Here is a 57,671-nt window from a genome sequence, read left to right on the forward strand (position 1 = left end):
TGGGATAGACCATCTGAGTGGGGAGGATCATTCGTATGTCAACCGATTTACCAAAAGTAGAGCAACCATCCGTACCAGAGGTACCCAGTATTATGCGAGAACGGACGGTCTCCTGGTTACTCTGCATTACTATTATTCTAGTCGTTATGAACACGATGATGTTCAATTTGGCATTGCCCAAAATTGCTGTACAATTTGCACTCAACCCCTCGACTGCGTCATGGGTCGTGACGGGTTACTCCATCGTCTTTGCCATATCATCGATTACTTTCAGCCGATTGTCCGATTTCGTGCCAATTCGAAGGCTCTTCACGGCGGCGCTGCTGGCATTGGGAGGGGCATCCGTGATTGGCATGTTCAGCGGCGGATTTGGGCTACTTCTTATCTCGAGGCTTATTCAGGCTGCAGGCGCTGGCGCCATTCCTTCGCTTGCGATCGTGCTTGTTACTCGTTACATTCCCGTGTCTCGCAGGGGCATGGCAATGTCGTTCATTTTGTCAGCCGCCTCACTTGGCCTCGGGCTTGGTCCTGTCGTCGGCGGATCAATCGTTCAGTATCTGGGGTGGCATTTCCTATTTGTAATCACCGGCCTAACACTGCTGCTGATCCCGATTTTCCTGCTAATACTTCCCCGGGAAAAGGCGGAGCGCGGTTCGTTCGATTTTATTGGCGCCGTCCTGATCGGGATGGGTACGACGGGGCTGCTGCTCTTCCTTACATCCAAGAGCACAGCTGCACTCGTTGTGGGTGTGATTGCCCTAGCATTGTTCGCGGTGCGCATCCGCAAAGCGACGAATCCATTCGTCCTGCCCGCCCTATTTGGCGACAGACTTTATCTGGCGCTTGGTGCTATCGGCATTAGCGCCTACATGATCAGCTTCGCCTTCTTGTTCCTCGCCCCGCAAATGCTGGCCAGAGTCTTCGGTTTAACTCCGGCCGTGTCGGGTCTCGTACTCTTTCCAGGCGCGCTCCTTGCCATGCTGGTATCCAACTGGGTTGGCCGCCTTATCGACCGATACGGTAACGGTGCGCTCCTTCGCTACACGCCTTGGCTGCTGCTGGTTTCGACCGTGTTGCTCGCGCTGACTGCCGTCCATTCCTTTTATGGACTTGCCGCCGTCTATATACTGACGAGCATCAGCATCACTTCTATCTCCAGTGCGGTCTCAAACGAGCTATCGCGGCAATTGACGAAGGAACGGATCGGCTCTGGTATGGGCTTATTCCAGCTGCTGCAATTTTTCAGCGGGGCTTTTGCCGTAGCCATCTCGGGGAGTGCACTCGTCTGGCAGAAGTCATTGCCAACCGAGCGCGCGTTCGACAATCTAATCTGGGGCATGGTAGGAATCGCCATATTGACCATCGTCTTTACCTTTATTTATCGCGGCTACGCCAGAAAGCGAACGAATGCCGCTGCTACTCTGGCTTAATAAATACAAAGAGGATCCCACGCGGATCCTCTTTGTATTTATTACACTTCATATACATTAAGCCATAGATTCCTTCTGCGGCAGCTTTTCGTCCTTCTTGGGTTTGATCGCGAATAAGGCGATTACGCTGGCTAAGACACATATCCCTGAGATGGTGTAGAACATCGTGGCCGGCGACATTTTCACAAGGATTGACGCAAGAGGAGGTCCAATGGCAACCCCGATGAAGCGGGTAGAACTATAAATCGACGTGATCGTACCCCGCTGGTCCTTCTCGATTCCTCTTGTAATCATGACGTCAAGGCATGGCAACGCGGCGCCAATTCCGATTCCAGCCAAGCCAATCCAAGCAATGAGCCAATAAATCGACGTCACCATACCGCAAAGAAGAATGCTTCCAGATAATACAATCAACCCCGCGAATATCATCCATTTCATGAGTCTCTCGTCCTTGCCAATACCTTTACCTGTTATAAAAGAAGCGATACATAAAGCTGCAAGAGGAATAGCAAGGAGGCATCCTTTTACCACGCCAAAAACGTTGAATTTATCTTCTAATAAGTCCGACAAGTAATATAAAGTCCCGAATATAACAAGCATACAAATACATCCGATAGCGAATATCGCATACAGCCAGCGGCCATTGTTCTTGAAAATGCTTTTGATATGGGAAAGATAGCTTGCAAAAGATATCTTATCTGCTTGTTCCGATTTCCTTTTTGGGGATTTTACCAGAAATAGCACAAGCAACATCGAAATCAGACACAGTAAGGGGATGAACATAAAGGGCAGAAACCAGATAACCATCGCAAGAGCTGATCCTAGAATAGGGCTGAGCACTTTCCCAAATGTATTCGCTGTCCTCCACAATGCCAAGACCGCTGCTGACGTCATCTTCCTGCTTGAAAATATCACCTACGAGTGGAATGACAATGGGGAAAGCTCCCGCGGCACCAATACCTTGAATGAAGCGGCCAACCAAAATCATTGCATACGATTGATCCATCCACCATGCCGCTAAACCCGCAATCAAACCGCCAATACCCGTGATAATTAAGCTGGGTATAATGACAATTATCCGACCAAATCGGTCGGATAAATAGCCGGCAATAGGTATTAAAATAATAGCCACAGCTGAATAAACCGTAATCAGTAAACTTACTTGTAGAGAAGTGATTCCTAGTTTACTCCGAATGGCGGGTAACACAGGAATTAACATGGAGTTTCCCAAAGTCATGATAAGCGGTATGGATGCTATTGAGAAGAGCTGCTTTTTATTTTCGATACTCATAGCTTAGTACACTTTACACCTCTCAATCCATCTTTCATGTACATTAAATTAACCCAAGACGCATAGCCCTATCCGTACCAATCTTCGAATTCAGAAATTAGATATAGAGTAAATCGAAGTATAGGTTATCCCTCATGTGGAAAAATTAAAGCGTATATGTATAAATGGGGGGGCTTTTCAGTTGAATAAGAAAGAAAATCAGTTATCTGTTTTCTCTTTAGGCGGCATCAACGAAATTGGTAAAAATATGTATGTGGTGCAATATGGCGATGATATCATTGTCATTGATTGCGGCTCAAAGTTTCCGGATGAAAGCTTGCTCGGTATTGACTTGATCGTTCCGGATATTACCTATTTGCTCGAAAATAGCGATAAAGTCCGCGCACTGATTATTACACATGGACATGAGGATCATATCGGGGGCATTCCGTATATACGAAGACAATTGAATATGCCGATTTATGCAACTCGGCTAACGCTAGGGCTAATTGAAGGCAAGTTGAGAGAGGCTGGACTGCTTGCAGATACGAAATTTATTGAGATTGACTCCGATTCGAGCATCGAGCTAGGGCAAATCACGTCTACCTTTTTCAAAACAAACCATAGTATCCCTGATTGCTTGGGGGTTGTTTTTCATACACCTGAAGGAACCGTCGTACATACGGGAGATTTCAAGTTTGATCTGACACCAGTCAACAATCAATACCCTGATATTCATAAAATGGCGGAGATTGGGAAGAACGGTATTCTACTTCTTTTATCGGAAAGCACGAATGCTGAGCGCCCAGGCTATACACCTTCGGAAAGTCTTGTAGGTAAGCATATTGAAGATGCCTTTCATAAAGCGAAGCAAAAAGTGTTCATATCCACCTTTGCCTCTAATGTTCATAGGCTTCAACAAGTTGTTGATGCTGCTCAGGCAACGAATCGGAAATTAGCCTTATTAGGCCGCAGTATGGTCAATGTTGTGAGAATTGCTTCTGAGCTTGGTTACCTAACGGTCCCTGAAGGGATGCTAGTAGAAGCGGGAGAAGTCAATCGGATGGCTTCAGAACGGATAGCGATCTTATGTACCGGTAGTCAGGGAGAACCGATGGCTGCATTATCGCGCTTGTCCCGTTCGAATTATCGTCAGGTAGAAATTATGCGTGGAGACACTGTTATTCTATCCTCATCCCCGATTCCGGGAAATGAACGCAATGTATCGCGGACTGTCGATAATTTATTTAGCTTAGGAGCTGAAGTGATATATGGTTCGAGCTCGTCTACAGGCATGCACGTATCCGGACACGGGAGTCAAGAAGAGTTGAAGTTAATGCTCACACTGATGAAGCCGAAATACTTTATTCCGATTCATGGCGAGTTTAGAATGCTTCATCAGCACCGTATTTTGGCTGAAGGGGTCGGTGTGGACCCAGCAAATATCTACATTCTAAATAATGGCGATGTCGTGGATATCAAGAACGAGGTAGCAACTCAGAGCCGCAAAGTGTATGCGGGGAATACCCTTGTCGATGGATTAGGGGATGTTGGCAACATTGTTCTACGTGACCGTAAACAACTGGCCGAGGATGGTATTTTGATCGTGGTCCTACTGCTTAGTAAAAGTGACGGTAAAATTTTGTCCGGTCCGGATATCATCTCCCGCGGGTTTGTCTATGTTCGTGAGTCGGAAGACCTGATGGATCAAGCCAATATTTTAGCAACAGAAACGATAAATAGGCTTCAAAAAGAAAACGTGAATCAATGGAATGTGCTTAAAACGAATGTAAAAGAAGCTCTAGGAAGACTCTTTTATGAAAAGACGGGCAGAAGACCCGTGATTCTCACCATACTTACGGAAATCTAGCACAAACAAGCGGATCCCTTCGGTTTGAAGTCGAATCCGCTTTTTACTTTATTAACGGATCACTGTCGATGTATGAGAAAATGTCTTGGGGGAGGAATCAAATGATCCATTACTGGCTTGTACTACTCACTATTGCCGTCGCAGTCGCCTATATAGCGGACAAGATCAAACAGCCGTATCCAACATTGCTGGTTATTGCAGGGCTATTGTTGGGGGTCATACCGATTCCTGCTCTGGATGAAATCAAAACGTATGTCGCTTCGGATCACGTCTTTCAAACAGCAGTCATTCTGATCTTTCTGTCAGCTTTAATAGGGGATGCGGCCCTTAAGCTGCATGTTCAAGAATTAAAAGCAAATAAACGACCGATTCTCTTACTCTCATTGCTAGGTACATTCATTACTTTTGTGCTAATCGCAGGACTTTGTAACGCTCTGTTAGGTCTTTCTTTACAAAAGTCCTTGGTGTTCGGTGCACTAATGGCCGCGACAGACCCTGTGTCGGTGCTTAGCATTTTTAAATCTATGGGATTAAATGAAAAGCTGTCCACGATTGTTGAAGGCGAAAGCTTGGCCAATGATGGTGTAGCCGTTGTTTTATTCAAGATTGCAGCGGTTACAACGGTTCTCAGTGCTTCAGGAACCCTGGAAGGTGCTGTGGAATTCGTGAAAGTTGTCCTCGGCGGTATGATTATTGGTGTGGTCGGAGGATTCATTGCCTCAAGAATTACTTCGAAAATCGATAACTATTTGGTTGAAATAGGGCTTTCTATTGTTCTATTCTATGGGGTTTTTGAAATGGCAGAGATGTTTCACCTATCTGGAGTGATTTCCGTCGTATTTGCAGGTCTATTATTGGGGACATATGGGAAAAAGATTGGGATGTCCGACTTTACACTTGAGAAAATGGACTCCTTCTGGGAAGTGATAGCTTTTATAGCCAATGCTTTAATCTTCCTTATGGTAGGGCTAGAGATTTCAAATATTGATTTTACGGACAAATGGCTGGAGATTGGCGGGAGCATTCTGATTGTAGTGGCTGCAAGATTTATTGCAGTCTATGTTAGTCTGCTCAGGGATCGTTCGATCCCTAGTGCGTGGAAGCCTATTATTGCTTGGGGCGGTCTGAAGGGTTCCTTATCCATTGCATTGATCCTCAGTATATCTCCGTCCTTTGAAGGCCGTGACTTATTGTTAGCCATGACCTTCAGTAATGTGGTCTTTTCTCTTCTGATTCAGGGCACTACGGTTAGCAAATTGGTGTCTAAATTAAAGGTTAGCTAGCACTGCCAGCCAAGAGAACCGCTGCGAGAAACACGAGCTGCAGCAGCGTTCGAGCGAGCAGCTTAGGCGTAGGTCTTCCGCCGATGGTTAATCGTTCCCGGGCTGCCTTCACATTGGCTGGAAACATGGCTATTAGCAGCATCGCCAAGCAGATGGAAGCCACGCGGGAGGTAGCGGGGAGGAGAATGCCGATGGCTCCGGCAATTTCCAGCCAACCAGTGGCAGTAATCAGCCAATTCGGCCTCGGGAATGCGGGTGGAACCATCCGGATCAGGTCTTGTCGGCTTTTACCCCAGTGAGCGGAAGCGGTAACCAGCAGCATAACGGCTACCGCTCCTTGGAGCGAAGTTTGCCAACCGTCGAAATAGGACCAGCCGAACAGGCCTAGAACCCTAAATAGCGTAAACGAAACAACAAGCACATAAAAAGGTACCATGGGTATCCCTCCGTTAAAGTCTATTGGCTTGAATTGGCTTGTAACATATCCCTCATAAACAACGAATAATCTTGGGTATTAAAAGAAGTCCCAGCCAGTGGAATCGAGGATCGCAAACGTAAACCGAGTGAGAGCAGAACGAACATCTCCGCTGTTTTGTCCGTATCCACTGATTCCGGAATGACCCCATGTTCTTGGCCAGTCAGTATCCACTGCTTGGATACATGCACAGACCGCTTATAATACTGCTTGAGCACATCCGCTATCAGAGGCTGATCCTCTTTTCCAAGTAAATACATCAACACCTTGTTCGTCACGTCCTGACCGTCTTCCAATGCTGAAAGACTGTCTGTAATCTTCTGCATAGGATTCTCGAATGTTGGGCGGCTTTGATCCACTTCGTTCATAAAACGTTTATTGGTCTCTTCTAGCCGCTCTTGCAGTACCCAAGCAAAGATTTCGTCTTTACTCTTCACGTAATGGAAAATAGCCCCCTTTGACAATCCTGATTTCTCCATGATGTCTTTCATTGTGATCGAGTGACACCCTTTTTCCCGTATCAGCTCTTTGGTTGAATCCAGCAGCAGCTTCGTTGTTTGCTGCCTGCGTTCCTCTTGCTTCAAAGTCATCCCTCCGTGTACGTTTGTAACCTAATAACGTCGATTATTATAGCTATATCTGAATTATATATACCGACCATTGGTTTGTAAATAGGTTTTAATCATTTTTGGAAGGCATACAAACAAGCGCATGCCACCTAAATGGCGCATGCGCTAGTTTATATGTCAATATCTAGACAGGCAGCAGAAGCACTTTGCCCGAGGTCATATTTGTCATATACTGCTGGATGGCATCTACAGTTTGACTCATCGGGAAGTTTTGACTAATCTCGGTTTGGATATGTGATCCGATTGATTTTTTCATCGAGCCCTGCAGGGCCAGAAGTTCGAAGATCGATTGTGTTTTCACCCAATCGGATGCCCAGAATCCGGCGATACGTTTCCCGGCGAAAAACAAGATCATCGGCGTTGATCGTTGTCGTTTTTCCTCCCAGAAGGCCGTATTGGAAAATGGTAGCGCCATCAGGTAGCGCCGACAGCACGAGCCCCGTCAAGTCGCCTCCTACGGCATCAAAGCACACGGTAGCTCCTAGCTCATGAGACTTGCGCTTTAAGTCCTGCTCGAAGGTGTCTGAGCTGCTGTTGACGATATGCTGTCCGCCTATTTCTCTCAGCAGCAGTTCTTGTTCTTCCTTACGAACAACACTAATCACAGGAATACCATGCTCTTTTCCGAGCTTCACTAGGATTCTGCCAAGTGCGCTAGCACCGGCTGTTTGGACGATTGCTTTGGATTTATGCTGCTTAGCTATTTTCACCATGGCCATGGCACTCGCCGGATTGACGAAGAAGACGGCACCCTGCTCATCGGATACATGATCAGGCAGCACCATGCAGGTCATAGCACTTGCTTTGGTATAGGGCGCCCAGGAGCCGTAAACTTCGGATACGAAGGCGACACGCTTTCCTTTTAGCATTCGTGCGACAAGGCTGCTGCCTGTCGCGATAACTGTTCCGCATCCTTCCATACCGCCAACCGAAGGCAGTTCTCGTTGTATGCCATAATGACCGTGCAGAAATAATAAGTCGTCGGGATTAATGGAGGCAGCATGTACTTTAATCAGCACCTCGCCGCTGTTTATTTCCGGAATGGCAGTCTCGCCAAATTCAATACCTGAAATCCCTCCATACTCCTTGATCATAACGGCATTCATTATCTTCGTCATGCTAGTAAACCCACCTTATCTATTTGCGTATAATGTTCTGTAATGATTATATATGACTGCTGCAAAAGTGGGAATATTTATAACTGTCTGATAAATCCATGAGCGATATTGAGATCCGACGGCATGAATTTGGTAGCGCCTGATTTGATCAAACCAGCAAGAACGACACAATTAGAGGCAATGGCCCCACGCATCCATTTGGGATCGAAGGGAGAGTTGGCTTCTAAGGTTTGGAGGTCCTGCGCTGCCAATTGTCTGGTTAGTAGGGTGAAATCATTTCGTTGGCAATACAGATCATCCTCAAGCTCGATCTGGAAATGACGCAAATACGTTTTCTCACCGCCCGTATAAGCAAACTGCTCTAAGGAAGCCGGTAATCGGCAGGAGAGCCATTTGATACAAGTGGCAATCTGTCTTTGTTCTGGAGGTCCAAGCAAGTTGAATTGTTGGTTAAGATCCGAGATGCCGAAAGGAATCAGATAAGGAGCCTCGCTTTCGCTCGTGATAATTTGGATGCTGCCTCCCCCGGCATTGATCACATCAAGGTCACTCGGGATATCCGATTCGGCTATAGCTTTCTTCAGCAAGTCAGCCTCCTCTTTCTGGCTAATGGTTCTGTAAGCAATCCTCAAATTCCTACAAACTTCCTGCATATGTTCGGACAAATGAGGTGATCTTCGCATCGCTTCTGTACCAATAGCTTCGATGTCTCCTTGACCAAGGCCTTCGATAAAGGAGCACTGCGTAGAAAGCAAAGACTTTAAAGTACCTTCAATAGACGGCAGGTCCACCCCGCTCTCCAGAAGCTCCCATGTTAGAACATCCACTTGCTCAATTTGATCGTTTGATTTCCTGAACACTTTGGCACTATGACTTCCCAAATCCAAAATTAATTTATTACTGTGCATAAGATCTCACCCATTTGTTTTCGTAGTTTGGTTATCCCCAAGCGTGGCTTCAGAACTCCAATACTAAAGGATCAATGATTTCTATGTCAACCAATTTTTACTAAAAATTAGTAAAAGTTTGTATAAAGATCTAGTTTCAACAAATTGCATTGTTATACGACACAGATAGCATTAAGCCAGAGGAAATAGATACAAACCTCCCTTATATGTTCATCAAAAAAAGATGACCCAATCCTCGAAAGGATTGGGTCATCTTCACATGACAAATTTATAACCTACGCCCCACACGGTTTTTATGTATTTCGGTTCTTTGGGATTAACTTCAATTTTTCTGCGCAAATTCGTAATATGAACATCAATGGCACGGTCGTTTATGTAGGAATCGAAACCGCGTAATGCATTTATGAGATCTTCTCTGCGGTAAACGCGTTCGGGGTGCTCGTACAGCAGCCGGATAAGCTCGAATTCGGAGAACGTCATTTCGATGGAGTCGCCTCGGACGTAGAGTGTTCTTTTTTCCAAATTAATGTTTAAATCCATGGCTGGTACGGTAACTTCATGATCTACCTGAAGTTTTGGAGTCTCGGGAGGGTGTCCCAGTTTGAAACGACGTAATAGGGCTTGTATTCTGGCTTTCATCTCATGCATACTGAATGGTTTGCATAAGTAATCGTCAGCACCTACGGTGAAGGCTTCAATCTTTTCGCTCACTCTGGAGTCGGATGAAATGACAATAATGGGCACAGGAGTTATGTTCCGAAGGGAGGTACACAGCTCAGTTCCTTCAAAGTCAGGAAGATTGAGGTCGAGAAGAATGAGATCCGGTTCGAATTCATGCAATGCTGTAAGGCCTTCCTGACCGTTGTGGGACCTTAGGACTAGGAAGTCTTCCTCTTTCAGATACATACAGATCATTTCTCCGATAATATCATCGTCTTCAATTAGTAGAACTCTGTCCATTAGAAACTCCCCCAAACTAAGCTAAATTTTCCAATTCAAAATTCATGAAATGAACAGAGGGAATGCACGTGCTAACACTTTACTCATTAATTCTATTATACTTTGTCGAAATTTAAGAGTAAACCGCTATCATTGACATTTTAAGAGAAATTGTTAGTAAATTATTAGCGAAAATAGAAGGGGGAATTCGTACCATTTATGTAAGTAACCTAATAAGTGGAAAGTATAATAGAGATAATGCGTAATTATTGCTTGTAAGGGTGGTGGGGAAATGGGTCTTTTGGACGGGTATGGTGTTCTAATCGTAAGTGAATCAAATGAATTAAGATCGGTAGTAGGGGCCTTAATCGAAAAGGATATACAGTTCGTAATGACAGGTATGGCGAAGCATGGAAATACCGTACTTGACTGCATCTTGGCTAGTAAACCGGATTTGGTCATCATTGATTTAGATATGGATAACTCAGATGGACTAATTGCGCTTCATCTTATTATGAATCATAGTCCTATTCCTGTCGTAGTACTTAGTACGCATACACCCGAAGGTTCTATGAAGACCATTCAAGCGATGCGGCTAGGTGCGGCAGATTATTTTCATAAAGAAATGTTAGCCCAGGAATTGAAAAATAAAATTGCGACCTCTTATTTTCTAGAACGATGCAAAATGGCCATTCAAAACGGGATTCAAGGCGTCTATGACTCTCACTTTTATTCAACAGGAATTGCAGAAACAGTTCTTTCTGCCCCCCTGCCACATAGACAAGATCAGTTCCAAAGGCGCATGGACATCGAGTTTCACTTGCGAAGAGCGATTGACAATCAGGAGTTTCATCTTGTTTATCAACCAGTCGTTGATGTATTTACGAATCGAATTGTAGGACTAGAGAGCCTGATTCGTTGGAATAATGCTACTTTGGGTCATGTGCCTCCTTCTGATTTTATCCCTATAGCGGAAGAAAGCGGACTTATTCATGAAATTGGGGAATGGGTACTGAAGGAAGCCTGTATGCAGAACAAGCGGTGGCAGGAGGCGGGCCTTTCCAAGGTGTTCGTTGCGGTTAATCTGTCCAGACGACAGTTCAATGATAGCCGACTTAGCCGGATGATTCAGACTATTTTGGAGAAAACGGGCTTACAGCCCAAGTACTTGGAGCTCGAAATTACCGAAAGTATGAGTATGCAAGTTGAGCTGGCCGCAGACGCGCTTCGTCAGCTGAAGAAGCTGGGTGTTCGCGTCGCGATGGATGATTTTGGCACCGGGTACAGCTCACTCGGGTATCTCAGAGATTTTCCCATTGATAAATTGAAAATTGACCAATCCTTTATTAAGGGATTGATACAAAGCCAAGTGAATGCGGTTATTGTAAACACAATGGTTACGATGGCTAGAAATTTGAATCTTCTCGTTGTAGCGGAAGGTGTAGAGACAGAGGAGGAGCTTCAAGTACTTCGGGAGTGCGGCTGCAGGCTGGTTCAAGGCTATTATTTTAGCCAGCCGGTCATGGCGAAGCGTATCGAGGAAATGCTGCATCTAGAAACAAACAAACAGGATAGCGTGATTATCCTACATTCTAAGTCGATATAGGCTGGTGATTATTCTGCTTCACGCTTTGATTACCAATTTTGCTATTATAACGATTTTTGTATTATTCGTGGAACAGCTTTCCATAACGATGAAACTGAATCAGAAGCCAACTTGGCTCTATAAGGTTTTTATTGGTCTTTCACATGGAATGTTAGTCTTTGTCCTCTTGCACTTCAGTGTCCACGTTGATGATCACGTTATTATTAACTTTCGCGGAGTAGCCTTACTGCTTTCTACTTATCTAGGAGGATTCTTCTCCTTAAGTATTACATTCGTATGCTTATGGATAGGGCGCTACATCTTTGAAGGTTACATAGAAATTCCGCAGCTGATATTTGGAATGGTAGCTGTCACGGGGACTAGTATAATATTTGCTAGAACACGTTCGTATTGGCTTAAATGGTTATATGGAGGAGCTATTTTCTATCCGTCCTATTATACGATGATGTGGTTTGTTTATCGAACACCGTTTGATGTCTTTTACAGTTATATTTTCATTCAGCTGCTTTGTTTGTTTCTTGTTGCTTGTTTTCTGCGATATTTACTCCGGGCTCGTGAGTATAAGCAGCAGATCTATCAAGTGGAACAGGAACTAATCGATATGCTGCGCTTTCAGGCAGGGTTTACGTTTAAACTCCATAAACACCGGGATCGATACGTTTACATCCTATTTGAAGGACAGCTGGTCTATCATCTTGGTCTGAGACCTAGTCAATTCATCGGCAAAGAGTTGGACGAAATCCATGTATTAAGTGAAGAGTTTAAACAATTCGTAAAGAAGCATTATGATAAAGCTTGGCAGGGCGAACGAGTCTCGTATGAATACGATTGCGGCGGCTCTACGATCCTTGTTAACCTACAACCCATTTATAAGTATGGTTCCGTCAATGAAGTGATTGGATCTGCCGTGGACGTGACCGAGCACCGTGCAGTGCAAATCAAAGCAAGAGTCAGGGATGAGCAATATCGGACGTTGGTGGAAAATTCGGAGGACTTTATTTTCAGATTTCGACTGGATGGTAGCATCTCCTCTACGAACTACAAAATGCATCAGACCTTTCAGCTAGAGCCTGAGCAAGTAAGGGGACAGCAATTAACGGATCTGGTCCAGATGGATGAACCCGAGAAGTGGGAGCGGATATTTGAACAAACGATTGAGATGGGGAAAACACAGCAATTTGCGATTAATTTCCTGCTTCCAGATGGCGATCAGCACGCGTATAACGTCACCTTGTCCCCTTTATTCAATGAGGATAAATCAGAAATCACCGGCGTCACCGGAACGGTACATGATATAACCGACTTGAAGAAGCGAGAGGAAGCGGATGAGTCCAACAGGGCGAAGAGTAAGTTTCTAGCTAGGATGAGTCATGAAATACGCACCCCCCTGAACGGGATTATTGGACTTTCTTTACTTTTACAACGAACAGAATTGACGACGATTCAGAAGGATTATTTGGACAAAATTGATTGTTCCTCGAATGTCCTGCTTGCAACGATTAACGATATTCTTGATTTTTCGAAAATCGAGGCAGGCAAAATGACCTTGGAGATGGTGGATTTCTCACTAGAGCTATCGCTCCAAAAGGTTGCCGATCTGGTCAGCGTATCTATCGGCAAGAAGCGAATCGAGATCATGCTGGATACTCCAGCAGATTTACCGGATATTGTTAGCGGGGATTCCTTTCGACTAGAACAAGTACTCATTAATTTATCTAATAATGCGATTAAATTTACCAAGCAAGGCTATATCCGATTGAAAGTACGGCTCGAGAAATATGTGGACGAAGGGGTCGTTGTTTCTTTTACAATGGAGGACTCTGGAATTGGTATTTCTAGGGAGCAGCTATCGCAGCTATTTTTACCGTTCTCGCAAGCTGATACATCCATAAGCCGCAGGTACGGCGGTACCGGGTTAGGACTTGTCATTTGTCAGCATTTGGTGCAGTCTATGGGGGGCGTTTTGCAGGTGGATACGGTCCTTGGGGAAGGCAGCCGCTTTTATTTTAGCCTGACGTTTGGCACAAAGGGGGATGCAAGGAAAGAGGCAAAGCGCCTGGACAAGCACGCTGGGCTGCCGCAGGGGAATAACCGTGTGCTCTTAGCTGAAGATCATCCAGTTGTAGCGCAGCATGTATCCGAGCTCCTTAGTTCCTTTCAATACCAAGTGGATACGGTTACATCTTCTTCCGATTTGTTTGCTTCTTTGGAACATGATAGTGCGAATAAGTCTGCACATGACTATATATTCCTGGATATGCAAATGGATCAAATGCAGCATCCCGCCACTTGGCGCCATATATTAGTTTCGTTAGATCGCTCTCAGACGAGAGTGATTGCGTTTACAACACTTGAAGGCAGAGAGGAAATGTCCGAATTGCCATCGGAACTGAAAGCGGATGCAGTTATTGTTAAGCCCGTCAGTAGGCTGACATTGCAGAAAAGTTTACAAGCTTTGAATCAACATAGATTGGAGACATTTCAAGCCTCTGCAAACAATTCCACTGAAGTAAGCAACTCGTCGTCCATGTCCAAAGGTAGTATTTTAGTTGCTGAGGATAATGAAATTAATCAATTGGTGATTATTGGCCTTCTTGAACAATTAGGTTACCAAGTGGTTATTGCGCAGAATGGTTATGAAGTCCTGGAACTTGTTGATCAGCAGGAATGGAAGCTTATTCTAATGGATATTCATATGCCTGAGATGGATGGCTATGAGGCAACACAGCGGCTCAGGAAGCTCAAGCTGATGAATCGGATCCCGATCATTGCCCTTACCGCAGATGTCATGATGCAGGAACGCCCGGAAGCCCTAAAACTTGGGCTGAATGACATCCTGATTAAACCAGTAGATGAAGAGCAGCTTTCTGATATGCTGGAGAAGTGGCTAAATCCGAATTGGTTATTTGAAATCGAGGGTGTAGATACCACGCAAATAATGAGAAATATCGATCATAAAATACATATTCTTCAATATATGATGGAGAAATTTAAACAGGATTATCGTAATTTCTCGGAGCAATTTTTCCTGCTTATCATCAATCAGGAGAATGCGACTGCACGCAGAATGGTTCATACGCTTAAAGGTATTGCAGCCAATTTCTACGCGGAGCCGTTGTTAACGGCAGTTCTGGCTTTGGAAAAAGAGATGGAAAACGAAATAAATTTGGATGTCTGTCATGAGGGGATTATACGTATTCAGATTGAGATTGAGCGGATACTTGGCGTGAAGCAAGATGTTCCGCAAGCGAATTACCGGAGTCGATAGATGCCCGGTTTTTTGCTTTTTCAAAAAAGAAGCTGCCGCGGCAGCTTTTTCTTTTTTGAGAAAGAAAAAATTGAATAATACTCTGGAAGAGATAGTAAAATGAAACTTTTTTCCTATTTCTGACGTTTTAGAAGATGTGCTACCTTAATTACGGAGGGGATTGCTATTCGAAATAATATCGCATTAGCTGTACCGATTCAACTTATCGCGTGGGTGGTACTTGTTTTATCATTGACTTTGGAGCCTTTTAGTTGGTTTTTACTGCCAAGCGTCAATAACACCCCAGCGTTTATTACCGTTTCAAAATGGTTAATACAATCCTTAATTGTTGCTCATTTAATTGGATATTTCGTAAATAAACTGTTAAATAGATATAAATTATCGGATATTAATTGGAAATATTCTGTGCATCTCATTTTTTCTATTCTTCATATCGTTATCATCAGTGTTCTGATCATTGTCTTAGTGGGATTTGAGGATCTATAGTGAAAAGGCAGGTGTACGATATGAAAACAATAAAGGTTTATCATTACGATGCATTCAGTCATATTCCTAACATGGGTAACCCTGCGGGCGTCGTATTGGAAGGCGAAAAGCTTTCTGATGATGACATGCAAAAAATAGCAGAACAAGTTGGTTTTAATGAAACGGCTTTCCCGCTTAAGTCCGAAAAGGCTGATCTTAAGATTCGTTTTTTTACACCTGGTCATGAAATGAACCTCTGTGGTCACGCTACAATGGCAACCATTTATGCAATGAAAACAAAAGGGTTGCTTGGAGATCAAACAGAATTGACGATTGAAACAAAAGCAGGCGTATTATCGATTAGACTTGAGTCACAACTGAATAAAGGGATTTACATAACGATGCAGCAAGCCCCTCCGCAATTCCAAGAGTTCAATGGTTCACTGAAAGATTTGGCATCTGTTATGGGGATTCAAGAAGAAGATCTAGAAACCAATTTACCAACAGTGTATGGAAGTACGGGCATATGGACGTTGTTAGTCCCGATAAAAAACCTTAGTGCTTTCAGAGCAATGAAACCGAATAATAAGCACTTTCCAGAAGTATTAAAAGAAATGCCAAAGGCGTCGGTACATCCTTTCTGCTTAGAAACGTACGATGTGAATGCGAACATGCATGCTCGTCATTTTTCATCTCCATTTTCCGGTACGATTGAGGATCCGGTTACTGGAACTGCTTCTGGAGTAATGGGTGCTTATTATGCCAAATACATAAACAAGGAAGCAGGATCTCCACTAAATCTTTTGATTGAGCAAGGCCATGAAATGGGCCGGGATGGCAGAATTCACGTAACAGTAACACCAAACAATGATCAGTATGGCATAGAGATAAAGGGTACTGCTGTTCATGTTAAAGATTTCGAGGTTTCCATATAATACGGCGGCCTACGGATATATCGACATTAGCATTGTTAAAAGAAGAAGGGACATGACAGTCCTAGCTTTGGAATGAAATGCACTCCTTTGAGTAACAATAACTTGAAGTGTATTTAGTAATGGATAATGGAGGGATTTCTTTGGATCAAAATGAATTGCATAAGAAGCTTGGACGTCCAGTTAGCTGGGCTATAACCTCGAATCCGGAAGAGAACGCGGATAACGCTATCTCGAATAATGTGGACCAGACAGATGAGAAAGTTCCGTCTAACTATCAGGCGATAGGTGAGAGCTATAGCGATACGACTAACTTTGAAGTTAATAAAGAGCCCGGTAGATTAAATTAAAATGATAAATAGGAGGAGCCATGTTGTGAGTTTTCAATGTGGCTTTTTTTATTGCTAACTATTGTGAGCTACCGAACAAGAAAGGGACTGCTTTGTGAAAAAATATATTATCTCATCTTTTATACTTCTCCTAATTCTTTCTGGAGTTGCACTGCGTAAAGATTTCACTTTGTTCATTAAAAACATCGAAAAGGAATTTTATTATCACTCATCAAAATTGACGGAAAATATAAGCGTCATATTAGCTTACAGAGGAGTAACGAGCAATTCGGATAGATATATCAAGTTTATAGAACATGTTCAAGAAGGGGAAAGTGATTCATTTACCAGAATTTGGTTTGATGATATGAAAGATATTAATAATTTCAGCACTTTTCATTTTAACGGCAACGTGATTACATATGTACAAAATATTACGTATCTTGGTGAAACATCAACTGCCTTATATACTTGTAAAGGGATAGAAGGTATAAAAGTAGAGCGAAACACGGTTTATTCCTTTACAGGTTGCACGAGTCAGGAGAAAGATAAAGATACCTTTAATATGGAGGTATTTTGGATTCCTAATTAATAATTCACATTGCTTTCGAATATCGGAAATATCTTTGAGCGCCTTATCCGTTAATCGGTGGGGCGCTTTATTGCGCGTTGGACAATCGCTAATGAGGGGGAAATTGTAACTTTCTAGCAGGACTTACGTCTAATTATCGAAAGGAGATGATTAACTTGACCAAATGGTTAACCTTGCTGCTGGCCGCAGCCATAGGTTTCCTATCCGGGCCGCAATTTTCTAAGGCTGAGCAGGAGCTCGCTGCACCAAGTGCTATGCCTTATGTAACCTTGATGGACGGGTTTACATTATATGCAAGCAAGGAAACAAGATCTAATGAAGTCATCGGCTCGCTTAGCGCGTTCCAGTCTGTCCACCTAGCTCCTATCGAGAGCAGCATGCTGCTGGGCATCACTGGTATGGATAAAGTGCCGGTTATGACATGGCTTGGTGAAGCATGGATTAATTTGAAGGAAGGCGCGTACAAATACGGACAAATGGAGCTTCAGGAGCAAACGCTGACTTTACTTGAACAGGAAACAGATCTGTATGACTCTGCTTCACCGATGAAGATGACCGCGTACAAACTCTCTCCGCAAACAGTTCAGGCGGTTGCCTCTATCACTGTGTGCGACCCTTACACGCCATGCTACTCCAATGATAAGTGGTACCTAATCAAAACTTCGTGGCTTGGAGACAAGTGGATTCGCCCGTATCATTATGCAGAGAAATACAAAGGTTCTCCGGTCGAAGGAATGATATCGATTGAACAGGAGACTGAGGTTTATATGCTGCCTTTCGAGAAACCGTTGGCTGACGAGCCGAAGCTTCCCCCTCAGATCGTGAAGCCTATCGAGAAGTATAAGCAGCAAGCGAGAATGGTTCCTCCAAGCGTCTGGTATAAGATCGACACAACGATGGGACTAAGATGGATACACGCAGATGATTCCCATGGACTCGGGTTTGAGGGTGTAGAGAAGGTCGACCTTAAGCTGGACATTCCTGTCCCATTTCACTATTACACATTACCATTCCCTTATAGCAGCGAGTTACCTGGGCCTCAGCTGCCGCAAACCGTTCATGCGATTGGAAAAATAGATGGTTGGTACTTTGTCGTAATAGACGGTTCTGGTAAATGGATCAACCTGGCCAAGGAAATCTCTTCCCGGTTAACCGGTGACTTCGATAACGATGCGAAGCTCGGGGTAAAGTTAAGTGATGTTAGTCTTGAACTGACGGCAGCATCCATTGCACTGGACACACCGTATATGGACGCTTCATTGACTACGCAGGAGCTCACCTTCACACCACAAACCGTCACCGCTTCACGCGAATGGAAGTCTCCAAACGGGGAGTTGTGGTATTACATCCATACTTGGCTGGGAGCCAAATGGGTACGGCCATAGCAAAAAATTGAATCCATGCGACGACTATATAGCTGATTGAATGATTAGCTTTTCGCAACGTAAGTCAATCCATAAGACAGCCAAATGAAATGATATACATTGACGGCCCCGTATATCAAGACGGTGAGGGTCAAACAGGGCTGGACCCAGACCCTTTTTCGAATATGGGGGTATATGGCCATTAGGATCAAAGGAAGTATCAGTTTAACAATAGTATCCACCCACATGCCACTCGTAAATTCTTCGGATAAGTGGATTTAATTCCTCGATAAATGCCAGATGCAGGCCAATATCTGTAAATAACGCGTCACTACAACATAAGAAAAGTAACCTAATAAGTGTTTTACTTATAAAAAATTGACGAACGACATCCATAGGCTCGTCCTCACTTTCGACTGCAAGAATGAAGTGAACTTGATATGGTTATATATGGATGATACATAATGTAACTTTTGTAAGCAATAGGTCATGTGCAAATAAAAGTGTAAAGACTTGGAGGATCTATTTTGACATTACACAGCATAGGTGAAATTAGTGAAATAAACCGATTTCCTGTAAAGTCATTTGCGGGAGAATCTTTACAGACTAGCCATATTGTGAATAGTGGTTTAGACGGCGACCGCTGTTTTGCTTTTATTGATGAAACAAAAGAAGGATGGGATGGTTTTATCACGGCTAGAGATATCCCTAACATGCTTGCTTATAAGGCGAAAATCATCAGGAAGGATCATGAAGATGAGTTGCCTGAATTAGTAGTAACATCGCCAGATGGGCGGATCTTTAACTGGAGTGTAGAATTATTAGATGAAATCCAAAGGTATTCCAAAAGAAAGATATCTATGAGGTGCTATAAAACGCAGAACGCTGACCAGATGGCTGTCGATTCAGGGAGTATCTTAATCATTACGGACACTACTTTACGCAAGCTTGAAGAGATATGGGGAAAGAGATTGGATAAAAGGCGCTTTAGAGCAAACCTAGTTGTAACATTAGATGAAAACTCCATGAATGAAGGTAATTGGATAGGTAAGCGAATACAGATAGGCAATACTGAATTACAAATTGATAGTTATTGTGAGCGTTGTTCAATGATTACAATCGATCCAGATACACTCGAACGCGATGTTTCTTTGTTGAAGAAAATTAACGAGGAGATGAATTTAAATTTCGGAGTGTATGCTTCTGTCATAAAGCCGGGACCAATTAATATTGGTGAGAAGGTATATTTAGTAGATTAGCCTAATGAATAAAACTGGTCCGGAAAATATAAATGAAACTCCTATATGTTCTCCGGACATAAAAATTGTCTATTCATCCAACTACTCTAACTCTTGGTTTTGCGGTTAGTGAACAACATCAGTCCAAATGAGATAATGATAATGGCTCCTGCCCAACACCATGCAAGGGTTTGATCACCAGATTCAACAGCCATATATATGGCGGTAGGAAGTGTTTGGGTTTTGTGAGGGATGTTGCCTGCTATCATAAGCGTTGCACCGAATTCCCCGAGACCTCGAGCAAAGCCAAGAATGTAAGCTGCCGTAACAGATCGCCATGCCAAAGGTAAGGTTATATATCGTAGAACTTGCCACTCGTTTGCTCCCGTTGATCTCCCCGCGTCCTCCAGATCTTTGTTAACCGAGGTAAATCCGGTTTTCATCGTTTGATAAACTAAAGGAAAAGCCACCACGATCGAAGCGATCACCGCAGCCCCCCATGTAAATATGATCGATTGATTGAAGAAGCTTTCCATGAGGTACCCAATCCAACTCTTTTTACCCAGTAGGACCAGCAAGATAAAGCCCACGACTGTCGGAGGCAGTACCAAAGGCAGAAAAAACGTAGTTTCTAACAATGTCTTTCCGCGAAAGTTCCGCCGCGACATACCCCAAGCTGCTAATCCACCAATCAAAAGAACAAAAACGCTGGATACCACGGCAACCTTTAATGAAAGAATTATAGGATAAGTAAATTCTGTCCAGTTAATTTGTTTCATCATCATTTTGGAATAGAGAAGCCGTATTTTACAAACACATCTTGGGCTTCTTTACTTTGGAGATACGTGTAAAAGTCAGCGGTTTCTTTGCTATGTTTTGTTGCTTTTACAATACCTGCAGGATATTCAATGGGCGTGTACGTTTTGGGATCAACACTAAAAGCTGCTTTCACATTTCTTGAAGTCAACGCATCGGTCTTATAAACAAAACCGGCTTCAGCATTCCCGGACTCTACGTAGGTAAGTACTTGGCGTACATCTTTTCCTTGTACGATTTTGGCTTGAAGCGTGTCCCAAAGTTTCGCGTTAGTCAGTGCCTCTTTGGCATAGCTGCCAGCTGGCACTGTCTGCGGTTCTCCAACTGCCAAGTGCTTGATCGTTTCGTTTGTTAAATCTTCTATTTTTTGTACAGTCACTTTACCATCAGCGGGAACAACGAGAACTAATTCATTAATTAGCAAGCTTTTTTGCTGTGTTGGATCAATCAACTGCTTGTCGACTAGTGTTTTCATATTTTTAGTTGCTGCCGAAAAGAATAAATCTACAGGAGCTCCCTGTTCGATTTGCTGTTGCAGAGCCCCAGAGGCTCCGAAATTAAAATTGAGTTTAATTTGTTTGTTTTTGTTCTCGTAATTCGTTTGAATCTCTTTGAATGCATCGGTTAAGCTTGCGGCTGCAGAAATCGTTAATTCTACTTTCTCAGTGGGTATTGATGTTGAACTTGCAGCAGGTTGCTCCGTTTTGCTCGCACAACCTGTGCTGATCATAGCAGTTATAACAAAAAATAAGAAAATATAACTAAACATTCTTATTTTTAACATTTTATTCCCTCCGAACTTAAAATTATATCTATTTGATTATAAATAGAATAAATCTGATTATTGATCATTATATAAAACCATGTTTAATTAGTAAACAACGGGATTGAAAATACCCTATGTATCAGCTTATGATAGATGATAATGTAATAGCAGTTTTGATGTAGGAGTAAATCTACTCTACCTTTATGAAAAACATGCTTTTGGAGGCTTACAATGACAGCTGACATTTCCTATACAACGGAAGAAATATCTAAACTTTTGAAAATCTCCAAACTAACCGTCTATGATCTAATAAAAAAAGGTGATCTGCCTTCCTACCGTGTCGGAAAGCAAATGCGCGTAGACGCATCGGATCTCGAAGCATATAAAACACGTGCGAAAGGAGGTGTGGCCTCTATCCTCAAAAAGGATTTGGCTGAACCTCCTGCACAGCAGCAATTCCATGCTCATACTGCCTCATCTTCGAAACATTCTCTTGTTATAACTGGACAAGACGTGAGCTTGGACATTTTAGCCAAACATATCGAGAGAAATGTACCCAATTACAGACCGCTTCGTTCTTACGTAGGAAGTCTGGATAGTTTAATTTCGATGTATAAGGGTGAATCTGATATTGTCAGCACCCATTTGCTGGATGGTGACACAGGTGAATATAACATTCCCTATATCCGAAAATTACTGACGGGTTCTTCCTATCTTGTTATGAATCTCGTCTCTCGATCGGCTGGCCTATACGTTAAGCAAGGAAATCCTAAACAGATCTACGGATGGGCTGATCTCAAGAAGCCTGGACTTCAATTGGTCAATCGTGAAAAAGGTTCCGGCGCACGTGTTCTTCTCGATGAGCAGCTCCGTCTTCATGGCATTCCGCATCAGCTGCTTAGCGGATATGAGCGGGAGGAATCGAATCACATGGGTGTGGCTGGTAAAGTTGCCACGGGTGAAGCGGATTTCGGAGTAGGGATTGAAAAAGCAGCCTATATGGTTGGCGGCGTTGAGTTCATTCCGATTATTCAAGAACGATATGACCTTGTCATGTTAAAGAAACCGGAAAATCTGGAATGGATTGAGAGAGTTAAGCAAGTCTTACAATCCGAATCCTTCCATAATGAGCTGCGTCCTATCCGAGGTTATGACTTATCGCAGACAGGACGCATTTTATTCGAGACTTAACGTATCACATTTAAAACATGCCAATTCACTTGTGATCTAGTGAATTGGCATGTTTTTTATTTTTTATCGCTGTGGTGTCAGAGGAGGAGGAATTCCGTCTAAGGACTGATTTTAATCCGAGAGATCTCATTTACAATAAATTCTATGAGAAGAACGGTCATGGAAGATGGTGAGCATGCTGCATTATTGGATTGGGATAGTGAGAAAACAGATCATTTGGTGCAGTTGTATTCCCATATATGTGTGCTTGGGAGTACGAGTGGGATGGTTCGTTCGAACGGTTCTCATTCACATGAAACGAATGCAAAGGATGATGACGCGGGGGAAAATGCCAGTTTGAAATATCATAATGCAACTCATATTTCAATATAAAAAGCTTACCTAATCGCAAGCGATTAGATAAGCTCCTTAGGTACGATTTAAAACACTTTCGTCGTCCAAGATTCACAGTTCCATGTTTCTGTTACGACATCCCGATAAAAGTCCGGTTCATGGGAAATCAGCAGGATGCTGCCTTTGTACGACTGGAGAGCACGTTTCAGTTCATCCTTCGCATCGACATCCAAGTGGTTCGTCGGCTCATCGAGCACGAGTAGGTTCGTCTCGCGGTTGATCAGCTTGCAAAGTCTAACCTTAGCTTTCTCACCACCGCTGAGTACCACAACTTTACTCTCGATATGTTTGGTTGTGAGACCGCATTTGGCTAACGCCGCGCGTACTTCGAATTGTGAGAATGAGGGGAACTCATTCCACACTTCCTCAATACAGGTGTTGTTATTGGAATCCTTGATCTCCTGTTGGAAGTAACCAATTTGGAGGTTATCTCCCTTTTGTACAGACCCGGATAATGACTTGATTTCACCTAAAATACTACGCAGCAATGTCGTTTTACCGATGCCATTCGCCCCTACAAGCGCGATCTTCTGACCTCGCTCCATACGAAGGTTGAGCGGTCTGGATAAGGGATCCTCGTAACCGATGACGAGATCGGTCGCTTCAAAGATCAGCTTACCAGCCGTTCTCCCCTCCTTGAAATTAAACTGCGGCTTCGGTTTTTCTCTGCCCAGTTCGATGACTTCCATCTTGTCCAGCTTCTTTTGCCGGGACATCGCCATATTCCGCGTCGCCACACTCGCTTTATTACGGGCAACGAAATCCTTCAATTCAGAAATTTCCTGCTGTTGGCGCTTATACGCGGATTCAAGCTGCGACTTTCTCATTTCGTGAACCTGCTGGAAATGCTCGTAATCGCCAACATAGCGGTTTAAGGCTTGATTTTCCATGTGATAAATCAGGTTGATAACGCTGTTAAGGAACGGAATATCATGTGAGATGAGAATGAAGGCATTTTCATACTCTTGCAGGTAGCGTTTCAACCATTCGATATGCTGTTCATCGAGATAGTTCGTCGGCTCATCGAGGAGAAGAATGTCCGGCTTTTCGAGTAGAAGCTTCGCAAGCAATACCTTCGTTCGCTGCCCACCGCTTAAATCATTGACGTCCTTATCCAGCCCAATATCCGTAAGGCCTAGTCCACGGGCGGTTTCTTCGATCTTGGCATCGATCATGTAGAAATCTTGATTCGTCAGTGTATCCTGAATCGTTCCAACATCTTCAAGCATTTGCTCAAGCTCTTCTGGGGTTACGTCGCCCATCTTGGCGTACATATCGTTCATTTCCTGTTCCATGTCGAACAGATATTGAAAGGCTCCCTTTAAGATGTCGCGGATCGAAAGTCCCTTGTTCAGTACTGCATGTTGATCCAGGTAACCAACGCGCATACGCTTGGACCATTCGACCTTGCCGTCATCCGGCTGGAGCTTACCTGTAATGATGTTCATGAAGGTGGACTTCCCTTCACCGTTAGCGCCGATGAGTCCGATGTGCTCGCCCTTGAGTAGGCGGAAGGATACATCGTTGAAGATGGCGCGGTCTCCAAAGCCGTGACTTAGTCGTTCTACGTTTAATATGCTCATGAATGACACCTTTTCTTTTGATCTATTCTTACTTTATTCCTATTTTATTATAAACCATATGGAGTGAACAACTCCCTGGAAGAAGAATTCATCGAATCCTCATTTACTGTCCCTAATGATATATCCTTGTCCAAGTTCAATCTCTGTGAAACCCGCCATGTGGCGTGCCTGAAATCCGATTGGCTTGTTTCTGCCCATGATAATGATATTTAGTATGTCGGCCGCACCCTCAGATGGCAGGGCAAACGATTTGATATAAGCATATTCCTCGCTAAGAGTCGTATGAATGGCATTAAGGAGCTGATCATTCTCGCCTTTGCCCATCAGATTCATGATGATAGACCCTTGCGAATCGAGTTTTTCCCTAGTCATCCTGAAAAATTCCCTGGACGTTAAATGCAGAGGAGTACCCTTCTCCGTAAAGGCGTCCAAAATAATATAATCGTAGGTCAGCGGTTCCTCACTCCCGAGAATCTGGCGTCCATCACCAACAATCACATTATCCTTGCGGTATCCAAAAAACCTCTTGCTTAATTCCACGATTTTATCATCGAGCTCCGCTACTTTAAATCGTTTCTCCGAATAATGCCCTGCAATCGTTCCAACTCCGTGCCCAATGACAAATACATCCTCGAATGATAGGGTGTTAAAATCCATTAAATGGATAATCGCTCGCGGATATTCAAATAGGATTCGTTCGGGATTATTCAAATCCATCGCACCTTGTATAGCCCTATTGGAAAACTCCAATACTCGGAAGTTTCCTTTCTCACCATACAGTTCCGGCGTGTCGTATACAGATATCTCGTGGTTATTGCTGACCTCTTTAAACAGTAAATCCAAGTTATGTAGCTCCTTCCTTACTTCCTATTTTTTACAACTAAATGGAATGGTTAGCGTCTAATCATTTAAAGAATGAAGAAGAGGTGCAGCTCATTGAAAAAATTTCTATTGGGATTAAGTTGTGGTTTCGTTATGGCCTGTTCATCGGTTGCTTTGGCGTCGGATACTATTCAAGCTCTGCTATTTCCAGCAAGCTTTGAAATCAATGGGAATAGTACGACATTAAACAATGATTACAAGGTACTTAACGTAGATGGGCATGCGTATGTACCTATCCGTTTTGTCGCTGAACACTTGGGGGCTACTATTGACTATGATGCGGATACACATAAGATTTTCATGAAAAATGCAAATCTAACGTTAACGGATCCCAATTATAAAGGCATAACTGTTGGGAACTTAATTCTAACAAAATTGGGTGAAAACACGAAAGTTACAGGGCAACTGCAAATCGAAGGTATGGGTAATACCAAGAATATGATAGGAGCAAACCTTTCTTTTTACAATGATAAATGGGAAAAAGTTGGAGAAGTTGCCATAAGCGGTAATGATTTTGGGGTCGATGCGCAGACCTTCGTGTCAGAGGGATTAGGGGACTTCCGAACATACTCAACGGTTAATCTACATATTGGCGCTGTAAACAATCGGATTATTAGTCAAGTCCCAAGCATCATGTATGAAAATAAGGCATACAATTTCACTCTAAAACTCCCTAAGCGTTGGGAAGGGAAGTATGAGGTCGCGAACACCATCTTTGAAGCTTCTAAACGTGAAAGTTTTGATTTTATCGATAAGGCAAATAAAGTGTTTGGGGGCGTGTCCTTTACGATCACGAGATGGACGAAAGAAGACTGGCAGACAAACAGTGAAGAAACGGCTAGGAATAGTCATCTTTCAAAAATCGGAGAAAAGGGAGACCATATTTTCACGTTAAGCACTCCAACAGATGTACAATATAATCTACATGATGAGAAGTTGAAGGCTGAGTATCTTTCTATGTATGACGATATCATTAACATAAAAACGTCTTTTGAGATTAAAAATTAGTTCGAATTTATAAAAGCTGACAGACTGTTGTCATATTATGAATGTTATATTTTCTATATTAAAACTAGTAGGAGGACATATACATGCATGCAGCAGTTACTGAAAAACTTATTTATGGCAAAAGAATAAGAACAAATAATCAAAATACAGATAAAATACTTAGTCTGTGGGAAGAGTTTCTTCGTTTAAAATTAAAAGGTGATATATATGCAGTTTATAATAATTATTCAAGTGATTTTACAGGTGATTATGATTTGCATATTGGTTCTGAAGAGAAATTCACGGATGAAAGCAGTGTCATAATTCCAGCAGGAAACTACCATGTTGTAGAGGTAGATAATACCGATCCACAGGGAGTCTTTCATGCTTGGGTGGATATCTGGAAAAGTAATATTAGAAGAGCATATAAAACCGATTTTGAATTTTATTCTCAGGATGGCAGTATAAAGATAGTTCTATCCATTTAATCGCAAATAGTAAAAAGATCCACAACTCATTGTTGTGGATCTTTTTCTATCTTTTTGACAACAAATTATCTATTGCGTTGTAACAACAAAAATCCGCTAACACTTGACGTTTTTCTCTGGAACACGATTTTAAAACCAATGTTATGGTCTAATAAGCAGTTTAAGGCATTGATAAGCAATCCATTAGGTACTAGCGTAAATCTACAAGGTTGAGCATTGCCAATAACACGAGCAGCAATAATCCTGCGTGGTGAACCAGGAACTAGAGGGTTTCTTGTCCAACTGATCAATACTAAATCGGGCTGTTTAACAGCTTTTACACGAGCCATTCCGATCACCTCGCTTCTATATTAGATTCTCTATATTAAATGCAAAGTAGATTTATACTGTGCGAACAAAAGGCGGAGTAATGAACACTGGCATACATGACAAAAAAGACCTCTCAGCTGGCTTTCGCAGGCGCGTGCTTCGCCAGAGCGCCAAAAAAGACCTCTCAGCTGCCGACTACGGCGTGTGAGGTCTGGGCCCGGGACTGAGAAGGCCGTCTCCGACTTCTCAGCAGGCTTTCGCTGGCGTGTGGTTAATTCCATGTGAAAGATGCCATCGAAGTCATTTATCCTTGCGTCACTCGACGACCATACTCGGCTTTGCGATAGTCCTTCGGCACGATGCCTTTGCTTTCTCGAAAAATGCGAGAAAATGTCTTATAAGACCCGTACCCGACCTCCAAGGCAATCTCCGTTACGCTCATGTCGGTGGATACTAGCAGGCTGCACGCATGGCGCAGTCGAAGATCGTGCAGGAAATGAACGAACGTTTGGCCGGTCGTTTGTTTAATGACCTCGCTGATGCGGGATACACTCATCGTGAACCGCGTAGCGAGGTCAGACAGGGCCAGATCCTCTTGATAGTTTCGGTGGATGTAGTGAATGATTGGCCACACGGAAGGACTCGTTTTCGCTCCTGAGAGCGGCGAGATGGCCGTGACTTCTGCCTGTCCTGCTTGTTTCCAACGATAACGATCGAAGCGAACAAGAATTTCCTTCAGTCTCGCCTTCAGCAGCGTCTGCCTGTAGCGTTCGTTGGCGTTGTACTCTTTGTACATATCTTCAATGAGAGCGCTCATTTGCTGTTGATCTTGCCCACTTAGCTGGACATAGCCCGGCAGGGTATTCGTATCATTAAACAGGCCGGACAAGCCTTGATCGTTCCCTGGCTCCATAAGCAGATCCATACTGAATGAGCAGTTGAATAGGACAAGATGCTCCCCCGGATCTGTGAAAATTTCATGCACCTGATAGGGCAGTACGAACGTAAAAGTGCCTGGTGTCATTGTATGTTTCACATCATTTATGGTTTCTGCTCCTCGGCCATTGACGACGTAAGAGAACTCTAGGTAATCATGGCGATGTGCCCGAAAGCCACGGTCGAGCGTATTCCTGCTGAAGTGAAAAGGGAAAGACGATTCCATATTGGGATACGTTTTTAGATAATCGGGAAAGTACGTCATAATGAGGCTGATCTCCTTCGAAAAAATGGGACGTTTTCCGAAATAACGGTACGACTTCTTGCTGCACTTATTTTACCATAAAAGGAGATCGAACAGGATGTGCATATGAGGAGGAACGAACAGTGGGAAGCGTTAACAAAATTAGAGTAGGTATTATTGGAGCGGGAAATATTGGCGGGGTTCACATTCGTGAATTTTCGAAGCTAGGCAATTTATGTGAAATTACGGCGATTACAGATGCCTATCTGCCACTCGCGGAAGCACGCGCGCTGGAACACGGTATTACTTACGTGCCATCTACCCCTGAAGAACTTATACAAAGTGAGAATGTAGACGCTGTTATTATCGGCGTGCCCAATATGCACCATGCTTCGCTTGCTGTACAAGCGATTGAAGCAGGCAAGCACGTGCTGATTGAGAAGCCAATGGGTATCAATGCGGAAGCGGCCAAACAAATTTACAAGGCAAGTCAAGCATCGGATAAAGTCGTCATGATCGGCCACCAAATGCGCTGGGAATCCGTGCCACTTCAGATCAAGGAGCAGGTCGATGCCGGTGAACTCGGCAAGATTTATACAGCGAAAACAGGTTGGTTCCGCCGCAAGGGTATTCCCGGTTGGGGCACCTGGTTTACGAAAATGGAGGAGTCAGGCGGGGGCCCGCTGATTGATATTGGCGTTCATATGCTGGATCTTGCCCTCTACTTGATGGGGAATCCGAAGCCAGTGTCGGTTTCGGGCGCTACGTATGCCGAATTCGGGCCTCGCCGCAAAGGAATCGGAACATGGGGTACGCCGAACTGGAACGGTACGTACGACGTGGAAGATCTGGCCACTGCTTTGATTCGCATGGAAGATGGCAGCACGCTGACGCTGGAAGTGAGCTGGGCCGTGCATATGGATACGGACAATACACCGTTCGTTCACCTGATGGGAACAGAAGGCGGAGCGAGCTATCGCGGAGCTAACGGTAAGCTGTTAACGGAGAAGTTTAACAAAGCGATCGAGACCGATCTGAAGAAACCGGACGATGATGAGGGTGAACGTCTGCGCCTTAGTCTCCATTTCCTAGATTGCATTCGCGAAGGCAAACAACCGATAACATCGGCACTCTCCGGCTTTACGAACAATTTAATTCTCGATGCCATTTACGAATCTTCACGAACTGGGAATGAAGTGAAGTTGAATTGGAACGAATAACATCATACTTGGAGGGAAGAACATGCTAAGAGGATTAACGGGGGCTGGACTCGGCAAGCTTGAAAGTAATGAACAATTCATAGAGTTGGCTGCAAAATATGGCTTCGGGGCTGTCGATATCGACGCGCTTGGTCTAGTAGAGAGCTACAGTGTAGATGGGGCACGTGAGCTGCTTCATAAACATGGCCTCGTCATTGGTTCCATCGGTTTGCCGGTTGAATGGCGAGGGACGGAAGAGACCTTCCGTGCAGGCTTGCCGAAGTTGACACAAGCAGCAGCCGCTGCTGCAGCACTTGGATGTACGAGCTGCTGCACATACGTGTTACCTTCAACAGATTTGGGCGCTGCGCATTTCATGGCGTTAGCTACACGCAGATTGCGTACTTGTGCTCAAATCCTAGGCGCCTACGGTATCCGTCTTGGTCTAGAGTTCGTTGGTCCGCATCATCTGCGTACCCGTTGGAAGCATCCATTCATCTGGACGCTGGATGAGACGCTGGATTGGATCGACGCCATTGGCGAGAGCAACGTAGGCTTATTGTTCGACGCGTACCATTGGTACACGAACAGGCTAACGGTGGCCGATATTGAGAAGCTTCGCGCCGAGCAGATCGTGCATGTCCACATCAACGATGCACCAGACGTTCCCGTGGAAGAAGTGCTGGATAACGGACGCTTGTATCCAGGTGAGGGTGTAATCGACTTGGCAGGCTTCCTGCAAGGGCTGCAGCGTATTGGTTATAAGGGGGCTGTCTCTCAGGAAATATTGACGGCAACGCCACCGACAGAATCCCCCGAGAGCTTAGTTCAACGTTCGAAAGCCGGCTTCGATAAAGTGTATGCGGCAGCTGGGATTTGATTTTGCAACATAGCAGGTAATGGTTAAATAAGATTGGGCTCGCCTTGAGTAGGCTGGGCCTCTTTCTTTTTTATAGCATAGGAGGGCAGCATGGGAAATATCGCGCTAATCACAAACAATATTCAAATAAAGAAGAAGCTGATCCTATCTTATTTATTAGTTGTCTTTGTTCCTGTCTTAACGGTAGGGCTCTTGTTGACGGAATCTTTGAAGGACATGGCAATCGAACATGCCGTACAGCAGTCTATCAACAATGTCGAGAAAATAAAAAAACAAGTGGAGGAGACACTCAAAATACCGACGGATATTTCTAATAAAATCTACTTCGATAAACAATTAAAAGCTTTAGTAAGTAAAGAGTATGAATCTAATCTTGAAGTATTTCATGCGTATTCCGAGTATACCGATCTAACCGACTACATGCTTTTATACAAAGAGATTTCCGGAATCCGATTCTACACAATGAATGCAACCTTGCTTGAAAATTGGTCTATTTTTCACTTGAATACGAGCATGCTTAAAGAACCTTGGTATATGGAGGCCATTGAAAATCGCGGCAAAATTGGTTGGTACTATATACCTGATCAAACGAAGCAAGGACCAAGTTATGTTAGTCTTGTCAGGCCAATTTATTATAGCAATATGATCTTCTGCGGTATGTTGGTAATTACGATCAATCCGCAGCACTTGCATGCGACTCTTAATCAAGAGCCTTTCGAGACCATGATTCTTTCTGATCAAGATGAGGTTCTTGCCGCGAAGGACCAAACCCTTGTCGGCAGCTCGCTTAAGCAGCTCCAACTAGTCGATTCTTTCGGAAGCCAAGCGATTAAAGTTGAGGATTCGATCTACCAAGGTAAACAAGTGAAAATCATTATTCAATCCATATTCCCAGAAAATAGTAATAATAGCCTTCGTATTATTAGTGTGATTCCATTGGAAACCATATTAAAGGAGTCTCAACACATTAGTTACATCGCGTATTGGATCATATTCAGCAGTCTGCTGTTATCCATATTTTTTATTCTCTTTTTTTCAAGTGCTATGACGAAACGGATTGGTGTTTTGATCAGAGATATTCGGATGGTAGCAAGGGGGGATTTATCACATAGCTCTGTTGTTCAAGGCAAGGACGAAATCGGACAGCTCTCGCATCATTTTAATCATATGGTAACCAGCATTGATGACCTCATGAAACGGGTCGAAGAAGCTCAGCGAGAGCAGCATGCGCTTGAGCTTAAGCAAAGGGAAATTAAATTTAAAATGCTTGTTAACCAAGTGAATCCACATTTTCTGTTTAATGTGCTAGAGACGATTCGAATGAAAGCTGTTTGTCAGGAGGAAGAGGAAATTGCCAACTCGGTTAAGGCGCTTGGAAAGCTTCTTCGTCATAATCTTGAAATTGGGCATGAAGCAGTTTCACTGTTATCGGAGATTGAAATGATACACATCTATTTAGAAATTCAGAAATTCCGATTTGGCGATAAGCTCAATTATGAATTGCCTAATCAGATGGAAATTGGGGGAATTATGATACTTCCCATGCTTTTACAGCCTATTGTAGAGAATGCCATTATTCATGGTATCGAAAATAAGATCGGAAAAGGGACAGTAAGTGTCCAAATCAAGTATGAGGGTTCTACGATTAAACTTAGTGTAAGCGATGACGGGATTGGCATGGAGGCGGATAAATGCAGGGAGATTATGGCTACACTTCATAATCCAGAGGATGAACAAGGTCAGCGGATTGGTTTGCACAATGTTCATCAGCGGATCAAACACTACTATGGGGCTGAATATGGACTAGATCTTAGCAGCCATCCCAGATTAGGAACGAGGATCAGTATCATCATACCTATTGGAGGAAAAGAAGATGTATAAACTAATCATAATTGATGATGAACCCATCATTCGTCAAGGATTGAGGAAAATTATTGACTGGAAGTCCTTCGATATTGAGATTTGCGGTGAAGCGGATAACGGCTTGGATGGACTTCAGCTGTGTAAGGATATCAATCCTGATGTGGTGATCGTTGATATTAGAATGCCCGGTATGGACGGACTGCGGCTTATCGAAGAGGCCAGGCTGCATGGACTGCAGAGTGATTTCATCATTTTGAGCGGTTACTCCGAATTTTCCTACGCCCAAAAAGCTACGGAATATGGTGTTCGTTGTTATTTACTGAAACCGATTGAGCAGACTGAGCTGCTTACTCGCATGAATGATTTACGTGAAATATGGAAAAAGCGGACCAAAGAACAGGCGCAGCTGCAATCTTCTACACAACTTATTGTTCAACATAAGCTTCAACAATTGCTGCGTCGGGAGAGCGTTTCAGATGGAAATGAAGAAGAACAAAATCTTTTATCGTTGCATCTCGAGCTTCCGTGGAACACCTACCAAATGATTTTGATCGAATCGGAGCTCCAACAATGGGAGCCTGAGGAGATGACATACCTATCTGAGCATTTAAACAGACATATGATCAAACGCCATAGAGGTGTCGTTTTTCCCATTGGAAAGTACATTGGGATATTGTGCGAGGAAATAGATCCTTATTTAGAGCTTGATCTTTATTTATCTGAGGCTCAAGAGGCAATGGACTTGGAGCTAGTTGTTGCCATGGGGCCTAAAGTGAACCACTTTAACCAGATAGGTAAGTCTTATCAATATGCCTACGAATGCATGAAGAAGAAGTTCCTTTCTGAGAGAAAGGGCAGCATTCTTACCCCTCTTCCTGTTCAGGATCCTGTTATAACCATCGATACCTCAGCTTTTTCAATGGGGAGTTTTGCCGATCATACCTCAAAAGCGATTGTTGCGGGTAATCAAGAGCTGCTATTGGATATATTGACGGATGCTGAATCCGCAATGCTGCAGCTTGGATGGTATGAAAAACAAATCAAAGCCAGCTATATATCCATGTACGTAGAATTGATAAAGCTCCTAACTGACATAGACGAACGGATGAAAGCCCATATGCCTACGTTAAATGAGATCGTTAAGGCCATTGACAATCAGAAAACTATGCAAGCTTTACGAGCCTTAGTCGAAAAGGAGCTGCTTGGTATTTACGAGCATTGGGCTAAAGAAAAAAGAAATAACAACTTCAATAGTATTCTCGATTATATCTCTACTCATTATTGCTCGGAGATCAACTTAGAAATGTTGGCGAAATTATTTCATTACAATAGCTCCTATTTAGGGAAATTGTTTAAGAGTCAGACAGGTGAATCGTTCAATACTTATTTGGATCGGATTCGAATGGACAAAGCCAAGCAGCTATTAATTGATGACTATAGAGTGTATGAAGTAGCTGAAATGGTAGGCTATGCGAATGTCGATTACTTTCACTTGAAATTTAAGAAAGCGATTGGAGAATCACCGACGATGTACCGGGAAAAATGGAAAACAAAAACATGAACCTGTGTGCAGATAACGCGTTAAATTGCCATTCAATATCCAATTAACAAATGATTCATATCTAGTTTTTCGGGTGTTGCAAGCGCTTTATTCCCGTTATATTTGTAGATGTAAGAACAATTATGTGACTAAAGGAGCGCGTTTAGATGGAAACCAGGAGTCAACCTCATATCGTTGCTTCAATTGGAAGGAAGAAAACGAAGTGGAAAACCGTCATTGAACAGCGGTATCTATTTCTCATGTCACTGCCTTTTGTCATTTGGATATTCATTTTCAATTACGTCCCTATTTGGGGATGGTTGATGGCATTCCAGAAATACAAGCCAGGTAAATCGTTCAGTGAGCAAACCTGGGTTGGATTCGATAACTTCGTTGCACTTTTTAATGAGCCTCACTTCTACCTGGTCTTGCGGAATACGCTTGCAATGAGCTCTATGAGCTTGGTTGTAGGATATACATTTCCAATTTTATTCGCTATTTTACTCAATGAAATTCGTTTAATTGCTTTCAAGCGAACGATGCAAACGATTTCTTATTTACCCCATTTTGTGTCATGGGTCGTGGTGGCTGGTATGGTAACGAAGATGCTGTCAACAGATGGCGGCATCGTTAATGAAATTTTGGTTGGTTTGCATATTATCGATAAACCGATTCAGTTTATGGCGCAAGGACACTTGTTCTGGGGCATTGTAACGTTATCTGATCTTTGGAAAGAAATGGGTTGGAATTCAATCATATACTTAGCTGCAATAGCAGGTATTGATCCAGAGCTATTTGAAGCTGCTAAGGTAGACGGAGCTGGGAGATTTCGACGCATTTGGCACATAACGCTTCCTGGAATTCGTCCTACCATTATGGTCATGATGGTTCTATCTATCGGGTGGTTAACCAGCATAGGGTTTGAGAAGCAATACTTGCTTGGCAACGCAATTGTACAAGATTACGCAGAGGTTCTTGATCTCTATGTGCTGAACTACGGAATCAAGCTTGCGCGCTTTTCATTCGGTACAGCGGTGGGGATTGTAAACACTATCGTCGCGATTACACTGCTTCTGACGTCTAATTGGCTATTTAAGCGTTGGACAAAAGAAAGCGTTATATAGGAGGCGATAGATAGCTATGAAGGTTGGAACTGGAAATAAATTTGGGGATGTCACGTTCGAACTATGCTTGTATGTCTGTATGGTTATTGTAGGTATTGTGACAATCTATCCGTTTTGGAACATTCTCGCGATCTCTTTCAATGATGCGATGGATAGCGTTCGAGGAGGCATCTATCTTTGGCCTCGCGTTTTCACATGGGAGAATTACAAACAGATATTTATGTATAACAATTTGATTGTTGCTTTCCAGAACTCTGTGCTTCGAACTGTGATTGGAACTGTACTTGGCGTATTCAGCTCAGCGATGGTTGCTTACGTACTAAGCCGTAAAGATTTTATTGCTAGAAAGCAAATTTCATTGACCTTTGTTCTTACCTTGTACTTTTCTGGGGGCTTAATACCCGTGTACATGTTAATGAGAGAGCTGCATTTAATGAATACGTTTTGGGTGTATATTTTACCCGGTCTCGTCAGTGCATGGAATATTTTCATCATCCGTTCTTTTATAGACGGGCTGCCGATTAGTTTACAGGAATCGGCGAAGCTGGACGGTGCAAACGATTTGACGATCTTTTTCAAAATCATATTACCGCTGTGTAAACCTGTTCTTGCGACCATTGCTTTATTTATCGCGGTTGGGCAGTGGAACTCATGGTTTGATACGTTTTTGTACAATAGCAACTCCGAACACCTATCCACCTTGCAGTATGAATTAATGAAGATATTGGCAAACACGACAGCAGGCTCCAATAATGCCGACCTTGCACGAAGCTCTAATCCAGGGCTCTCCGCTCAGGTATCACCTGAATCCATACGTGCTGCTATTACCATAGTTGCTACGCTGCCCATTCTGATTGTATATCCGTTTCTCCAAAAGTACTTTGTCAAAGGCTTAACATTGGGGGCTGTCAAGGCGTGATCTAGATGACGTATATGATTTATTTCATTCGGTATGAGCAGGTCATCGGTCTGTTACTACATAGGTACCAAAATAAGGAGGGCTAATATGAAAAAGAGCAGAAAAATGATAGCGTTCACTTTAATTGCAACATTGGCATTGACAGGCTGCAGTATGATGGGTGAAGGTTCAAAAGATACGAAGACAGTGGGGAATTCGACCACCAAAGATGACAAATCTCCAATCACAATAACCATGTTTAGTGCTGATCAAAACACGAACTATGAGAACATGCAAAGCCCGGTCGGCAAAAAGATTACGGAACTAACCGGCGTTACCCTCAAAATTGATTATCCGGTTGGGGATCCGAAACAAAAGGTAGCCCTTATGGCGGCAAGCGGGGAATATCCTGATCTTATTTTTGCGAAAAACGATTCAAATATCATCGCAGATGCTGGCGGGTTCGTTGATCTTGCTCCGCTGATTGATAAGTATGGGCCTAATATCAAAAAGCTGTATGGCGATTACTTGAAGCGATTGAAGTGGAGTAAGGATAATAAAGCGATTTACTATCTAGGTACATTTGGTGTCAATGAACAGCAATGGGAGCCAAAAGATGGTTTTCAACTGCAGCATCAGGTTGTCAAAGAACTTGGTTATCCTAAACTCAAAACGGTGACGGATTACGAGAATGCCATTAAAACCTTTAAAGATAAACACCCTACAATTGATGGGAAACCTACGTTAGGACTATCGTTACTCGCAGATGATTGGCGGATAGCCCAATCTGTTACGAATCCAGCCGTTTTTGCAACCGGGGGTTCTGACGACGGGGAATGGTATATCGACGAAAAAACACAAAAGCCGGTGCTCCATTTAACGCGTCCTGAAGAAAAAGAATACTTCAAATGGCTCAATCACATGAATGATATTGGACTTTTGGATCCAGAAAGCTTTGTTCAGAAATACGATCAATATAAAGCGAAAATTGCTTCCGGTCGTGTGCTCGCTATTATCGATTCCAAATGGCAGTATTTAGAGGCAGAACAATCTTTGAAGCAAGCAGGAAAAAATGAACTAACGTATGGCATGTATCCCATTACATTAAATGAAAGCTTTAAGAACAAAAACTTCCAAAGCGCAGGTTACTCAGCAGGTTGGGGAGTTGCCATTTCCAAGTCTGCTAAAGATCCGGTGCGTATTATTAAATTCCTGGATTGGTTAGCTTCTGATGAAGCACAAATTTTGAATAATTGGGGAATTGAAGGCGTTCATTACAAAATAGAGAATGGCAAACGTGTCGTTCCTAAGGAAGAAATGGATCAACGTGTGAAGGACCCTCAATATGGGAAGAAAACAGGAATAGGCGTATACGGTTATCCATTCTCTCAGTACGGCGATGGTGTGAAGGATCCTTCCGGCCAAACGTATACGATTAAAAGTGAGCAGCAAATTATTGACGGTTATACAACGGTAGAGAAAGAGGTCCTTGCTAAGTACAATGCGAAGATGTGGCAGGATCTTTACCCTAAAGCTTCTGAATTCCCAAGTAAACCTTGGGGGGCGGCGTGGCAAATCAATATTCCTCAAGATACGGATGGAGCCATCATTTTCCAGAAAATTATGGAGCTGTCTAGAAAGCGAATTCCGGAACTCATCATGGCAAATCCGAAAAAGTTCGACGAGTTATGGGACTCCTTCCAAAAAGAACTTGAGCAAGCTGGTGTGAAAAAGTTGGAAACGCAATTTGATGCTCTCCTAAAAGAGCGTATTAAGATGTGGAACGAATAGCTTGTAGTTATAGGATGAACGGTGGAAGACTGCCGCTATTGTCAAATGGACATAGCAGCAGTCTTCTTATTTTTCCAACAAGAAAGCGAACCAAATGGAGCCCATTTTCCATTCGACAAAGGTTCCTAAAATCCACCCCTATGGAATGACAACCTTTTTATCCATTTTCTTATAGTATTTTCTTGTCCATAGACACAACACATCACGAATTTAAAGGAGATATCAAAGGGGAAATGGAACAAGAAGACTATATCGCAGAGGCAACCTTCCATGCTAACATTTCATACCTCATTCAAGCCCAAACGAAAAAGCAAGCCTTAGAACAGGTGGCATACGAATTAGACAAAACCAACATCCAGCTTAGTGAAATTACGCTAGAAAATGAATTAGGGGACTCCAACGTTTTTACGGTTCAAGAAGTTGAAAAAATGGATTGGTATGATGTGGATCATACAGAGTGCTGTAACCAATTTAGGGTATTTGGATGTATGCAGCTGCTTATTGTCCTACGGAAACAGAGTGACACTATGAAAGATGTCGAACAAGTAACCTACCATATGTCTCAGTTACTTGTATACGGTAAACCTGTTTTGACGATATCAGAAGGCTATAAGCACATATTTTTAACCGTTTCACAACATAAAATGGAGTGGAAAACCAAGCTTCAGGAGACAGAAACGGAAACGGAAACAGTGCTTTTGAGTAAACTTGCCTAACAATAAATGAAAGAGAGGATACGATCATGCAAATCAAAAAGAAAAACGACATTGGTGAGATTTTGGACAATTTTTCATCGTTTGCGAAATGGGACGCTTCAGGAGAGAAACTATACCTAGTGTTTGCTGACAACAAACGCGGAGGGCAATGGACTTTGATGAACTACTCGGATGATCGTTTCAGCGTTCATGGACTTGGCCAAGACTATGCAGATGAGAAAGAATCGTTCTTTGAAGAACGTAACAGCGTTGTATCGTTTCTATGGGATAATCGTGCTGCACTCAAAGCAGCGGTCAAACCAACAACCTAGCATTTGCTAGCTAGGATTAGGACAAGCAAGGAAGGCAAGGAACCTACCCACTAGGTGCCGAGCCTTCTTTCTTTTTGTCCCGATATTGGCCGGGTGTTAATCCTTCTTGCTTGCGGAACGAACGAATGAAATTTTGGGAATTGTTATAGCGCAGCTTGGAAGAGATATCTTTGATCGGCATATCGGTTTCGGACAGCCATTTCTTAGCCATGTTGAACCGGTATGTCGACAAGTAGTCACTGAAGGAACAGTTCGTTTCTTTGCGGAAAATACTGCTCAAATAATTCGCATTATAATGCAGCCGGGAGGCGCACTCCTCGAGCGTCAGGTCGGTATCATAATAGTGCTGCACGAGATCAATAATCTTCTCGGAAATGTTGTGGTACTGGGCATCCTGCCGATCGCGATAAATGCGAATCAGCGGGTGAATGACCTCTGTCCAGAACCAGTCCTCGATTTCGGCAGTCATATGCAGATTCAGGAGCTCCTCGAAGAGGGACCCTTTGTTCGGATGAATCTGATTCAAGCTGATTCCGGATTCCTGCATCACCATGAGCAGGTTGTTGAGCAGTCTTGCCAGTGGAATTTGATACTCCTGCGGCGTCAGCGGAGCTGCGAATACGGCTTGCAGCAGCTGTTTCAGCAGCTCTTTGGACTTATCCTTTTCGGCAAGCTTGATGGCATCAATCAATTCATTTTCGATCGGCTTCGGATAGTTTAAATTCAGGTAATGCTTCCCTGAGTTAATATTTTCGTACTGAATGATGATGCCCTCACCCAGCTTGATGCGATGCTTCAAAGCCTCCAGACCTTCCCGATAGGCAATCGACATCTGCGAGAAAGCTTGAATCGGGAGACTCATCCCTATGCTGACATGGAGATTCAGAAAGCTATAGATATGCTGCTGCATCTGCTCGGTTAATGCATATACCGTATTGCGAAAGGCAGCTTCTTCGCTATCGGCACTTCCAATCAAGGTGACCACGGTCTGGTCTATAATGATGGGAGCGAGACGCTGCTGGGAAGGAATCAGTTCCTCGATCATATTGTGCACAGCGAAGAGCAGCAGCTCCATATTCCGTTTTTCGTAACGCGTATTATCGATAGAATCGATCTGCATCGTGATCACTGACATCGTTTTCCACTCTTCAATGTGCTTGTTATAGCCGAACTGCGCCAGCTTCTCCAGCAGCTCGCTCTGTTTGATATGCCCTTGAAAAGCCTTGATTAAGAAAAACGTCCGTACCTGGCCGATATGCTGGTGGACTTCTCTTTCCAGTTGGGACTTCGATTGGAACAAGGTATGGACATGCTCGCTGATCATCTGGAACTCGTTGGCCTTCCGCTTCTGATTCACGGTCACAAGCCCTCCGATTTGGTTCAAAAGAAGCTGGATCGGCGAATACATTTTGCGCGAACCTAGCCAAGCTAGGACCATGGAGAGGAGCAGCATCAGGACGCATACATAGATCGTATAGGTTCCAATTTTACTGGATTCCTTCGTCAAACTGTCGATGGAGGTTAAGGATAAGTAGGTCCAGTTGTTGAGGTTGGAACGCAGGAAGCTGACGGAATAGGGCTTCTCGTTAATATCCGCTGAGAACTGGCCCATTGGCGCCTCTAACTGCTTCAAATCTGTAAGGCCAGCTTCGGTTATAGATTTACCGATGAGATTTGCATCCGGATGCATGAGAATCCGATTCTGTTCGTCCATAATCAGGATGTCATCCAGATTCTCGGTATCATTTTTAATCAGATCCTGCAGGCTGCAGGCAGGAATGTTAGCCAGAGCCAAGCCGTATTTCTCCAGACCGGTGGTGGGCAGCTTTTTAACTAGAGAAATACTGTACTCACAGGTAACGCTTCGCGCATTTTCTTCCGTGAAAAACCACTTGGATGGATTAAGCGTCCAAACGCTGTTCTCCTGCGTGTTCATCAGACTCATAAGCTTATCGTGATATGGGTAGCTGTCATAGCGGTACAAGCCCGAATTCTTAATCATCCAGTTTTCCCTGGCATTGATCAAGATGACATCTTCCAGTTTGGTATCAAAAGATTGCATATACCGAATTTCGCTGCGCAGATCGTCATACATCATGAAATCGTTTACAGTAAGGGGCATGTCCATCGCCTTTTTGAGTACGGTGGAATTGATGACCTGATTAAGTGTATGGTTGACAGTCGTTAATTTCTGCTCTACATTGGAGTTGATTTGGGTGATCAACTGCATTTTACCTTCGTTGACATTCTTTTGAATTTCGCTCGACGAGGTGACGAAGGCGAAAGCGCCGATGAAGATCACCGGCAGAGTGCTGAGCAGGAACCCGAATATGGTCATTTTGCTAAGGAAACTTAAAGAGCGCATCGCATCCAACACCTATCTATCTTGAGGATGATTATTCAGACTATCTATGTATTGTAGTCAAGACAGGCGTTAAGAGCAACAATCATCTGAGTGACGGATAATCATTTTCTCTGAATTTGACTATAAAACACCGCTGCTATAAGGGAGGATCTCACATGAGAACAAGTTTATATGGCAAGGGTTTCAAGCTTTTTGGTCTCCTTTTGATAGGACTGCTGATGGTTATTTTGAACAGTGCTTGTGAGAAGAACAGCTGGGAAAAGGCAGATGATGTGAACGGAAACCGTCCGGTTATTTCGATCATGGCACCGCTGCATTTTCCGCATCCGCCCATCCCTGAACTCGTTCAGGAAATCGAGAATCGCACACAAACGAAGCTTGATCTGAACTGGGTTCCGGACGGTATATATACGGATAAAATGAACACCGCGCTCACCACAAACTCTTTGAAAAAAGCAACCTATGTGAAATATACGGACTACATGCTGATGAAAAATTCGATCCGTTCCGGTGCATTCTGGGATATCGGACCTTACTTGGCGGCATACCCGAATCTGAAACAGCTGAACAAGGAAATTTTGGGACAGGCAGCTGTCGATGGCAAAATCTATGGGCTGTATACCGAGCGGCCTTCCTCTCGTCAGGGCATTATTATTCGTGAGGATTGGCTGAACAATCTGAAGCTGGCCAAGCCGACGAATCTGGATGAGCTATATCAGGTATTGAAAGCTTTCACGTTCGGCGATCCCGATCTGAATGGGAAGGTAGATACCATCGGTCTGACCGACCGGAATGATTTGGTGTTTGGTGCGTTCAAAACGATCAGCTCTTATTTCGGTACTCCGAATAACTGGGGTACTGATGCCGCTGGGAAACTAGTGCCTGAGTTCGAAACCCAGGCCTACGTGGACACGATGAACTATATGAAGAAGCTGTATGAGGAGAAGCTGATCAATGCTGATTTCGCAGTCACCAGTAAGGAAGTTCAGCGCGATAAACTAATTCGCGGCATTGCGGGCGTCTATATTGGCAGCATGCAGGATGTGCAGCGTCTTTCGGATGAAGCTCAGCTCATTAACCCGAAGGCGAAGCTCACGCTCGTGAACCATATCGAAGGACCGATGGGTTTTAAAATTTGGTCGATTCCCAATTATAGTGCGCTCTACCTGTTCTCGAAAAAAGCGATTCGTACCGAAGCGGAATTGAAGCAGATGCTGCAATTTTTTGATCGCACGATGGATAAAGATGTCGCCAACTTGATGAAGTACGGGCTGGAGGGACGTCATTATACAGCCAAAGGGGATCAAGTTCAACTCTCGGAAGAGACCTCTAAGCTCCGTGTGAATGAAGTGAATGCGCTGTATGCACTCATGATTGCTGATCTGAACAATCCGAAGGTCATGCGCGTCTCGGAGAGCGAGTCCTTGTCGCAGCTCGCGGATCGGCTGAGCTTGGACAATGAGAAAAACGTCGTCAAAGACCCGACCGTTGGTCTAGAGTCGAAGACCTACGACGAGCGAGGCGTCGAATTGTACAAAATTGTATCGGACGCTACGTACAATTACATCTTGGGGAAACTGGACAAAGCCGCATTCCAGCAAGAAATTGAGCGCTGGAAGCGGAGTGGCGGCGGTCAGATGATAAGAGAGTACAACGAGGCTTATAGTAAACGAGGTTGATGATGGGAAAGATGAGGAAACCGCTGGCGCTGTTGCGCGGCGGTTTTTTTTGCGTTTTGGTTTGCTGCTGGAGGAGATGAGCGGCCTCGGGGGAGGCCTGGTCTAGGCTGAGACGATGATTTTCATCGTTAAAGTTGCGTATGAGCGTGTACGAGTACGTGTAGCGATGAAAAACATCGCTACAGTAGCAGGAAGAGCGGATAATCATCTCCCCGACCGATAATCATCATCTCACATCCCATGCCAAACGGGGTCTAAATGAGTAAATGATTATTTCGGTACCTCCCTACGGCCGTGTAGTGTGGAACTTGTAGCACACAACAATTTCGCGGAGGTCTAACCAATATGAAGAGAAAATTAGTCTCGATTCCACTTAGCGTTCTGCTTGTTTCCAGCTTTGCGCTGGCAGCTTGCTCAGACGGGGGGAAGTCAACTCCTGCAGCTACGACTGGTGTGGTAGAGTCGCCTAAAGCAACAGCAGACAATAAACCGACAGCAATCACGATTATGGCACCGCTGAACACAGCACAAACGCCGCCGGATACGATTATTAAAGAACTCGAAAAGTTAACGAATACGAAGTTAACGTATCAATTTTTCCCGGCGGATACGTATGAGGAGAAGCTGAATACGACGTTCGCTACAGGCGCAATGCCGCAAGTCACTTACCTGAAAAACCAGGCAACATTTATTCAGATGAAATCAGCCATTCGTGACGGACAATTCTGGGAAATTGGTCCTCTACTGAAGGACTTCCCCAACCTGAGTAAATTGAAATCTACGACCAATGATAATACGAAAGTGGATGGCAAGCTATACACACTTTATCGCGGTGTAGACATTGCCCGTCAAGGCCTCATCTATCGAAAAGATTGGGCGGATAAGCTGGGACTGAAGCCACCTGCAACAACGGAAGATTTGGTTGCCATGATGAAGGCGTTCACTGAAAATGATCCTGACGGCAACGGCAAAAAGGATACTATCGGCTTAACGGATCGTAATGATCTCATTTACGGATCTTTCAAAACCGTTGCTACTTGGTTCGGCGTACCGAACAATTGGGGCCTTAAAGATGGCAAGCTGCAGCCTGAGTTCATGTTCCCCGAATATGTAGCGACAATGGATTACTACAAGAAGCTGCGTGATGGTGGACTTATCAACAAGGACTTCGCAGCTACAAGTAAAACCGATCAACAGAAACTGTTCACGAATGGTACAGCTGGTATGTATATCGGTGCCATGACGGATGTTTCGTCTCTTAATAAAGATTTGATCAAAAACGTGACTACCGCTGTGGTGGATGTGCATAGTATGGTCGCTGGGCCAAGCGGTAAATTCGCGGCATGGGCTCTTCCTGGCTATGCGAACGTCGTTCTGTTCCCGAAATCCGCTACAAAAACAGAAGCTGAGCTAAAGAAGGTCTTGGCCTTCTTTGACAAAATGATGACGCCTGAAGTTGCCAACGTTGCAAACTGGGGCATTAAAGATACTAACTACAGCGTAATCGACAACAAAGCGAAGAAGCTGGATGAAGAGAAATGGACACGCGAGGTTAAGCCTTTCACGGACGCGGCCATTGGTGATGAAGATACTTCCGGCAGATACTTGGGTATTCCTACGATTCCTGCTCAAGGTAAGGCAGATGAACTTAAGATTGCCAATCTGAAGTTTGCTGTGCAGGATCCAGTAGCTGCTTTGGATTCGAAAACGAACCAGGAGAAGGGCGTCCAACTTCAAGATGTGATTAAAGATGCAACGAATAAATATATCTATGGCACGATTGATAAGGCAGGTTTTGATAAGGCTATTGAAGATTGGAAGAGTCGTGGAGGCAGCAAAATTATCGAGGAATACAACGCTGTTTATAAAAAATAATGAGATAGTCGCGAATCATGCAGGTTGAAGGCGGGAAGGCTGCTGATCTTGCAGCAGTCTTCTCAGTGTAAATGAATCGCCCGGAAAGGAAGAAGTCGTATGCAGGAAGTGAATATAGCACAACGTGTGGTGGCTGGGAAACAAAGCAGTGAGCTGGGTAGACGACTCTGGAAAAACAAATGGATCTATGTCATGCTGCTGCCGGGAGTCTTATATTTTCTCGTTTTCAAATATATTCCCATGTACGGATTGATCATTTCATTTCAGAATTATAAACCGTTTAAAGGGGTTAGCGGGAGTGAATGGGTCGGTTTAGAGCATTTTCGGCGGTTATTTACAGAGCCGGATTTCTTGATTATTTTAAGCAATACGTTAATTTTATTTGTCATGAATCTCTTGTTTTATTTCCCGATTCCTATCATTCTGGCACTCATGCTAAATGAAGTCAGAGGGGATCTTTTCAAAAAAGTATTTCAAACGATCGTCTATCTTCCTCACTTTATGTCCTGGGTCATTATCGTCTCGATCAGTTTCGTTATGCTGACGATGGACGGCGGAATTATCAACGATATTATTGAGTTTTTCGGTTTTGAAAAGATTAATTTCTTGTTAGCTCCGGAATGGTTTAGACCGATCTATATTCTTCAGGTCATTTGGAGAGAAGCGGGTTGGGGCACGATTATTTATCTGGCGGCGATTGCTTCTATCGATCCTCAATTGTATGAGGCTGCCCGTATGGATGGTGCAGGACGGATTAGACAAATATGGCATATTACATTGCCCGCTATTCGAAGTGTCATCATTGTTTTGTTAATTTTGAAAATTGGTGCGGTTCTCGAACTCGGTTTTGAACATGTCTACTTGCTTCTTAACTCCATGAACCGAAATGTTGCGGAGATCATTGATACTTATGTATATACGGCAGGGTTAAAACAAGGGCAGTTCAGTTACAGTGCTGCTATCGGATTGTTCAAATCGTTTATTGGACTTGTTCTGGTTATGTTAGTTAACCGAATTGCCAAGAAGATGGGTGAAGAGGGCGTTTACTAGGAGAGAACAGGAGGTTTACACCATGGTAGAAGATAAAACGCTAGGCGGAAGAATGTTTGGTATCATCAATTACTTGTTACTGACAATCATTGGTCTCATTACGCTTATCCCCTTTGTACACGTTGTAGCGGGTTCCTTTACGACAAGCGCGGAAATGGCTGCCAAGAAATTTGTCATCATTCCGACGGATTGGAGTATAGAGGCATATCGATTCATTTTCTCAACGAATACTATTTTTAAAGCCATGGGTGTTTCGATTGGTACCACGCTTGCGGGAACGATCATAAGTATGTTTATCACAGCTCTGATGGCCTACGGTTTGTCCCGTAGAGACGTTGATGGAAGAAAAATCATTATGTTTCTTGTTGTGTTTACAATGTTGTTTCACGGCGGGTTGGTTCCGACCTTCCTGGTTGTGAAGGAATTGGGGATGATCGACAGCTATGCGTCGTTGATTCTTCCTTCTGCGATTAGTGCATTTAATTTAATTATTTTGAAAAATTTCTTTCAAAACATTCCAGAGGGACTCGAAGAGTCGGCTAAGATCGATGGATGCAGCGACTTTGGAATCTTGTTCCGAATTGTGCTGCCCCTATCGATGCCTGCTATTGCAACCATCTCGTTATTCTACGCCGTGACGTATTGGAACACTTACCTCAGCGCGATTCTTTACTTGAATGAGAGTGCGAAGTGGCCGATTCAGGTCCTCCTCCGACAAATTGTCGTGCTCGCTAGCGGGATGGATGTCAGTGCGGATTTGGATAGTGTCACACCGCCTCCTGCACAATCGATTAAGATGGCTGTTATCGTCGTTGCGACTTTACCGATCTTGTGTGTGTATCCGTTCTTGCAAAAGCACTTTGCTAAAGGGGCTATGATCGGCTCCATTAAGGGGTAAGGAAGGGATTTCAATTAATCCAAAAATCTATGTAGACATAGAGAGGAAAATTCAAAATGACTCAAACTTTAATTAAATCACCCATCGAATGGGCAATAGCTGCCTGCGATTCAATTATGAGCACGTACACGCCTATGGAGCTGCCGCCTGCCGAGCGCTGGCATTACCACCAAGGTGTTTTCTTATGCGGCATGGAAATGCTGTGGGAAGCTGAACAAGATGATCGCTATGACGCCTACATTCAGGCGTACGTGGATGGTTTGATCGACGAACACGGCAATCTCTATTTCGCGCGGGATGAGCTGGATGCGGTTCAAGCGGGGCTTTTGTTGTTTCGATTGGAAAAACAGACAGGACACAGCAAATACCGAATCGCTGCGGATAAGCTGAGAAACTTGCTGAACACGCTGAATCTTACTTCGGAGGGCGGTTACTGGCATAAAGATAAATATGCCTACAACATGTGGTTGGACGGCTTGTATATGGCGGGTGTCTTCTCATTGAAATATGCGAATGCATACGGAGACCTTGGCTTGCGTGGAACCGCGCTGCATCAAGAGAAACTAATGCGTAAATATATGAAAGACGAAGAGACAGGGCTTCTGTACCATGCCTGGGACGAAAGCCGGAAGATGCCATGGGCGAATGCCGAAACTGGCTGTTCACCGGAATTTTGGGGCCGCTCACTCGGCTGGTATGGCCTAGCGGTTACACAATTCCTTGATGAGCTCCCGGTGGACGAACCAGGGCGCGAAGAGTTAGTTAACTCGTTGCGTGATTTCGTCCATGCCTTGATTCGTTATCAAGATCCGGAGAGCGGACTCTGGTATCAAATCGTTGACAAGGGTGGTCAATCCGATAACTGGCTGGAGACATCCTGTACGAATCTGTTCGTATACACGATTGCCAAAGCGATTAAGCACGGGGTTGTCGGTCAAGAATGTGTAGACGCAGCTGTGAAGGGATATGAAGGACTGATCCGAACGCTAAAGTTCGACGAGCAGGAGCGGGTGATATTGCCGCTGATCTGTATCGGGACGTCAGCAGGCGATTATGAGAACTATGTGACTCGTCCGACTAGCGAGAACGACCTGCATGGCGTTGGCACATTCGTGATGGCCTGTGTAGAAATGGAGTCACTCATGAAGTAAGGATCCTAAGAGCTTAAATTGAGTTTTATACTAAAAAGGCTGGACACATATTCGTGTTCAGCCTTATTTTTAATAAATTTAGTAAATCGTTATTGGCTTTGTCGCAATTTAGAGTCTCTGTGCGATATTGACTTTTGGTGAAAGTAAGCTGCTACCAGTAACAAACTAGGTATTACAAATTGTAAAGGAAGTTGAACATAGGTCATGTTAAATTTAAAACCAATAGCTAGGTGCTCGGCATATGTTTTTGTCATGACATGACCAAGAGGGGCAATAATCGCTGCAATCGGAATAAGAACATAATGGTAACTCTTCAAATTAAATAAATGGGCTGTTCCAACTGCGGCGCAATAGATGTAAACACCAACTTTGAAAAACCCCCCTGCTACCATTAGCAGAATAACTACTGCATCGATCCGCTCAAGAAAATCCGCCACCGAAGCCATTCGTATTGTCGATAAAAGAGGATAATTTAACATACCGTACAACTGAGGTCCAAGAACGGAGATCATGCCTACGATATTAAGCGATAATAAAACTCCTGCTGTCAAAACTGCAGTCATCCCCACCTTTTTAAGCTTCGTATTATCTTTTAACGTTGGCCAAATCATAGTGAATACGACTAATTCCCCAAAAGGAAGGCTGGTAAGGGTTGGGAATGACTCTTTCCATACGTTTTTTATTCCTGTACCAAGTACAGGTGTAAGCTGTTTCAGGTCTACAACTCCTGAAGCATAAACGATGATCCATGTGCTAAAGGATATTAATAGAACACCGGGAACCACCATTTCAGCCATCCTTCCAAACACTTCAATACCCCCGCGGAGCGTATATATAATTACGGCTACAAAAGTTGCAAGAATAAAAATTTCTGGGGTTCCAACTAAGATTGTAGAAAGCATAAGATCGGAGAAATCTCGACTGATCCTTGCAGCTTGAGAGGTAAAATAAATAATATAAGTGATACTGAGTGGATATCCAATGTACCTACCTGAAATTTTTTGAATGATTTGGATCAAGGAATCATTTGGATAATACCCAGACAATTTGGTGTAGACGGACATTAAAATAAGCCCCAACACCATGCCTATTAATACGGCGAGCCAAGCATCTTGTTTAGCTTCCGCTCCTAACGCAAAAATGACAGCACTTCCTATTTCAAAAGCTAACATCATTAGAAAGAGTTGTTTGATACCTATTTTCTCTTGATTCATATCGCCCTCACCTTAACATCATACATAGAATTTACTATCAAGCCATACAAAGTCATCCTATTTTGTGAATTAGATATCATTATTAGCGTTCGCCTTCTTTTTAAACGAAAGTGTTAGGAATTAGGTATTATTTACCTTCATTTGTCGAAAGATAATAGTTGGAAATAGCCAATAGAACAACTCGCTTGTCAGAGGAGAAATGATGAAGAATATTCGTGATTTATGTTTTTTCTCCGTGCTCATCGCTTTTATTGGATGGTGTATGTATTTCTACTTACAGGAAATTACGTCAAAATTATTAGTCCATCTACATATATACACTTTCACTGTTTTGGAAATGATGTTGGCTGCAATGGGAGCCTTCTACATGGTTGTTATGGTTGTTATGTCGATCGGTTATCTTTTCGTAATGGTGGTGAAAAAATAAAGGCTTAAAAGTGAGGGGGATTTAGTATGGGAAATGGAATCCTCACGGACCCATTGAAAAGTGATCTGCTTAGCACGGATCTTTTACAGAATATTGGACAATTGAAAACGATCTTTGATCGTTCTTCTGACATTGTGTTTAGGGATTTTCAAGTAGGTGCGACACAAAAAGGGACGCTTCTTTTTTTAGACGGCCTTGTCAATATGAAATTGATTGACGATGATGTCATAAAACCTCTGTTGGAATACGGGAAAAATAATTTGACACAACCTATATTTCGTTATGAGGAAATGGAAAATTTGCTTCAGGATCAAGTGATTTCTGCTGCGCAGGTAAGCAGTGGGGCCAATTTTCAAGATGTGATAAATCATGTGCTATCCGGGGATACCGCATTGATTCTTGATGGTGCAGAACGAGCTTTATTCGTCAGTGCAAGAGAATGGGAGTCCCGTGCGGTTGAAGAACCAGCGACAGAAGCGGTGATCCGCGGTCCTAGGGACGGATTTACGGAAAACCTGCGGACCAATACCAGTCTCATTCGCAGGAGATTGAAAACCCCCCAGCTAAAAATGGAAGCGATGAAAGTAGGAAGGTTATCAAGAACTGAGATTGTCATTACTTACTTGGATCATATTGCTGATGAATCTCTGGTGGCGGAAGTTCGCGAAAGAATCGGCAGGATTGACATCGATGCGATTCTTGAAAGCGGATATATCGAGGAATTAATTGAAGACACTCCGCGTTCCATTTTCCCCCAGGTGCAGAGTACGGAAAGACCGGATAAAGTCGTTGGCAACTTACTGGAAGGGAAAGTAGCCATTATCATCGATAATACGCCTTTTGCCCTGTATGTTCCGGTTACCTTTTATGAAATGCTGCAGGCGAGTGAAGATTATTATGGGCGCTTTATGATTTCGACGGCGATCCGCTGGATCCGCTTTTTGTTTTTGGTGATTGCCTTGTTTTTGCCATCTCTCTATATTGCTTTATTAACATTTCATCAGGAATTGGTTCCGTCAACCCTGTTATACAGTGTGGCTTCCTCCCGTGAAACGGTCCCCTTTCCGGCTATTATCGAAGCATTGCTAATGGAAATAGCCTTTGAAGGATTGCGAGAGGCTGGTGTGCGCTTGCCAAGGCCGGTAGGACAGTCGGTGAGTATTGTCGGAGCTTTGGTCATTGGTCAGGCCGCCGTTCAGGCGGGTATTGTTTCCGCCCCCATGGTTATTGTCGTATCCATCACCGGTATCGCTTCTTTTATCATTCCCAGCTTTAGCCAGGCGGTCGCGATCAGAATGCTGCGTTTTCCCATGATGTTTTTAGCGGGATCACTGGGATTATATGGAATTCTATTAGGCATATTGTTTATCATGAGCCATATGTGCCGCCTTCGCTCCTTCGGCATGCCCTATTTGTCTCCATTGGCCCCTTTACATTTTGGTGATTTTAAAGATGTGCTTGTACGGGCGCCTTGGTGGAGTATGACGAATCGTCCGGAAGAGGGAGCAAAAAGAAACCCGCAGCGAATGAAAAGGTCCATGCGTCCCGGTCAGCCGAACCGCAAGGAGTAGGATTTTCTACGGAAGGGTAATGTTGGATGAAAACACGAATTTTATTGGGATTGATCCTTTTGATGATGCCGATTCTCTCGGGCTGCTGGAGCCGGATTGAGGTCAATGACCTTGCATTTGTAACCGCGGCAGGAATCGATAAGATGGAGGATGGCAAAATCCGTTTAGCGCTGCAGGTGGCTATTCCGCGGATGTTAGGCGCCGCAGGCCAAGGGGGCTTTGGTGGGGAGAAAGACATAGGAGCCAAAGCTGTATGGGTCGTTTCAGAAAAGGGGGAAACGATTTTGGATGCCTATCGGAGACTCCAAGAGAAGCTGCCGCGCCGAATTTTCTTTTCCCACAGCGGTATTATTGTTATTGGCGAACAAATGGCTCGAGACGGTGTTTCACCGATACTCGATTTTTTTATTAGACAACGGGAAGCGCGAATGCGCAGTTACATCATATTCACAAAAGGGGAGTCTGTAAATATTCTCAAGTTTGTTCCCAAACTCGAAAAAATACCGGCTGAAATCATGAGAGAGCAAGTGAAACAGCACATTGGTGTAAGGATAAATCTGAAGGATTTTGTCCATATGCTTGTGACGGAAGGTATGGAACCGGTTGCTGCTGAAATGGAACTCGTTTCTTCGAACTTAGCGAATGCAGAGGATTCCAAGGCGCCATCTCCCTCAAATCTGGAAACCAACCTGTCGATCAAAGGATCAGCGATATTCAAGAAAGATAGATTAGTCGGTTGGATGAATGATTTAGAGACACGAGGAGCTCTTTGGCTTCGCAAGGAAATGAAAACGGGTGTTGTCACCGTAAACATTCCGAAGGAAAAGGGAAATGGAAAAATAAGTGTTTATATATTGAAGGCCGAGACACAAATCACTCCTATTCTTAGCGATGGTGAATTAAGCGTGGAAGTGAAAGTAAGAGCTGAGAACGAACTTTATGAGAATAACTCGAAATTGGATGTCAGTGATCCTAAAGTGATTCATTTTGTGGAAAATGAGTTGGAAGAGGATCTCAAACAAAGAATCCAAATCGTACTCGATATGGCGCAAAAAAAATTCAAATCAGATATTTTCGGATTTGGCATTGAAGTGGAACGGAGATATCCAAAAGAGTGGAAGAATAAGTATAAAGAACATTGGGAAGAAGAATTTTCAAAGCTGAAAGTCAATATCATTGCTGATATGACAATAAACCGTACAGGTTTAACGAATAAACCTTTGATTTTGAAAGTGAAGGAGTCCGAAAAATAATGAAAGTCATTCTGGTTGTAGTTCTTTTTGGACTTCTTGCTTCTCGAGATGTGCCGGGATTGATTAGGAACAAAAAGTATCGTAAAGATCTGGTTATATACAGTTTTTTGATGATGGCAGGGATGACATTGAGTTTTCTTGCTGTTTTCCATGTTTACCTTCCGATCTGGCCGCATGGTTAAAAGGGGTATCGTACATCAATAGTAACGGGAAGTAGAAAACGAGGACGTCCGTCAGGACGTCCTTTTCATGTTTCTTACGTTAGAACAATGATAATTAAGGAATCCCGAATATACCAAACTATGATAAAATAAAACCTAAATAATAGAAATACACATAGATTCGGAGTTTGCTAGGGAGAGGGTTTGCCGGAGCGCGCCATCAGGAGGTACAGGATATGAGAAGAACGTTAGCCGTAAGCGATATACATGGCTGTGTGGATGAATTCAAGCAATTACTCGATAAAGTACATTTTAATGCCGAAGAAGACCAGCTGGTGCTGCTTGGTGATTACGTGGACCGAGGGCCGCAAAGTAGGGAAACCGTGGAATTCGTTATGCATTTAGTACGCGAAAAGGGAGCGATTGCTCTCAAAGGGAATCATGACCAACGTTTCGTGGATGTTCTGGGGGACGTAGATTCACTAACGGAAATGAAGTTTTTTGAACATGGTGGTATCCAAACGTTTAAAAGCTTCTGCGGGGCCGAGGCTCTTGATTTGAAGCAATCGAAAGAACGAATCCGAGGAAAGTTCAGCGATCATATTTCATTTCTAAATAATCTTCCGTTCTATTATGAGGACGAGACGCACATTTATGTTCATGCTGGGCTTAACCCTGCATTTTTGGATTGGAAAACCCAACCAGAAAGGGACTTTATGTGGATTCGAGCTCCTTTTGTCCAGCAGCGAACCGTCGTTAAAAAAACAGTCGTTTTTGGGCATACGCCGGCTAAGGATATTCACGGGAAAGCAGATGTTTGGTTTGATCGTGATAAAATCGGCATTGATGGCGGCTGTGCTTACGGCTTGCAAATCAATTGCTTGGAAATCAAGGGCAGGAATCAGTACAAGACCTATTCGGTTGCTTCCAAAGGAAGTTGGAGATAGTCGATGGGATAGCATCGGGCAAGCCTTTGAGCAAGAAAGATCAAGAACCGTTATTTTAAATAGCTTACACTGTGTTTAGAATGCTGGAGGGGGCAACCGATGGACACCGATTACTTTGTGCAGATTCAGAAGACTTTGGATTATATTGAAGATCACCTTTCTGAGCCTTTATCTGTTGCTTGTTTAGCTCAAGTCGCTTGTTTCTCTGAATTTCATTTTCATAGAGTCTTTCAAACCATGGTGGGAGAAGCTGTGATGGAGTATGTTCGGAAAAGAAGACTAGCGAGCGCGGCCTATCAGATCGCACATACGGAGAAGAAGTTAATCGATATTGCCCTCGACAATGGGTTCCAGTCCCACGAGAATTTCACTCGAGCATTTAAAAAAGTTTTTGAACGTACGCCGCTTGCTTACCGTAAACAAGGCATATTGACGCCAGTTTATGCGAAAGCGAATGTGCTGCAAAGAAAATTCAACCCCTATTTAGGAGGAATTCGAATGGAATATCAACTGAAGACGAAGCCTGCTTTTAAACTGATTGGCTATGAACTGAAAACGTCCTGCAAAGAGGGAAGAAACCATCGTGAAATCCCTGCATTCTGGAGCTCGTATTTACAAGAGGGCAAGGGAAATCGCATTACCAACCGCGTACATGCAGATTCACAAGTTGAGCTGGGCATTTGTACGGATTTCAATATGGAGACTGGGGATTTAAGTTATATCATCGGGATGGAGGCAACTGGTTTTGAAGGTGTGCCAGCCGATCTGGTGAGCCGTGAATTTCCGGAGGCCAATTATGCGGTGTTTACGACACCTAAGGTGACTCAGGACCAGTTTGCTGCATCCATTCAGAGCACGTGGAAGTCCATTTTTGAAGAGTGGTTTCCTCATTCCGGCTATGAGCATGCAGGTGGCGCGGAGTTCGAATTGTATGATGAACGCTGTAACCCATCCCGAAATGAGCTCATCCAAATGGACATTTATATTCCGATCAAGGAAAAATAGATCGGCATGTCTGTAACAAATAGGAATCATTTGTAACAAAAATGACATCTGGTTTTCAGCTTGATTTAAGGTTCGGGGCCTATACTGAAATTCGACCCCCTTTTAAATATATATACTTGAAGACCCGCAGCCCGTTGCTGTGGGTCTCTTTTTTTGCGTCTGGGTTTGGAGAGTGAGCTTATGGTGAGAGAGTGTAGAGCGTTCATCTTAGGAAAATGAACCTAGTTTAAGTAAGGTGACAGGGCAATTGTTAAGAAAAGACAGCAGAATAAAACGTGTCTATTTGCAAGTAAGCAGTGGCAGGATACGATGATATCGCCGGCACAACAGCAGGCTCACATTTGGAAAGGGTGAACACAACATGGAGGAAAGAGTGACCGGCTTAAATAAGAAGCTAAGCCAGCGGAAGCCAATTCCAACCAAGCCGATTCCGTCCACATTCCGAGGCCGCTTGATACGGGATCGACATTTGTACCTGATGCTTCTGCCTGTGATTGGATTTTATCTGCTATTTAAATATGCTCCGATGGCCGGCGAGATTATTGCCTTCAAGGACTACCGATTCGCCGACGGCATCTTTGGCAGCAAGTGGGTAGGGCCTAAGCACTTCATAAGCTTGTTCCAAAGCATCGATTTTTGGAGAGTACTAAGAAATACGTTGCTGCTCAATGTGTACAGCCTTGTTTTTGGATTTCCGGTACCCATACTGCTCGCGCTTCTGCTTAATGAAGTACGCAAGGAGTGGTACAAACGGACCGTTCAAAATCTGCTCTACTTGCCCCATTTCATCTCATGGGTTGTTCTTGGGGGCATCTTCATTGCTATGCTTTCACCAAGCACGGGTGTTGTCAATTTGGTGCTGACGAAGGTGTTTGGCATCGAGCCTATTTATTTCATGGCTAGCTCCGGCTGGTGGCCAGTTGCTTACACCTTATCAGGCATATGGCGGGAAGCGGGTTGGGGCACGATTCTTTATCTGGCTGCAATGGCCTCGATTGATCCGCAGCTGTATGAGGCGGCCAAGATGGACGGCGCATCGAAGCTGCGTCAGATTTGGCATATTACATTGCCCGGCATCCGCAGCACAATCGCTATCCTGCTCGTTCTCCGCATGGGGCACATGATGGATGTGGGGCTTGAGCAGACACTGGTGCTGCAGAATATGTCCGTCTTGGATGTTGCAGATGTAATTAGTACATATGTGTACCGTGTCGGTTTGCAAAATATGAACTACAGCTATACGACCGCCTTAGGGTTGTTCCAATCCGCTGTTGGGTTGATACTGGTCGTAGGCGTAAATAGATTGACTCGAGCGTTCGGAGAACGGGGGTTATGGTAAGCGATGCAAAGTTTATATAAAAAGCAATCCCTTTTATCCCGTTTAGGGACGTCAGCTAATTATGCGATACTCGGCTTTCTTTCGTTAATTGCCTTATACCCGTTCTGGTATGAGGTCGTATCGTCCTTCAGCAGCAGCAGGGCTATTACAGCGGGTGAGGTGACATTGTGGCCGGTCGAATTCAATGCGGAGGCCTATAAGCGTCTTTTCCAGGATGGACAGCTCTTTGTAGCGATGTGGAATACGGTGCTGGTAACCATAGTCGGCACAGCGCTCAATGTGACACTTACTTTACTGGCTGCGTATCCGCTTTCCAGACGAAGACTGATGGGGCGTAATGGGCTGCTCATTTTCATCACCTTCACCATGCTGTTCGTTTCGGGCGTAATCCCGAATTTTATACTAGTTAAATCATTAGGATTTATGGATACCTATTGGGCTTTATGGCTTCCCTCATTAATCAGTACGTACAACATGTTTGTGATGAAAACGTTCATGGAGGGCTTGCCGGAGGAAGTGGAGGAATCAGCGTCTATTGACGGCGCAGGGGACTGGCGAATTCTGCTTCAAATCATTTTGCCGTTATGCAAACCGATCATAGCTGCCATCTCACTCTTTTATGCCGTAGGCTGGTGGAATTCATACTTCAATGTATTACTGTACGTTACCAAAACAACCAAGCAAACCTTAACGCTCAAGCTCTATCAAATGATCCTGCAGGTGGATCAGAATCTACTGGATCAAGGAGCCGGAAGCGAGGGTGTTGCAGAGATGACGCTTACTCCCGAGGGTATTAAAGCGGCTGCGATCGTCATTGCCGTTACTCCCATTTTGCTCGTTTATCCGTTCTTGCAGAAACATTTTGTCAAAGGCGTCTTGATTGGATCGGTTAAAGGCTGATATCTCGGGGCAATAGTCCTTGATATATACCACACAATATTTAGGGGGATGGAACCATTGAAAATGACTAAACATGCGTGGAAACCAGTTCTTGCAGCAAGTATGTCTTTAGCAGTACTAGCCGCTTGCAGTACTAATACGACTACAGAGGGGGGCAGTTCAGCAAAGCCTCAAGGAAGTGCAGCTGCTACGACAACTGCGGCCGGTCCGAAGAAAGAAATCAGCATCTCCGCTTTTGATCGTGGAACAGTAGCCGCAGAGGAGGGCAGCTACGAGAGCAACCGTTGGACAAAGTGGATGAATGAGAATTCGCCGGCTAAGGTAACCTGGGTGCCAGTACCTCGTGCGCAAGCTCAACAAAAGCTGAGTACCCTGGTGGCTTCCGGGAGCGCACCTGATCTCATTTGGGAGTATGATCGTAATTATATTGCGCAATTGGCCAACCAAGGTGCCATACAACCGATAGACAGCTTTATCGAGAAATATAGTACGACTTTGAAAAAGTATCTGAAGGAGCATCCTGAGCTCGAATCAGCATCGACGATTAATGGAAAAATGTATGCCGTTACCAGCAGCAGAAGTATAGAGGGGCTTGCCAACCACGGGATGTGGATTCGTCAGGATTGGCTGGATAAGCTGGGCTTGAAGGCGCCGACGACAACGGAAGAATTGATCGAGGTGGCCAAGAAATTTAAGGAAGCGGACCCGGACGGTAACGGCAAAGCAGATACAGTGCCAATTGCGTTTAATGGCAACGCTGTGCAAATCATTAGAGCTCTCTTTTTCGTGAATGAGAATCAATGGTATTTGGAAGAGGGCAAGCTCAAGTTTGGCAGAACGTTGGATCGTTATAAGGACTCCGTTGCTTATCAGAAATCATTGTTCGATCAAGGCTTGCTGGATAAAGAGTATATCACGGATAGCAACTTCCAGCGCGCGCGTCAAATGTTGACAACTGGCAAGGCGGGTATTTACTTTGCTGGTTGGGATATTCAGAACGAATTCATGGATCTCAAGAAGAACGTACCAGATGCCAAGATGGTTCCATTGGAGCCAGTAGCCAGTAAATATGGCAAGAACGGCTTGTATCAAGAACTTCCGGCGAATATTCTGGTAGCCTTTAACAGTAAAATGAAGGAGGATAAAATCGAATCCGCTGTTAAATTCCTCGATTGGATGATGGAGAAAGGCGATATGGCGATG

Annotated in this window: 50 protein-coding genes and 1 pseudogene (1 of these 51 only partly in view); 36 read left to right on the forward strand and 15 right to left on the reverse strand. The window is 43.8% G+C overall.

The annotated features are described in order from the left end of the window. Positions 1-35 precede the first annotated feature (35 nt). Positions 36-1,430, forward strand: coding sequence for an MFS transporter (locus QFZ77_RS07295; RefSeq protein ID WP_307438024.1), 1,395 nt, complete (start codon positions 36-38; stop codon positions 1,428-1,430). 57 nt (positions 1,431-1,487) lie between these two features. On the opposite strand, the gene QFZ77_RS07300 is transcribed toward QFZ77_RS07295, so the two are convergent. Both QFZ77_RS07300 and QFZ77_RS37730 read right to left on the reverse strand, forming a co-directional pair. Further along, positions 1,488-2,237 (reverse strand): MFS transporter, encoded by a 750-nt coding sequence (locus tag QFZ77_RS07300; RefSeq protein WP_373462572.1) that lies wholly within the window; start codon positions 2,235-2,237, stop codon positions 1,488-1,490. Then, a complete protein-coding gene (locus QFZ77_RS37730) occupies positions 2,125-2,721 on the reverse strand; it encodes an MFS transporter (protein ID WP_373462573.1) in 597 nt (198 codons plus the stop codon). Before QFZ77_RS37730 ends, QFZ77_RS07300 begins: the two co-directional genes overlap by 113 nt. A 181-nt stretch (positions 2,722-2,902) precedes the next feature. On the opposite strand from QFZ77_RS37730, the gene QFZ77_RS07310 reads away from it, so the two are divergent. Continuing rightward, positions 2,903-4,570: a ribonuclease J gene (locus tag QFZ77_RS07310; RefSeq protein ID WP_307438028.1), complete on the forward strand. Its 1,668-nt coding sequence runs from the start codon at positions 2,903-2,905 to the stop codon at positions 4,568-4,570. 101 nt (positions 4,571-4,671) lie between these two features. Next, positions 4,672-5,853, forward strand: a complete 1,182-nt coding sequence (locus QFZ77_RS07315; RefSeq protein WP_307438030.1) for a cation:proton antiporter — start codon at positions 4,672-4,674, stop codon at positions 5,851-5,853. Here the strand turns inward: QFZ77_RS07315 and QFZ77_RS07320 are convergent. The 5 genes from QFZ77_RS07320 to QFZ77_RS07340 form a co-directional block, all read right to left on the reverse strand. Continuing rightward, the gene (locus QFZ77_RS07320; protein WP_307438032.1) at positions 5,846-6,289 is read right to left on the reverse strand and encodes a DoxX family protein; all 444 of its coding nucleotides are present in this window, start codon (positions 6,287-6,289) and stop codon (positions 5,846-5,848) included. The genes QFZ77_RS07315 and QFZ77_RS07320 overlap by 8 nt on opposite strands. A 20-nt stretch (positions 6,290-6,309) precedes the next feature. Further along, positions 6,310-6,912, reverse strand: a complete 603-nt coding sequence (locus QFZ77_RS07325; RefSeq protein WP_307438034.1) for a TetR/AcrR family transcriptional regulator — start codon at positions 6,910-6,912, stop codon at positions 6,310-6,312. A gap of 260 nt (positions 6,913-7,172) precedes the next feature. Further along, a complete protein-coding gene (locus QFZ77_RS07330; protein WP_307438036.1) occupies positions 7,173-8,075 on the reverse strand; it encodes an alcohol dehydrogenase catalytic domain-containing protein in 903 nt (300 codons plus the stop codon). Between the two features lie 77 nt (positions 8,076-8,152). Continuing rightward, positions 8,153-8,983, reverse strand: coding sequence for a Ppx/GppA phosphatase family protein (locus QFZ77_RS07335; protein ID WP_307438038.1), 831 nt, complete (start codon positions 8,981-8,983; stop codon positions 8,153-8,155). A 255-nt stretch (positions 8,984-9,238) separates the two neighbouring features. Further along, complete coding sequence (locus QFZ77_RS07340; RefSeq protein WP_307438040.1) at positions 9,239-9,943, reverse strand: response regulator transcription factor; 705 nt, start codon at positions 9,941-9,943, stop codon at positions 9,239-9,241. Between the two features lie 271 nt (positions 9,944-10,214). Between QFZ77_RS07340 and QFZ77_RS07345 the strand changes: the two genes are divergently transcribed. The 6 genes from QFZ77_RS07345 to QFZ77_RS07370 all read left to right on the forward strand — a co-directional run bounded on the left by QFZ77_RS07345 (position 10,215) and on the right by QFZ77_RS07370 (position 18,499). Beyond that, on the forward strand, positions 10,215-11,528 hold the full coding sequence (locus QFZ77_RS07345) for an EAL domain-containing protein (RefSeq protein ID WP_307438042.1): 1,314 nt from the start codon (positions 10,215-10,217) through the stop codon (positions 11,526-11,528). A gap of 4 nt (positions 11,529-11,532) precedes the next feature. After that, positions 11,533-14,796, forward strand: coding sequence for a response regulator (locus QFZ77_RS07350; protein WP_307438044.1), 3,264 nt, complete (start codon positions 11,533-11,535; stop codon positions 14,794-14,796). Positions 14,797-15,302: 506 nt separating this feature from the next. Next, complete coding sequence (locus QFZ77_RS07355; protein ID WP_307438046.1) at positions 15,303-16,196, forward strand: PhzF family phenazine biosynthesis protein; 894 nt, start codon at positions 15,303-15,305, stop codon at positions 16,194-16,196. A 140-nt stretch (positions 16,197-16,336) separates the two neighbouring features. Further along, on the forward strand, positions 16,337-16,543 hold the full coding sequence (locus QFZ77_RS07360) for a hypothetical protein (protein ID WP_307438049.1): 207 nt from the start codon (positions 16,337-16,339) through the stop codon (positions 16,541-16,543). Positions 16,544-16,637: 94 nt separating this feature from the next. Then, positions 16,638-17,114: a hypothetical protein gene (locus QFZ77_RS07365; RefSeq protein WP_307438052.1), complete on the forward strand. Its 477-nt coding sequence runs from the start codon at positions 16,638-16,640 to the stop codon at positions 17,112-17,114. Positions 17,115-17,269: 155 nt separating this feature from the next. Further along, positions 17,270-18,499 carry a hypothetical protein gene (locus QFZ77_RS07370; RefSeq protein ID WP_307438054.1) on the forward strand — a complete coding sequence of 410 codons (1,230 nt, stop codon included), beginning with the start codon at positions 17,270-17,272 and terminating at the stop codon, positions 18,497-18,499. A gap of 44 nt (positions 18,500-18,543) precedes the next feature. Here the strand turns inward: QFZ77_RS07370 and QFZ77_RS37735 are convergent. Further along, positions 18,544-18,874: pseudogene (locus tag QFZ77_RS37735) on the reverse strand (DUF5658 family protein). Positions 18,875-19,005: 131 nt separating this feature from the next. Between QFZ77_RS37735 and QFZ77_RS07375 the strand changes: the two are divergent. Beyond that, complete coding sequence (locus QFZ77_RS07375; protein ID WP_307438055.1) at positions 19,006-19,737, forward strand: MOSC domain-containing protein; 732 nt, start codon at positions 19,006-19,008, stop codon at positions 19,735-19,737. An 86-nt stretch (positions 19,738-19,823) separates the two neighbouring features. Here QFZ77_RS07375 and modB read toward each other — a convergent pair whose 3' ends face one another. Both modB and modA read right to left on the reverse strand, forming a co-directional pair. Continuing rightward, positions 19,824-20,495, reverse strand: coding sequence for a molybdate ABC transporter permease subunit (modB, locus tag QFZ77_RS07380; RefSeq protein WP_307449312.1), 672 nt, complete (start codon positions 20,493-20,495; stop codon positions 19,824-19,826). Between the two features lie 2 nt (positions 20,496-20,497). Then, a complete protein-coding gene (gene modA, locus QFZ77_RS07385; protein ID WP_307438057.1) occupies positions 20,498-21,316 on the reverse strand; it encodes a molybdate ABC transporter substrate-binding protein in 819 nt (272 codons plus the stop codon). 213 nt (positions 21,317-21,529) lie between these two features. On the opposite strand from modA, the gene QFZ77_RS07390 reads away from it, so the two are divergent. Beyond that, on the forward strand, positions 21,530-22,489 hold the full coding sequence (locus tag QFZ77_RS07390; protein ID WP_307438060.1) for a helix-turn-helix transcriptional regulator: 960 nt from the start codon (positions 21,530-21,532) through the stop codon (positions 22,487-22,489). 159 nt (positions 22,490-22,648) lie between these two features. Beyond that, positions 22,649-22,861, forward strand: a complete 213-nt coding sequence (locus tag QFZ77_RS07395; RefSeq protein WP_307438062.1) for a hypothetical protein — start codon at positions 22,649-22,651, stop codon at positions 22,859-22,861. Positions 22,862-22,908: 47 nt separating this feature from the next. On the opposite strand, the gene QFZ77_RS07400 is transcribed toward QFZ77_RS07395, so the two are convergent. Together QFZ77_RS07400 and QFZ77_RS07405 are read right to left on the reverse strand one after the other, a co-directional pair. Next, positions 22,909-24,465, reverse strand: a complete 1,557-nt coding sequence (locus QFZ77_RS07400) for an ABC-F family ATP-binding cassette domain-containing protein (RefSeq protein ID WP_307438064.1) — start codon at positions 24,463-24,465, stop codon at positions 22,909-22,911. Positions 24,466-24,564: 99 nt separating this feature from the next. Further along, complete coding sequence (locus tag QFZ77_RS07405; RefSeq protein WP_307438067.1) at positions 24,565-25,308, reverse strand: spermidine synthase; 744 nt, start codon at positions 25,306-25,308, stop codon at positions 24,565-24,567. A 93-nt stretch (positions 25,309-25,401) separates the two neighbouring features. Between QFZ77_RS07405 and QFZ77_RS07410 the strand changes: the two genes are divergently transcribed. Both QFZ77_RS07410 and QFZ77_RS07415 read left to right on the forward strand, forming a co-directional pair. Continuing rightward, a complete protein-coding gene (locus tag QFZ77_RS07410) occupies positions 25,402-26,355 on the forward strand; it encodes a stalk domain-containing protein (RefSeq protein ID WP_307438070.1) in 954 nt (317 codons plus the stop codon). Between the two features lie 83 nt (positions 26,356-26,438). Next, positions 26,439-26,822 (forward strand): GyrI-like domain-containing protein, encoded by a 384-nt coding sequence (locus QFZ77_RS07415; protein ID WP_307438073.1) that lies wholly within the window; start codon positions 26,439-26,441, stop codon positions 26,820-26,822. Between the two features lie 613 nt (positions 26,823-27,435). Here the strand turns inward: QFZ77_RS07415 and QFZ77_RS07420 are convergent. Beyond that, positions 27,436-28,332: an AraC family transcriptional regulator gene (locus QFZ77_RS07420; protein ID WP_307438075.1), complete on the reverse strand. Its 897-nt coding sequence runs from the start codon at positions 28,330-28,332 to the stop codon at positions 27,436-27,438. Between the two features lie 122 nt (positions 28,333-28,454). Here QFZ77_RS07420 and QFZ77_RS07425 point away from each other — a divergent pair, with 122 nt between their 5' ends. The 9 genes from QFZ77_RS07425 (at position 28,455) to QFZ77_RS07465 (ending at position 38,633) form a co-directional block, all read left to right on the forward strand. Then, complete coding sequence (locus QFZ77_RS07425; RefSeq protein ID WP_307438077.1) at positions 28,455-29,531, forward strand: Gfo/Idh/MocA family protein; 1,077 nt, start codon at positions 28,455-28,457, stop codon at positions 29,529-29,531. Between the two features lie 22 nt (positions 29,532-29,553). Continuing rightward, complete coding sequence (locus QFZ77_RS07430; protein ID WP_307438080.1) at positions 29,554-30,390, forward strand: sugar phosphate isomerase/epimerase family protein; 837 nt, start codon at positions 29,554-29,556, stop codon at positions 30,388-30,390. A gap of 90 nt (positions 30,391-30,480) precedes the next feature. Further along, positions 30,481-32,271: a sensor histidine kinase gene (locus tag QFZ77_RS07435; RefSeq protein ID WP_307438083.1), complete on the forward strand. Its 1,791-nt coding sequence runs from the start codon at positions 30,481-30,483 to the stop codon at positions 32,269-32,271. Then, positions 32,264-33,814, forward strand: a complete 1,551-nt coding sequence (locus QFZ77_RS07440; RefSeq protein ID WP_307438085.1) for a response regulator transcription factor — start codon at positions 32,264-32,266, stop codon at positions 33,812-33,814. Before QFZ77_RS07435 ends, QFZ77_RS07440 begins: the two co-directional genes overlap by 8 nt. Before the next feature lie 146 nt (positions 33,815-33,960). After that, complete coding sequence (locus QFZ77_RS07445; RefSeq protein WP_307438088.1) at positions 33,961-34,917, forward strand: ABC transporter permease; 957 nt, start codon at positions 33,961-33,963, stop codon at positions 34,915-34,917. Between the two features lie 16 nt (positions 34,918-34,933). Continuing rightward, complete coding sequence (locus tag QFZ77_RS07450; RefSeq protein WP_307438089.1) at positions 34,934-35,836, forward strand: carbohydrate ABC transporter permease; 903 nt, start codon at positions 34,934-34,936, stop codon at positions 35,834-35,836. A gap of 87 nt (positions 35,837-35,923) precedes the next feature. Further along, positions 35,924-37,606, forward strand: a complete 1,683-nt coding sequence (locus QFZ77_RS07455; protein WP_307438091.1) for an ABC transporter substrate-binding protein — start codon at positions 35,924-35,926, stop codon at positions 37,604-37,606. A 233-nt stretch (positions 37,607-37,839) separates the two neighbouring features. Further along, positions 37,840-38,322 carry a hypothetical protein gene (locus QFZ77_RS07460; protein ID WP_307438093.1) on the forward strand — a complete coding sequence of 161 codons (483 nt, stop codon included), beginning with the start codon at positions 37,840-37,842 and terminating at the stop codon, positions 38,320-38,322. A 26-nt stretch (positions 38,323-38,348) separates the two neighbouring features. After that, on the forward strand, positions 38,349-38,633 hold the full coding sequence (locus tag QFZ77_RS07465; protein WP_307438096.1) for a hypothetical protein: 285 nt from the start codon (positions 38,349-38,351) through the stop codon (positions 38,631-38,633). Between the two features lie 43 nt (positions 38,634-38,676). On the opposite strand, the gene QFZ77_RS07470 is transcribed toward QFZ77_RS07465, so the two are convergent. Then, positions 38,677-40,998: an AraC family transcriptional regulator gene (locus QFZ77_RS07470; RefSeq protein ID WP_307438098.1), complete on the reverse strand. Its 2,322-nt coding sequence runs from the start codon at positions 40,996-40,998 to the stop codon at positions 38,677-38,679. Positions 40,999-41,153: 155 nt separating this feature from the next. Here QFZ77_RS07470 and QFZ77_RS07475 point away from each other — a divergent pair, with 155 nt between their 5' ends. The 5 genes from QFZ77_RS07475 (at position 41,154) to QFZ77_RS07495 (ending at position 47,651) form a co-directional block, all read left to right on the forward strand. After that, complete coding sequence (locus QFZ77_RS07475) at positions 41,154-42,677, forward strand: extracellular solute-binding protein (RefSeq protein ID WP_307438100.1); 1,524 nt, start codon at positions 41,154-41,156, stop codon at positions 42,675-42,677. 345 nt (positions 42,678-43,022) lie between these two features. Continuing rightward, positions 43,023-44,552 carry an extracellular solute-binding protein gene (locus tag QFZ77_RS07480; protein WP_307438102.1) on the forward strand — a complete coding sequence of 510 codons (1,530 nt, stop codon included), beginning with the start codon at positions 43,023-43,025 and terminating at the stop codon, positions 44,550-44,552. Positions 44,553-44,651: 99 nt separating this feature from the next. Continuing rightward, positions 44,652-45,602, forward strand: coding sequence for an ABC transporter permease (locus QFZ77_RS07485; protein WP_307438104.1), 951 nt, complete (start codon positions 44,652-44,654; stop codon positions 45,600-45,602). Between the two features lie 22 nt (positions 45,603-45,624). Beyond that, positions 45,625-46,500 carry a carbohydrate ABC transporter permease gene (locus QFZ77_RS07490; protein WP_307438106.1) on the forward strand — a complete coding sequence of 292 codons (876 nt, stop codon included), beginning with the start codon at positions 45,625-45,627 and terminating at the stop codon, positions 46,498-46,500. A gap of 56 nt (positions 46,501-46,556) precedes the next feature. Beyond that, a complete protein-coding gene (locus QFZ77_RS07495) occupies positions 46,557-47,651 on the forward strand; it encodes a glycoside hydrolase family 88/105 protein (RefSeq protein ID WP_307438108.1) in 1,095 nt (364 codons plus the stop codon). A gap of 89 nt (positions 47,652-47,740) precedes the next feature. Here the strand turns inward: QFZ77_RS07495 and QFZ77_RS07500 are convergent, their stop codons facing one another. After that, positions 47,741-48,865 (reverse strand): GerAB/ArcD/ProY family transporter, encoded by a 1,125-nt coding sequence (locus QFZ77_RS07500; RefSeq protein WP_307438110.1) that lies wholly within the window; start codon positions 48,863-48,865, stop codon positions 47,741-47,743. A gap of 453 nt (positions 48,866-49,318) precedes the next feature. On the opposite strand from QFZ77_RS07500, the gene QFZ77_RS07505 reads away from it, so the two are divergent. From QFZ77_RS07505 to QFZ77_RS07540, 8 genes are all read left to right on the forward strand, one after another. Beyond that, positions 49,319-50,863: a spore germination protein gene (locus QFZ77_RS07505; RefSeq protein WP_307438112.1), complete on the forward strand. Its 1,545-nt coding sequence runs from the start codon at positions 49,319-49,321 to the stop codon at positions 50,861-50,863. 26 nt (positions 50,864-50,889) lie between these two features. After that, on the forward strand, positions 50,890-52,116 hold the full coding sequence (locus QFZ77_RS07510; RefSeq protein WP_307438114.1) for a Ger(x)C family spore germination protein: 1,227 nt from the start codon (positions 50,890-50,892) through the stop codon (positions 52,114-52,116). Next, the gene (locus tag QFZ77_RS07515; RefSeq protein WP_307438115.1) at positions 52,116-52,298 is read left to right on the forward strand and encodes a hypothetical protein; all 183 of its coding nucleotides are present in this window, start codon (positions 52,116-52,118) and stop codon (positions 52,296-52,298) included. The genes QFZ77_RS07510 and QFZ77_RS07515 overlap by 1 nt, the downstream gene beginning before the upstream one ends. 215 nt (positions 52,299-52,513) lie before the next feature. Further along, the gene (locus tag QFZ77_RS07520) at positions 52,514-53,224 is read left to right on the forward strand and encodes a metallophosphoesterase family protein (protein ID WP_307438116.1); all 711 of its coding nucleotides are present in this window, start codon (positions 52,514-52,516) and stop codon (positions 53,222-53,224) included. Positions 53,225-53,323: 99 nt separating this feature from the next. After that, positions 53,324-54,229: an AraC family transcriptional regulator gene (locus QFZ77_RS07525; RefSeq protein ID WP_307438119.1), complete on the forward strand. Its 906-nt coding sequence runs from the start codon at positions 53,324-53,326 to the stop codon at positions 54,227-54,229. A gap of 361 nt (positions 54,230-54,590) precedes the next feature. Then, a complete protein-coding gene (locus tag QFZ77_RS07530; RefSeq protein ID WP_373462574.1) occupies positions 54,591-55,568 on the forward strand; it encodes an ABC transporter permease in 978 nt (325 codons plus the stop codon). Positions 55,569-55,571: 3 nt separating this feature from the next. Then, positions 55,572-56,468 (forward strand): carbohydrate ABC transporter permease, encoded by an 897-nt coding sequence (locus tag QFZ77_RS07535; RefSeq protein WP_307438121.1) that lies wholly within the window; start codon positions 55,572-55,574, stop codon positions 56,466-56,468. A gap of 63 nt (positions 56,469-56,531) precedes the next feature. Beyond that, positions 56,532-57,671, forward strand: the 5' portion of a protein-coding gene (locus QFZ77_RS07540; RefSeq protein ID WP_307449318.1) for an extracellular solute-binding protein. It continues 459 nt past the right edge of the window; 1,140 of the gene's 1,599 nt are visible here — the first part of the coding sequence; the start codon lies at positions 56,532-56,534; the stop codon falls past the right edge of the window.

The organism is Paenibacillus sp. V4I3, from assembly GCF_030817215.1.
In the GTDB taxonomy this organism is placed as follows: domain Bacteria; phylum Bacillota; class Bacilli; order Paenibacillales; family NBRC-103111; genus Paenibacillus_E.

What these genes read in the sequence shown, in the direction of transcription:
- QFZ77_RS07535 (WP_307438121.1), top strand. Translation starts at nt 55,572, where the DNA reads ATGCAAAGTTTATATAAAAAGCAATCCCTTTTATCCCGTTTAGGGACG.
- QFZ77_RS07500 (WP_307438110.1), bottom strand. Translation starts at nt 48,865, where the DNA reads ATGAATCAAGAGAAAATAGGTATCAAACAACTCTTTCTAATGATGTTA.
- QFZ77_RS07455 (WP_307438091.1), top strand. Translation starts at nt 35,924, where the DNA reads ATGAAAAAGAGCAGAAAAATGATAGCGTTCACTTTAATTGCAACATTG.
- QFZ77_RS07395 (WP_307438062.1), top strand. Translation starts at nt 22,649, where the DNA reads ATGGAAGATGGTGAGCATGCTGCATTATTGGATTGGGATAGTGAGAAA.
- QFZ77_RS37730 (WP_373462573.1), bottom strand. Translation starts at nt 2,721, where the DNA reads ATGAGTATCGAAAATAAAAAGCAGCTCTTCTCAATAGCATCCATACCG.
- QFZ77_RS07495 (WP_307438108.1), top strand. Translation starts at nt 46,557, where the DNA reads ATGACTCAAACTTTAATTAAATCACCCATCGAATGGGCAATAGCTGCC.
- modB (WP_307449312.1), bottom strand. Translation starts at nt 20,495, where the DNA reads ATGAAACAAATTAACTGGACAGAATTTACTTATCCTATAATTCTTTCA.
- QFZ77_RS07530 (WP_373462574.1), top strand. Translation starts at nt 54,591, where the DNA reads ATGGAGGAAAGAGTGACCGGCTTAAATAAGAAGCTAAGCCAGCGGAAG.
- QFZ77_RS07430 (WP_307438080.1), top strand. Translation starts at nt 29,554, where the DNA reads ATGCTAAGAGGATTAACGGGGGCTGGACTCGGCAAGCTTGAAAGTAAT.
- QFZ77_RS07320 (WP_307438032.1), bottom strand. Translation starts at nt 6,289, where the DNA reads ATGGTACCTTTTTATGTGCTTGTTGTTTCGTTTACGCTATTTAGGGTT.
- QFZ77_RS07445 (WP_307438088.1), top strand. Translation starts at nt 33,961, where the DNA reads ATGGAAACCAGGAGTCAACCTCATATCGTTGCTTCAATTGGAAGGAAG.
- QFZ77_RS07470 (WP_307438098.1), bottom strand. Translation starts at nt 40,998, where the DNA reads ATGCGCTCTTTAAGTTTCCTTAGCAAAATGACCATATTCGGGTTCCTG.
- QFZ77_RS07505 (WP_307438112.1), top strand. Translation starts at nt 49,319, where the DNA reads ATGGGAAATGGAATCCTCACGGACCCATTGAAAAGTGATCTGCTTAGC.
- QFZ77_RS07450 (WP_307438089.1), top strand. Translation starts at nt 34,934, where the DNA reads ATGAAGGTTGGAACTGGAAATAAATTTGGGGATGTCACGTTCGAACTA.
- QFZ77_RS07345 (WP_307438042.1), top strand. Translation starts at nt 10,215, where the DNA reads ATGGGTCTTTTGGACGGGTATGGTGTTCTAATCGTAAGTGAATCAAAT.
- QFZ77_RS07440 (WP_307438085.1), top strand. Translation starts at nt 32,264, where the DNA reads ATGTATAAACTAATCATAATTGATGATGAACCCATCATTCGTCAAGGA.
- QFZ77_RS07465 (WP_307438096.1), top strand. Translation starts at nt 38,349, where the DNA reads ATGCAAATCAAAAAGAAAAACGACATTGGTGAGATTTTGGACAATTTT.
- QFZ77_RS07330 (WP_307438036.1), bottom strand. Translation starts at nt 8,075, where the DNA reads ATGACGAAGATAATGAATGCCGTTATGATCAAGGAGTATGGAGGGATT.
- QFZ77_RS07525 (WP_307438119.1), top strand. Translation starts at nt 53,324, where the DNA reads ATGGACACCGATTACTTTGTGCAGATTCAGAAGACTTTGGATTATATT.
- QFZ77_RS07485 (WP_307438104.1), top strand. Translation starts at nt 44,652, where the DNA reads ATGCAGGAAGTGAATATAGCACAACGTGTGGTGGCTGGGAAACAAAGC.
- QFZ77_RS07340 (WP_307438040.1), bottom strand. Translation starts at nt 9,943, where the DNA reads ATGGACAGAGTTCTACTAATTGAAGACGATGATATTATCGGAGAAATG.
- QFZ77_RS07515 (WP_307438115.1), top strand. Translation starts at nt 52,116, where the DNA reads ATGAAAGTCATTCTGGTTGTAGTTCTTTTTGGACTTCTTGCTTCTCGA.
- QFZ77_RS07390 (WP_307438060.1), top strand. Translation starts at nt 21,530, where the DNA reads ATGACAGCTGACATTTCCTATACAACGGAAGAAATATCTAAACTTTTG.
- QFZ77_RS07490 (WP_307438106.1), top strand. Translation starts at nt 45,625, where the DNA reads ATGGTAGAAGATAAAACGCTAGGCGGAAGAATGTTTGGTATCATCAAT.
- QFZ77_RS07475 (WP_307438100.1), top strand. Translation starts at nt 41,154, where the DNA reads ATGAGAACAAGTTTATATGGCAAGGGTTTCAAGCTTTTTGGTCTCCTT.
- QFZ77_RS07510 (WP_307438114.1), top strand. Translation starts at nt 50,890, where the DNA reads ATGAAAACACGAATTTTATTGGGATTGATCCTTTTGATGATGCCGATT.
- QFZ77_RS07435 (WP_307438083.1), top strand. Translation starts at nt 30,481, where the DNA reads ATGGGAAATATCGCGCTAATCACAAACAATATTCAAATAAAGAAGAAG.
- QFZ77_RS07300 (WP_373462572.1), bottom strand. Translation starts at nt 2,237, where the DNA reads ATGGTTATCTGGTTTCTGCCCTTTATGTTCATCCCCTTACTGTGTCTG.
- QFZ77_RS07460 (WP_307438093.1), top strand. Translation starts at nt 37,840, where the DNA reads ATGGAACAAGAAGACTATATCGCAGAGGCAACCTTCCATGCTAACATT.
- QFZ77_RS07355 (WP_307438046.1), top strand. Translation starts at nt 15,303, where the DNA reads ATGAAAACAATAAAGGTTTATCATTACGATGCATTCAGTCATATTCCT.
- QFZ77_RS07420 (WP_307438075.1), bottom strand. Translation starts at nt 28,332, where the DNA reads ATGACGTACTTTCCCGATTATCTAAAAACGTATCCCAATATGGAATCG.
- QFZ77_RS07315 (WP_307438030.1), top strand. Translation starts at nt 4,672, where the DNA reads ATGATCCATTACTGGCTTGTACTACTCACTATTGCCGTCGCAGTCGCC.
- QFZ77_RS07400 (WP_307438064.1), bottom strand. Translation starts at nt 24,465, where the DNA reads ATGAGCATATTAAACGTAGAACGACTAAGTCACGGCTTTGGAGACCGC.
- QFZ77_RS07520 (WP_307438116.1), top strand. Translation starts at nt 52,514, where the DNA reads ATGAGAAGAACGTTAGCCGTAAGCGATATACATGGCTGTGTGGATGAA.
- modA (WP_307438057.1), bottom strand. Translation starts at nt 21,316, where the DNA reads ATGTTAAAAATAAGAATGTTTAGTTATATTTTCTTATTTTTTGTTATA.
- QFZ77_RS07335 (WP_307438038.1), bottom strand. Translation starts at nt 8,983, where the DNA reads ATGCACAGTAATAAATTAATTTTGGATTTGGGAAGTCATAGTGCCAAA.
- QFZ77_RS07295 (WP_307438024.1), top strand. Translation starts at nt 36, where the DNA reads ATGTCAACCGATTTACCAAAAGTAGAGCAACCATCCGTACCAGAGGTA.
- QFZ77_RS07480 (WP_307438102.1), top strand. Translation starts at nt 43,023, where the DNA reads ATGAAGAGAAAATTAGTCTCGATTCCACTTAGCGTTCTGCTTGTTTCC.
- QFZ77_RS07415 (WP_307438073.1), top strand. Translation starts at nt 26,439, where the DNA reads ATGCATGCAGCAGTTACTGAAAAACTTATTTATGGCAAAAGAATAAGA.